This window comes from Actinocorallia longicatena (genome assembly GCF_039534125.1).
Lineage (GTDB): Bacteria > Actinomycetota > Actinomycetes > Streptosporangiales > Streptosporangiaceae > Actinocorallia > Actinocorallia longicatena.
The window spans coordinates 1-55,552 of the sequence record NZ_BAAAUV010000034.1 but is presented as its reverse complement, the minus strand read 5'-3'; the positions used below and the strand labels follow the sequence as shown (position 1 = coordinate 55,552).

The following is a 55,552-nucleotide window of genomic DNA, read 5'->3' as shown; positions in this document are numbered from 1 at the left end:
CGCGGGCCGACCTGGCGGAGCTCGACCCGGGCCTGCATCCCGCGGGCCAGATCCCGGACGAGCGCCCGGAAGTCGACCCGGCCGGGGGCGGAGAAGTACAGCCGGAAGACGTTGTCGGCGTCGAGGTAGTCGATGCCGATGACCTTCATCGGAAGCTTGTGCTGGCGGATGAGCTTCTTGGCGATGGAGCGTCCCTCGGTGCGGCGCACCCGGTTGGACTCGTCGCGGTCGAGATGCTCGGGACCGGCGATCCCGGCGCAGACCGGCAAGCCCTCGATGTCGTCGTTGACCCAGGACGGGGCCCAGACGCACTCGGCGACCTCGGAGCCGTGCTCGGTCGGCACCAGCACCCGATCACCGATCTTCGGGCTGTGCGTTCCCGGGTCGAGGTAGTACAACCGCCCGTACCGGGTGAAGGAGACCGCCATCACCATGCCCATACCGGACACCCTAGCCGCTGCCCGAAAATAACGACGATCTTGCTGTGGGCATCGTCCGAGCCCGGTAGGAGGCGCCGTACAGCACGCAGTGGACGAGCAATGGATGGAGCCGGTGCAGCGGCGCCCGCTCCCGCCACCCCTCGGCCAGCGGCCGCGCCTCGTCGTAGGCCGCCAGGATCCGGTCCAGGTGCGGCGCGCCGAACAGGCCGAGCATCGCCAGGTCGGTCTCGCGGTGCCCGCCGTGCGCCGCCGGGTCGATCAGCCATGCCCGTCCCCCCGACCAGTGGACGTTCCCCGACCACAGGTCGCCGTGGATCCGGCTGACGGGCTCCGCCGGCTGCCGGGCGCGTCCGAGGAAGGCCTCGATCTCGGTGACGTCGGAGGCCGAGAGCGTTCCGGCGTCGCGGGCCGTCCGGGCGTAGGGCAGGCAGCGCCGCTCGGCGTACCAGGTGAGCCAGTCGTCGCCGGCGGGAGCGTTGTCGAGCGGGAGATCGGCGATCATGCCGGGCCAGGGCGCGCCGAAGCGGTCCGCGCCCAGGGCGTGCAGCCCGGCGAGCGCCCGGCCGAACTCCTCCGCGGCCCGGACGCCCGGCCGCTCCGGCTCCAGCCAGGGCAGGACGAGCTCGTCCGCGCCGAGATGGACGACCTCCGGCGCCAGCGGGCTCAGCCGGCGCAGCCCGTGCGCCTCGGCGGAGAAGTCGGCGCCCCGCTTGACGAAGACCTCGCGGCCCTCCCGGACTCCCCGGTGGAGCGTCCAGGAATGGCTCGTGCCGAGGAACTCCACCGGGCCTACAGAGCCTTGCGGATCTCGTCGAGCAGCCCGGGGACGGCCGCCTCGATCAGCTCGCGGCACTCCTCGAAACCGGCCTTCCCCCCGTAGTAGGGGTCGGGCACGTTGAGGTCGGCCGCCGCCGGATCGAAGGAGCGCAGCAGCCGCACCTTCTCGCGCGCCTCGACGGTCGGCGCCATCGAGCGCAGGTCCCGGTAGTGCCCCTCGTCCAGCGCGATGACCAGGTCGTAGCGGTCGAACCAGATCGGCCGGAACTGCCGGGCCTCGTGCGCGCTGGTGTACCCGGCGCGGCGCAGGGCGCTGACCGTCCGCGGGTCGGCTCCGTCGCCCGCGTGCCAGCCGCCCGTCCCGGAGCTGTCGACCTCGACGTCGAGCCCCTCGTCCTCGGCATGACGCCGCAGGACGTGCTCGGCCATCGGGCTGCGGCAGATGTTGCCGGTGCAGACGAAGGTCACGCGGTAGGTCATGCGGTCAAGTCTGCCGCACGGCGATCGGCGCCGCGAAGGGCGTCAGGGGCGGCCCATCGGCATGGGCGTTCCGCTGGGCGGGAGGGTCGTCGGGGGGCCGCCCAGCGCCCGCTCGTCGACCATCCGGTCGATGCCGGGGGCAGAGGCCAGGGCCCTGACGACCTGGCCGGCGTAGCGCGGGCTCTCGAGGGTGATGCGGATCGAGGACGGGACGTCGCCCACCCGGACGTCAGGGGAGCTGCTGAAGAGCCGCCGGAACCGCGCGAAGGCGTCGGCCTCGGACTCGAAGTGGACGTCCTTCACCCCCTTCAGCCCCGCGGCCGAGGTCATCAGGGCCTGGACCCGCTCCGGGGTCACCGCCCTGTGACCGCAGGACGGGTTGGAGCTGTTCGCCGAGCAGAGGTAGACCGAGACGTCCCAGCCGCCGACGGCGATCAGGGGACCGGGGCCGGCGGTGACGGACGGCTCATCGGGCGTGAGGGCCGCGCGGCCGAACAGGACGGCGCCGGCCGTGGCCGCGGCCATCGCGGTGACGGTGACGGCGATCCGCCAGGGGAGGCGGCGTCCCGGCGCGGCGGGAGGGGGCGCGAGGGCTCCGGCGGGAAAGGTCTCGCCCACGGCGTGCAACGCCTCGTGGAGGCTCTCTTCGATCGGGGTCACCGCTCCTCCTTCAGGATGCGTTCGAGCGCGGCCAGCCCGCGCGACGTCGTGGACTTCACGGTGCCGTTGCTGACGCCCATCGTCAGGGCGATCTCGGCTTCGGACAGGTCGAGGAAGTAGCGCAGGACCAGTGCCTCGCGCTGGCGTCCCGGCAGCCGGTGCAGGGCCGCGACGACCGCCCGCTGCTCCTCGTCGTGCAGGACGGCGGCCTCGGCCGACCAGACCGGAGGCAGATGCTCGGTCAGGCGGAAGCGGCCGCGCCGCCGGGTGTCCCGGCAGCGGTTCAGGACCGCCGACCGCACGTAGGTCAGGGCCTTGTCGCGGTCGCGCAGCCGGTGCCAGTTGCGGTGCAGCCCGAAGAACGCCTCCTGGACGGCGTCCTCGGCGGCCTGACGGTCACCGGTCATGATCAGGGCCAGGCGGACGAGCCCCAGCGCGTGCCCACGGTAGAGATCCGTGATCGTCTCGCCGGGCGGGGGATGAGGCGCCACGTCGGTTTCCATGCTCCAGAGACGGAGAAATCGCGGTCAGGTTGCCCGGATCGTCGCACTTTTCCGGGTGGGGATAACTCTTCGCTGGTCGGCCGGGGGGTTCGATATCCTCGACGGGTGACTTCTCAGACGGTGGCGGAGCGCCACGCTCAGGCTCGCAAGGACTACGAGGCCTTCAAGGCGCGTGGGCTGAAGCTGGACCTCACGCGAGGCAAGCCCGCCCCGGCCCAGCTCGAGCTGTCCAACGCGATCCTTTCGCTGCCGGGAGAGGGCGTCTACAAGTCCGCCGACGGCACCGACCTGCGCAACTACGGCGGACTCAACGGCCTGGCCGAGCTGCGCGAGATCTTCGCCGCCGCGCTTCAGGTCCCGGCGGGCCAGCTCGTCGCGCTGGGCAACTCCAGCCTGTCGATCATGCACGACACCGTGGTCCACGCGCTGCTCAGCGTGCTGCCCGGCGGTGAGAAGAAGTGGGCGGCGCAGGAGCGCATCGCCTTCCTCGCCCCGGTGCCCGGCTACGACCGGCACTTCTCGCTGTGCGAGCGGTTCGGGATCGAGCTGATCCAGGTCCCGATGACGGGTGAGGGCCCCGACATGGACGTCGTCGAGCGCCTCGTCGCCGAGGACTCCGGGATCAAGGGCATCTGGTGCGTGCCCAAGTACAGCAACCCGTCGGGCATCTCCTACTCCGACGACGTGGTGCGCCGCCTCGCCGCGATGCCCACCGCCGCGCCCGACTTCCGGATCTTCTGGGACAACGCCTACGCCGTCCACCACCTCACCGACAAGCCGTCCGAGATCGCCGACGTGCTGAAGCTGAGCGAGGAGGCGGGCCACCCCGACCGCCCGTTCGTCTTCGGGTCCACCTCGAAGATCACCTTCGCGGGCGCGGGTGTCGCGTTCGTCGGCTCGTCCCAGGCCAACGTCGCCTGGCTGCTGAAGAACCTCAGCATGGCGACCATCGGCCATGACAAGATCAACCAGCTCCGTCACGTGCAGTTCCTCAAGGACGCCGAGGGCCTCGCCGCCCACATGAGCGCGCACGCCGAGATCGTCCGGCCGAAGTTCGACGCGGTCGACCGCATCCTCACCGAGCAGCTCGACGGCACCGACCTCGCCTCCTGGACCAAGCCCGAGGGCGGCTACTTCATCTCCCTCGACGTCCCCGAGGGCTGTGCCAAGCGGGTCGTCACCCTGGCCAAGGAGGCGGGCGTCGCCCTGACCCCGGCCGGAGCCACCCATCCCTACGGCGACGACAAGGCCGACCGCACCATCCGCGTCGCCCCGACCTTCCCGGTCCTGTCCGAGCTCGAGGTCGCCATCGAGGGCCTCGCCACCTGCGTCCGCCTCGCGGGCTACGAGAAGCTCGACTCCTGATCCACCGCACGTCATCGAGGCTCGCCCCGGACGACGGGGCGGGCCTTCGCGCGTCCCGGCTGGAACCCGCCGCGTCCCGGTGACGTTCTACAGAGCCCAGTCCGAAAAGGGGAAATGATGAAGGTTCTAGTCACAGGTGGGGCCGGGTACATCGGGTCCGTCGTCGCCACGCAGCTGCTGGAGGCCGGGCACGAGGTCACGGTCATGGACAACCTGGTGACGGGGCGGACGGACTCCGTTCCCGAGGGCGCCGAGTTCGTCCAGGGCGACATCAAGGCCTCCGCCGAGGTCCTCGGCCGGGGCGGCTACGACGGGGTCCTGCACTTCGCGGCCCGCTCCCAGGTCGCCGAGTCCGTGGCCAAGCCCGAGGTCTACTGGGACAACAACGTGTCGGGGACCCTGGCGCTGCTGTCGGCGATGCGCGAGAACGGGGTCGGCCGGATCGTCTTCTCCTCGACGGCCGCCACCTACGGCGTCACCGGGGACGGGCCGATCACCGAGGACACCCCGGCCGCGCCGATCAACCCCTACGGCCAGTCGAAGGTCGCCGTCGACTACGCCCTCCAGGGCGAGGCCGCCGCGCACGGGCTGGCCGCCACCAGCCTGCGCTACTTCAACGTGGGCGGGTCCTACGCGGGCCGGGGGGAACTGCACGACCCCGAGACGCACCTGATCCCGAACGTGCTGGCCGTCGCGGCGGGCCGCCGGACGTCCGTCGACGTGTTCGGCACCGACTACCCGACCCACGACGGCACCGCCATCCGCGACTACCTGCACGTCGCCGACCTGGCCCAGGCCCACCTCCTGGCCCTCGACGCCGTCACGCCGGGGGTCCACCGGATCTACAACCTGGGCAGCGGCACCGGCTACTCCGTCATGGAGGTCGTCAAGGCGGCCCGCGCCGTCACCGGCCACCCGATCCCGGTCAACCCGCTGCCCCGCCGGGCCGGCGACCCCGCCGTCCTGGTCGCCTCCTCGGACCGGATCCACACCGAGCTCGGCTGGAAGGCCACCGCCCCGCTCGACCAGATCGTCGCCGACGCCTGGACCTTCATGAAGTCCTTCATCTCCTAGGGTCTGTCCCAGACCCAGACCCAGACCCAGACCCTGGCTCAGACGGGCAGGCCGGGGGCGGCGGCGAAGCCGATCGCGACGAAGACCGGCGCCCAGATCGCGCTGCTCACGGTCGTCCAGACCATGAAGCGGCGGATCGGGATGCCGTTCATGCCGCACAGGGTGGGCACCAGGGTCCGCACGACCGCGGTGAACCGCCCGACGAACACGGCCTTCCCGCTGTTGCGGGCGATCATCTTCAGGGCCTTCTCGGTGTGCCGCGCGCTGCGCATCCGGCGCGGCACCCGGGCCATCAGCCCGCCGCCCCACCGCCGCCCGGCGGCGTAGCCGATCAGGTTGCCCGCCACCGCGCCCACCACGGCAGCGACCAGGATCCCCGTCACCGAGACCCGGCCGTGGTAGGCGAGGATCCCGCCGACCACGACGGCGGTCTGCCCCGGCACGACCACGCCGACCAGCGGCAGCGCCGCCTCCAGCGCGGGGGCGAGCAGCACCAGGATCAGCGCTCCCCACACCCCGGCCATGCCCATGTGAGCCGCCATCCACGCCGTCATCACGCCGCCTCCGTCCGGGGATCCTGGTGATCCCCAGCCTTCCGAAGCGGCGCCTTGAGCACCCTCCCGCGGGCGCCCGTTCCGAGGTGGTGCCAGTGCCACCCCTCAGGCGGGCTGTAGCGACCGGTCCGCCGCCCCGGGGAGCCCGGCCCGGGCGGCGGGCACCGCGACCGGGGTCTCGGCTCCGGTCTCGGGGAGGCCGAGCGAGCGGCGCTCGGCGGGGGTCAGATGGGTGCGGGCGAGCTGCCGGGCCAGGTAGTCGGCCAGCGAGGTGGCGTGGGGGACGGCGGGGTCCCCGGTCGGCCCGGCCGGGACGAACCGGGTATGCAGCAGCTTCTCGACCAGATGGGCGGCCGGGACGCCCCCGTCGAGATTGATCGAGATCGCGATGGCCAGGGCCTCGGCCAGCCCCGCCAGGTCACCGTCGTCGAAGCACGTCACCCGCCGAACCTAGCGGCCCGCCCTGACAGAACAGCCCAGCCCGGTCCCAACGCCGGGTACAGGGATCGGGACGGCCCGCGCACGCCGTCGGGTTACCCACTTCGGGTAGGGAACGGGACGGTGAACCGGAAAATTCGCGCCAAGTGCGAGAAGGATCGAGACGGGGTGCGCCGAAGTCCTTGAACGGCGGAGCGGGGAGGGCGACTCTTGGCCGCGAGGGGGTGGGCGGAGTGCCGCGACTGGAGGTCGCCACGGCCGGGGCTTCGGCGCGGGCGCGGTACCGGGCCCTGACCACCCGGACGGAGCGGGGCGTCGTCGCCGGGGCGATGGGCGGGAGCGCCGCTCTGATGATCGGCGGTATCGGCGGCTGGCCCGCGGGCGCCGCGGGCGGAGCGCTCGTGGCGGGCGTGCACTTCGCGCTCGGCTGGATGCGGCCGGGCCCGGAGACCGACTGGCGCCGGGGCGCCGCCGCCGAACGCCGCACCGGACGTCACCTGTCCGAGCTGGAGGGCAACGGCTACACGGTCCTGCACGACCGGTCGGTGCCGGGCCTCGAGGGCACCAACCTCGACCATCTCGTCATCGGGCTGACCGGCGTCTACGCGGTGATCACGCGCCGGATCGGGCCGCGGACCCGCCTGCGGGCGGGCGAGGGACGCCTGTGGGCGGCGGCCCGCGACGTGTCCGGGCTCGAGGCGACCGCGGCCCTGGCCGGACCCCTGGTGTCGGCGGAGCTGTCGGCCGAGCTCGACAAGGACATGGAGGTCGTCCCGGTCGTGGCCGTCCAGTACGGACGGGTCGAGGCGGAGCTCGAGCACGCGGGTGTCCGGCTGCTCGCGGGACGCTCGGTCGGCGGGTTCGTGCGCGCCCGCCCGGTGGTGTTCACCACCTCCCAGGTGGCGACGATCGTCGCGGCGGCGGAAAGGCTATTCCCCCCTATGGTCGGACAATTCAACTGACACCGGTGATGACCCTGAGATCGAATCCACGGAATCAGTGGAGTGATGTATGGGAAAACCTTTAACTTTCCTTCCATGGAAGACCGCCTGCTCGTCGAAGCCCTGCGTTCGCGTGATCCCGGTGCACTGGCCGCGGTCTACGACGAGTACGCCACCAGGCTCTACGCGTACTGCTGGTCCCATCTGCTCAACCGGGACGCCGCCCAGGTCGCCCTTCGCGACACCTTCATCGTGGCGGAGGCGCATATAGATAGATTGCGCGACATAGACCGTTTCGCCCCTTGGATTTACGCGATCGCGAGAATCGAATGCGCCCGCCGGATGCCCCTTCCCGGCCAGCGACCCGACCTGCCGATCGCCAGCCACGACCAGCCCGACGTCGACCAGCGGCTGCTCTCCTGGCGGGCCGTCCGCAGCCTCGGCCCGCGCGAGCGCGAGGCGCTGGAGCTGCGGGTCCTGCACCAGCTCGCGGTGCCCGACTTCGCCCTCGTCCTCGACCGGCCGCAGAAGGAGGTCCAGGAGCTGCTCGACGAGGCCCGCACCGGGCTGCGCTCCGCGCTGGCGGCCGAGATCCTCGCCCATCTCGGGCCCCACGGATGCGACGGCAGGGCGGCGATCCTCGCCGACCGCGACGGCGGCGAACTCGACCCGGTGCTCCGCGCCAGGCTGCTGGCCCACGCCGGGGCCTGCACGGTCTGCGGCGGGCACCGTCCGGCCGAGTCCCTGTCGCCCGCGAAGGTGTTCGGGCTGCTGCCCTACGCCGACGCCCCGCCCTCCCTGCGGGTCAGGGTGATGAGCTGCTTCACCGATCCCGAGCTGGTCAGCTACCGGCTGTTCGTCGCCACCCGGGTCACCGAGTTCACCGCGGCGGGCTTCCCCCGGCAGGGGCCCCGGGCGATCGCCCCCGTCACGACCAGGGTGCGGCGGTTCGCCCGGATCGGCCTGGTCTCCGCGGTCGTCGTCGCGGGCGCGATCACGGCCGCGTCGTTCGTCGGCTGGCTGGCGAGCGACCAGACCCGCGACGCCGAGACCACCGCCTCCCACTCCACCCCGGACGACCGGACCACCCTCGCGCCCGGCTCGGCGGGGCCGTCCCCGTCCGGCACCGGCACCGGACCCGTCTCGGCGACCTTCCCCCTCGGGGCGCGCGAGTCGTCGGTGCCCGAGGCCGTCGCCGTGCCCGAACCGTCGCCGCCGCGGCCGGGGGAGCAGTCGCCGCCGCCGCACGTCCCGCAGTCCGGGTCGGACGGCACCGGCACCACCGAACCCCCCGGCGGCCCAGGCAGGCTGGAGGTCTCCCCGCACTACCTCGACGTCGGCACCGGCTCCGGCGGCACCGTGACCCTCCACGCGACCGGCGGCGGCCTGGTCTGGCGTGCCCGGGCCACGGGCCCGATCCGGTTGTCGGCACCGTCGGGGAAGCTGAAGGAGGGCGAGAGCGTCACCCTCAGCGTCCACGTCTTCCGCTCCGCGAGCTCCCGCGGCGAGGGCAGCCTGACCTTCGGGACGACGACCGTCACGGTGACCTGGCGGCCCACGCCACCGCCCGCCACCCCACCGCCCATCGCCACCCCGACCCCCGAACCGAGCCCGTCAGGCACCCCGAGCCCGACCCCCACCGGACCGTCCCCCACGAGCCCCCCGCCCACCACCCCTCCGCACACCACCCCACCGCGCACGACGCCACCGCACACGACTCCTCCGCACACCGACCCGCCCGCCACCGATCCGCCCGCCACCACGCCGCCGCCCACCGGGCAGCCGACGAGCGAGCCGCCCGCGAGCACCCCGCCGAAGGACCAGGAGACCACCGCCCCCGGCACCACCTCGGCCGCCCCCGATGCCTGACCCCGGCTACCGGGTGCGCGGCGACGGTCGGGTGCTGCCCGAGGAGCCGGGCCCCGGACGCAAGGCGCTGGTCGCGGACGTCCAGCGGGTCGCATGGCCGCTGTGGACCGAGCCGGGAGCCAGGATCCGCAGGGACGTCACCGAGCTCTGCCGGTTGCAGGCCGCCCGGGGCCTGACGGTCCTCGGCCTGCTCGCGCTCGGCGACGAGTCCTCCGACGTGGCCTGGCTGCTGGGCGTCCAGCGGCTGTCGGGCCCGCGGCAGGAACGGATGTACGGAGCGGCGGCCCAGGTCCCGCCCGACGTGCGCAAGCTCGTGCTCGCGAACTGGGGCTGGGCCCTCGACGGCCCGCTCGGCGGCTCCGTCGTCGCGGCGTTCCTCGCCGGCGGCGCCTACCCGTCGGACGGCTACGCCGCCGCGCACGCGACCGTCACCCTGCTGCGGCTGTGGGAACGCCATCCGGATCTGCGTCCGATGGTGGCGGCGGCCTGGGCGGCGACCCGGACGGCCGCCGACTGGGTGCGCGCCGCCGAGACCGAGGGACCGGTGTTCACATACCCGGCGAAGGCCGTCCAAAAGGCAGGACGTCCCTGGGTCGCGCGGCTCCTGCATGGGGAAAACAAGATCGTTAACGTGGACTAGGCAAAGAGTGCTCAGGGGTAGTGAAGCCTCCGGGTGACGAAAGTTCACACCGAGTGATTTGACTACTACTCTCGGTATAAATGATCGAGAGCCCTGCCCGAAGGGAGAGCACATGGCCAGGCTGCGAAGCCGACCCATCGCCGTGCTCACGGCGGGTGCGCTCCTCGCGGGCGCGGCACCTGCCGTCGCCGCGACGCCACGTCCGCCCAGCGCGGACGACGTCGCGCGCAGCAAAGAGGTCGTGAAGGACAAGGCGCAGGAGGTCGGCCGGATCAAGTTCCGGCTCGCCGAGGCTGCGGGCCGTCTCGAGTCGCTCGGCGACAGCGCCGAGCTGGCTCTGGAACGCTACAACGGCGAGCTGGTCAAGCTCCGCCGAGCCGGGGCCTCCTACGCCGACGCCCGGCGCAGGCTGGGCGTGGCCCAGGGGAACTACGACCGGGCCCGCGGTGAGCTGGTCGGCTACGCCTCCTCGGCCTACCGGACCAACGGCGGCATCGGCGGCATGGCCGCGGTGATCGCCGGCCGGGACGGCCCGCAGGGGTTCATGGACCGCGCGGGCATGCTCCAGGTCCTGTCCCGCAACCACGACACGGCGATGCAGAAGGTCGAGGCCGCCCGGCTCGTGGCCCGGATCCTGCGCAAGCAGGCCAAGCGGGCCTTCGCCGCCCGGCAGGACGCCTTCGCCTCCGCCGACCGGGCCAAGCGGACCGCGGTGAAGGCCGTCGCCGACCAGAAGGCGGCCGTCGGGAGCATCGCGGCGGAGAAGACCCGGCTGACGTCCGAGCTGTCGAAGGCGGAGAACCGCTCGATCCTCCTGGCCCAGCGGCGCTCGGAGGCCCTGCGCCAGCGCCGGCAGGCGGCACTGGCCAAGAAGGCGACCGGCACCTTCCGGGGGAGCGGCCGCAGCAGCAGCCTGATGGGCGGGGCGGGCCGCGGCTCGCTGGTGGTCCGCTCGGCGCTCAAGTGGATCGGCACCCCGTACGCGTGGGGCGGCGGCAACGGCGCGGGCCCGTCCTACGGCATCGACTACGGCCGCAACACGTGGGGTTTCGACTGCTCGGGACTGGCCCTCTACGCCTGGGGCAGGGCGGGGGTCACCCTCGACCACTGGACGGGCTCACAGTGGACCGCGGGCCCCCACGTCCCGACCAGCATGCTCAGGCCGGGGGACCTCGTCTTCTTCGCGACCGACACCGCGAACCCCGACACCATCCACCACGTCGGCATCTTCATCGGCGACGGCCAGATGATCGAGGCTCCCTACACGGGGGCGCGGGTCCGGGTGTCGACGATCTGGCGGAACGGCCTCATCGGAGCGGTCCGGCCGTCGTGACGGGCGGCCGGAAGACCCGGAAGGCCGGAGGAACCGGAAGGCCGGGGCGGTGTCCGCCCCGGCCGGCACGCTTCGGCGGTCTCAGTGGCCGGAGGTCTCCGCGCGCTTGATCGAGCGGACGATCTCCTCTTCGGCCTCGACGCGGCCGACCCAGTTGGCGCCCTCGACGGACTTGCCGGGCTCGAGGTCCTTGTAGACCTCGAAGAAGTGCTGGATCTCCAGGCGGTCGAACTCGCCGACGTGGTGGATGTCCCGGACGTGGTCCCAGCGGGGGTCGGTGGCCGGAACGCAGAGCAGCTTGTCGTCGCCGCCCGCCTCGTCGGTCATCCGGAACATGCCGACGGTGCGGCAGAGGATCAGGCAGCCGGGGAAGGTCGGCTCCTGGAGCAGGACCAGGGCGTCGAGCGGGTCGCCGTCCTCGCCGAGGGTGCCCTCGACGTAGCCGTAGTCCGCCGGATACTGGGTGGAGGTGAAAAGGAGGCGGTCGAGGCGGATGCGGCCGGTCTCGTGGTCCACCTCGTACTTGTTCCGAGAGCCCTTGGGAATCTCGATGAGAACGTCGAACTCCACTGTGTTTCCTCCGCCGATTGATGCGTGCCTTATGGGGCGTTGTGTGTATACAGGATGACGCACCACAGGGAATGGACTTGGAAGAGGGGAGGGGTAGTGCAAGTGACCGTTGACCGGCCAGTGGCCGTGGTCACACTCTTCCTGCTCCAAGTTTTCACCGTGGGTGCGGGTGCCGGAGTGGTAAAAATCACACCGGAGCGGGAGCTGTCACCGCAGCCGGCCGCCGTGGCCCACAGGCAGATCGTAGTTCCCGGAGAGAACACGCAGGGTACCGCTTCAGGGCCTATTCCGGCACAGGCCACTCTCACGGCGAAGCTCAACGGCCTGGGAACGGCGAAGGTGACGGGCGTCGTGCTCGACGCCGCCACCGGACGGACCCTCTACGACAGGGGCTCGGGCACCCCGGCCGTCCCCGCCTCCACCACGAAGATCATCACTTCGACGGCCGCGATGGCCGCGCTGGGCTCCGACGCCAGGCTGACCACGAAGGTCGTCCGCAAGGGCAACCGGATCGTGCTCGTCGGCGGCGGCGATCCGACCCTGACCTCGAAGGCCGTCCCCACCGGCTATCCCAGGCCCGCCTCGCTGGCCGACCTCGCCAAGAAGACCGCCGCCGCGCTGAAGACGGCCGGGCTGAAGAGCGTCCCGGTGGACTACGACACCTCGGTCTTCCAGGGGTCGCGGCTCGGCCCCGGCTGGAAGCCGAACTACGTGCCCGAGGGCAGCGTCGCGCCGGTCGCCGGGCTGATGGCCGACAACGGGCGGGTCACCCCCAACCCGTGCGAGGGGACGGTCGAGGCCTCCCCGGACGGTCCCACGGCCGCGGCCACCGCCTTCGGGAAGTGGCTGAAGCGCTACGGCGTCACCCCGGTCAAGGGGCGCGCCGCGTCGGGCTCGGGCGGCACGCCCCTGGCCGACGTGCAGTCGCCGCCGGTCTCCGCGCTGGTCGAGCACGTGATGCAGTGCAGCGACAACGACGTGGCCGAGGCGCTGGCCCGGCATGTGGCCATCAAGAAGGGGCTGCCGCCGACCTTCGAGGGCGGCGCGCAGGCCGTCCGGCAGGTGCTCCAGTCGCTGGGGGTCGCCGAGGGCGTGGCCACGGTCGACGGCAGCGGCCTGTCGCCCCGCAACCGGATCACCCCGCTCGGCCTCGCGCGGGTCGTCGCCCTGGACGCCGCGGGCAAGCGCCCCGAGCTCAGGACCGTCATCAGCGGAATGCCCGTGGCCGGGTTCAGCGGCACGCTCACCGAGCGGTTCACCGGGACGACCGGGGCGGGCGTGGTCAGGGCCAAGACCGGCACCCTCAGCAAGGTCGCGACGCTCGCCGGGATCATCACCGACCGCGACGGCCGCCTGCTCACCTTCGCCTTCATGGACAACGACGCCGTCGATCTCGGCGCCTCCCGCCTGATCCTCGACGGCCTGGCGTCCTCCGTGGTCTCCTGCGGCTGCTAGGGCCTGTCTGATGAATACCTGGCCTACTGCGCGACGCCCAGGCACGCACCTGGACGCCGCTCGCCACGGCCGCCATCCATCAGACAGGCCCTCGGGGCACCGAACCTTTTCGGTACGCCGTTCGTTCGGAGGGTAAGAGCCACGGTGGAGTAATAACGCGTTTTCCACCGGTCGAGGGGAGCAGGCGTTTTGGGCAGCATGATCGACTGGGGTACCGCGGTACAGACCGGGAGCCGGCTCGTCCGGCCCGGGCCGCAGATCCCGGCGGAAGAGGCCAAGGCCGTCGTCGCCGAGCTCAAGGAGCTGTCCGCGCTGGCGCAGGTCCACGTCCGAGAGTTCACCCGGATGGACGTCCCACCGGAGCCGCAGCCCGCGACCGTCGTCGACAGGCCGGGCTGGATCAAGGCCAACGTCGACGGTTTCCGGGTCGTCCTCGAACCCCTGATGGACCGGTTGTCGAAGAAACGCCCGGGCAGCGGAGCGACGGGCCTGGTCGTCGACATGGTCGGCTCCCGGGTGACCGGCGTGCAGATGGGCGCGATCCTCGCCTACATGGCCAGCCGGGTGCTCGGCCAGTACGAGCTCTTCCTGCCGCCCGACCCGTCCGGGCGCGCGCCGGCCGGCCGCCTCACCCTGGTGGCGCCGAACATCGTGGCCACCGAGCAGGAGCTCGGGGTCGACCCGCGCGACTTCCGGCTCTGGGTCTGCCTGCACGAGGAGACCCACCGCGCCCAGTTCACCGGCGTCCCCTGGCTGCGCGGCTACGTGCAGGACCAGATGACCAGGTTCCTGCTCGCCTCCGACATCAGCCCCTCGGACATGCTCGACCGGCTCAAGGACGCAGCCGAGGCCGTGGCCGACGCCGTCCGCGGCGGCGACTCCACGCTCATCGACGCCATCCAGACCCCCGAGCAGCGCGAGATCCTCGACCGGCTCACCGCGGTGATGACCCTGGTCGAGGGCCACGGCGACTTCGTCATGGACGCCGTCGGCCCCGAGGTCGTGCCCTCGGTCGCCGACATCCGCTCGAAGTTCAACCACCGCCGCGGCGGCGGCTCCCGCCTCGACAAGACCATCCGGCGGCTCCTCGGCATCGACCTCAAGATGAAGCAGTACGCCGAGGGCTCCCGCTTCGTCCGCAGGGTCCACGCCGAGGTCGGCATGGACGGCTTCAACAAGGTCTGGCGGTCCCCCGCGACCCTCCCGACCATGGACGAGATCGCCGACCCGTCGAAGTGGATCGCCCGCGTGGCGGCCCCTCCGGCCGTCGAGGGCGAGGTCCTGTCCCTGGAGAAGCCCAGCGGCACCGAATCCTGACGCGCGCCCCGGGGAGTCCACCCCGCTCCCGGTGAGAAGCTGGGAGCGGGGTGGATTCTCCATTCTCCGAGGCGAGCGGGAGGACGACGGTGGGGCCGGATCCGGCGGTCGCGGCGGTGCGCCTGGCGGTGCGGCGGGCGCTGGCCGATCTCGCACCGGGCGGGCGGGTGCTCGTCGCGTGCAGCGGCGGGGCTGATTCGCTCGCTCTGGCCGGTGCGCTCGCCTTCGAGGCCCGCCGATCGGGACGGGACGCCGGGGGCGTCACAGTGGATCATGGGCTTCAGGAGGGGGCGGGGGACCGCGCCGAGCACGTCGCCGCGACCCTGCGGGGCCTCGGGCTCGCTCCCGTCGAGGCGGTGAGCGTGCGGGTCGGCACCGAGGGCGGTCCCGAGGCCGCGGCCCGCGCCGCCCGGTACACGGCGCTCGACGAGGTCGCGGCGCGGACCGGCGCCCGGGCGGTCCTGCTCGGGCACACCCGCGACGACCAGGCCGAGACCGTGCTGCTGAGGCTCGCCCGCGGCTCCGGCGCCCGCTCCCTCGCCGGGATGGCGCCCGTCAACGGGACCTACCGGCGCCCGCTGCTCGGGCTGGGCCGCGCCGAGGTGCGGCGGGCCTGCCTGCTCATGGGCCTCACCCCCTGGGACGACCCGCACAACCTCGATCCGTCCTACGCGCGGGTGCGGGTCAGGCTGAACGCGCTGCCCGTCCTGGAGGAGCAGCTCGGTCCGGGAGTCGCGGAGTCGCTGGCGCGCACGGCCGAACTGCTGCGCGAGGACGCCGACGCGCTCGACGCGTGGGCGGCCCGCCTCCACGCCGAGGCCGCCGCGCAGGAACCGGGTGATCCTCACCACGTCCAGGACGACGTCCTGGACGCCGCGGTGCTCGCGGCCGCTCCCAAGGCGGTCAGGGGACGCGTTCTGCGCGAGGCCGCGATCAGGGCGGGCGCGTCGGCGGGTGCGCTCTCCCGGGTCCACATCGAGGCGATGGATCTGCTGGTGACGGGGTGGAGGGGACAGAAGAGGGCGGACCTGCCCGGCGGGGTCTGTGCGTTCCGGCGGTATGGCAAGCTGCACTGGGGCTCGGCCGAAGAGGCCGGGGGGGATAAAAGCGCCGAAGAAGGGCAATTAGGGGTGGACGAGAAGGACCTGGGCACCGACATCGCGAAGGTGCTGATCCCGGAGGACCAGCTTCAGGCCAAGATCCGGGAGCTCGCCGCCCAGATCGACGCCGACTACGAAGGCAAGGATCTGCTGCTCGTCGCGGTGCTCAAGGGCGCCGTCATGGTCATGGCCGACCTGTCGCGGGCCATGCACCGTCACGTCTCGCTCGACTTCATGGCCGTCTCCTCCTACGGCTCGGGCACCAAGTCGTCCGGCGTGGTCCGGATCCTGAAGGACCTCGACACCGACATCTCCGGCAAGAACGTCCTGATCGTGGAGGACATCGTCGACTCCGGTCTCACGCTCTCCTGGCTGATCGAGAACCTGCGGACCCGCCAGCCCGCGAGCCTCGAGGTCTGCGCCATCCTGCGCAAGCCGGAAGCGGTCAAGACGGACATCGACGTGAAGTACATCGGCTTCGACATCCCGAACGAGTTCGTCGTCGGTTACGGTCTTGACTATGCCGAGAAGTACCGGAACCTCCCGTTCGTCGGTACTCTCGCGCCCCATGTGTACAGCAGCTGATCGTGGGGAACTACCCGGTCTGCCCGGTCGTTGCCAAGGAGCTGGGGCAAGATCCGTGCGATAGGTGTCGGCTGCATGGGCCGCATCGTCCGGTGTACCTTCAGTAGCTAGCTTTCCACAGACGTTGGTCAGGAGGGACGGTCCCCGCACGGGGTTGCCGCACATATGGACGTGAAGCGCTACTTCCGCGGACCACTGCTGTGGGTCCTGCTTTTCGGGATTCTCGTCGCCCTCGTGATGTGGGGGGTCAATCCCGGTACGACCTATGACAAGGTCGACACCTCGCAGGTCGTGTCCGCCATTCAGAACGGCAAGGTGACGTCGGCGAAGATCGTCGACAAGGACCAGGTCATCCAGGTCAAGACCACCGAAGGCAAGAACCTTCAGGCCAGCTGGGTCGACGGCCAGGGTCTCCAGCTCCAGAACCAGCTCCAGGAGCAGGTCAAGGCCGGCAAGACCACCTCGTACAAGGTCGACGTTCCCAAGCAGAGCCTGATCCTGAACCTCGTGTTCAGCCTGCTCCCGCTCATCGTCATCGTCCTCATCTTCTTGTTCATCATGAACCAGATGCAGGGCGGCGGCTCGCGGGTCATGAACTTCGGCAAGTCCAAGGCCAAGCTGATCACGAAGGACACGCCCAAGACGACCTTCGCGGACGTCGCCGGCGCGGAGGAGGCGATCGAGGAGCTCAAGGAGATCCGCGACTTCCTCCAGAACCCGGCCAAGTTCCAGGCGATCGGCGCGAAGATCCCGAAGGGCGTCCTGCTCTTCGGCCCTCCCGGCACCGGTAAGACCCTGCTGGCGCGGGCCGTCGCGGGCGAGGCCGGCGTGCCGTTCTACTCGATCTCCGGTTCGGACTTCGTGGAGATGTTCGTGGGTGTCGGCGCGAGCCGCGTCCGCGACCTCTTCGAGCAGGCCAAGGCCAACGCTCCCTCGATCATCTTCATCGACGAGATCGACGCGGTCGGACGTCACCGCGGCGCCGGTCTCGGCGGTGGCCACGACGAGCGCGAGCAGACCCTGAACCAGCTGCTCGTCGAGATGGACGGCTTCGACGCCAAGGGCGGCGTGATCCTGATCGCGGCGACCAACCGTCCCGACATCCTCGACCCGGCGCTGCTGCGTCCTGGCCGCTTCGACCGCCAGGTCACGGTGGACCGTCCCGACCTCGAGGGCCGCAAGGGCATCCTCCGGGTCCACGGGCGGGGCAAGCCGTTCGCGCCCGACGTCGACCTCGACACCATCGCCCGCCGCACCCCCGGCTTCACCGGTGCGGACCTGGCGAACGTCATCAACGAGGCCGCGCTGCTCACGGCGCGCTTCGACCGCAAGCTCATCGACATGGAGACCCTCGAGGAATCCATCGACCGCGTCATGGCGGGCCCGGAGCGCAAGACCCGGGTCATGTCCGAGGCCGAGCGGAAGATCATCGCCTACCACGAGGGCGGCCACGCCCTGGTGGCGCACGCCCTTCCCAACGCCGACCCGGTCCACAAGGTCACGATCCTGCCGCGCGGCCGCGCGCTGGGCTACACGATGACCCTCCCGATGGAGGACAAGTTCCTCACCACCCGTTCGGAGATGACCGACCAGCTCGCCATGCTGCTGGGCGGCCGCACCGCCGAGGAGCTCGTCTTCCACGAGCCCACCACCGGCGCCTCGAACGACATCGAGAAGGCCACCTCGATCGCCCGCAACATGGTGACCGAGTACGGGATGAGCGAGCGTCTCGGCGCCCGCAAGTTCGGCAGCGGCAACGGCGAGGTCTTCCTGGGCCGTGACATGGGTCACGAACGCGACTACTCCGAGGACATCGCCTCGGCGATCGACGACGAGGTCCGGCGGCTCATCGAGTCGGCCCACGACGTCGCCTGGGAGATCCTCACCGAGTACCGCGACGTTCTGGACCACCTGGTCCTGGAGCTGATGGAGAAGGAGACCCTCTCCAAGGACATGGTCCTCGAGGTCTTCGCCCCCATCACCAAGCGCCAGAAGGTGAACTCCTACACCGGTTACGGCAAGCGCCTCCCCAGCGAGCGCCCGCCGGTCCTGACCCCCAAGGAGCTCGCCTACACCGGGCCCGCGGAGATCGTCGAAGCACCTGCCGATGAATCGGACGCCTGACCTCTGGGCGTAAAGTGTCCGATATGAGTATCGTCCCGGAGTTCGACCACGCGCGGATCGAGAAGGCCGTTCGCGAGATCCTCTACGCGATCGGCGAGGACCCCGACCGCGACGGACTCCGGGACACCCCCTCCCGGGTCGCGCGCGCCTACGCCGAGCAGTTCGTGGGTCTGCGCCAGACCCCGGCGGACGCCCTCACGACGGTCTTCGAGGCCGATCACGAGGAGATGGTCCTGGTGAAGGACATCGAGCTCGCGTCCGTCTGCGAACACCACCTGGTGCCGTTCCACGGTGTCGCGCACGTCGGGTACACGCCCAACGAGAAGGGCCAGATCACCGGCCTGTCCAAGCTGGCCCGCCTCGTGGACGTGTACGCCCGCCGCCCCCAGGTCCAGGAGCGCCTGACCAGCCAGGTCGCCGACGCCCTGATGGAGACCCTCGAGCCCCGCGGCGTCATCGTCGTGGTCGAGGCCGAGCACCTGTGCATGACGATGCGCGGCGTCCGCAAACCCGGCGCGAAGACCATCACCTCGGCCGTCCGCGGTGATTTCCGCAACAGCCCGGAGACCAGGGCCGAGGCCATGAGTCTCATCCTCGGGCGCTGACACCGGGCACCGTGATATCACGGTGACGGCGCTCCGGCCGGCGGAGCGCGTCCGTGCTCAAGGCGTCAAGGTGGCCTCGCGTTTGCCCGCGGGGCCCTAGGGTGTGTGGCCGTGATGGTGGAGACGGATCGGCGGGACGGGGCTGCTGAGCAGCGGGAGCGGCGGCGGCTCCATCGGAGGGTTCCCCAGGTCGCGGGCGTCCTCGCCCTGCTCACCGGGATTCACGACGTCATCGGCGGGATCTCGCCCGGCTGGCACAACCGGTGGATCGAGATCTCCGAGCTGGTGCCGGGGGCCGTCACCGACGTCGCGCGGACCGGGACCGTCCTCGCCGGGATCCTCCTGCTGATGCTCTCGCACGCGCTGCGCCGCCGGAAGCGGCGGGCGTGGCAGGCGGCCGTGGTGCTGCTGGCCGTCAGCATCGTCCTGCACCTGTTCCGCGACCTCCTGATCATCGAGTCGGTGATCTCGGCGGCGATGCTCGCCGCGCTCCTGTACACCCGGGCCGAGTTCTACGCCGTCGGCGACCCGCGGACGCGCTGGCGGGCCCTGTACACCGGGGTCCTGCTCACCGCCGGCAGCCTGGGGATCGGGCTGCTGTTCCTCCAGCTCAACCACAGGGAGCTGACCCGCGGCTACGGGTTCACCGACCGGTGGCAGAGCGTCTTCCTCGGCCTGTTCGGGATCAACGGGCCCGTCGAGTTCATGACCGACCGGCGCGGTGACCTGTTCGCGCTCGTGATGGGCGGTCTCGGGCTGTTCACGGCCCTGACGGTCGTCTACCTGTTCCTGCGGCCCGCCGAGCCCGTCGTGGCCCTCTCCGACGAGGACGAGCGGCGGCTGCGCTGCCTCCTGGACCGGCAGGGGCACCGGGACTCCCTCGGGTACTTCTCGCTGCGGCGCGACAAGAGCGTCATCTGGTCGTCGTCCGGCAAGGCCTGCGTGACCTACCGGGTGGTGTCCGGGGTGATGCTCGCGGGCGGCGATCCGCTCGGCGATCCCGAGGCGTGGCCGGGGGCGATCCAGGAGTTCATGGCCGAGGCCGACCGGCACGCCTGGGTGCCGGCCGTGATGGGCTGCAGTGAGCTCGGGGCCGAGGTCTGGGTGCGCGAGGGCGGCCTGGACGCCATCGAGCTCGGCGACGAGGCCTTCATCGACGTCGCGGAGTTCAGCCTCGACGGCCGGGCCATGCGGAACGTCCGGCAGATGGTCAACCGGGTCTCGCGGCAGGGGTACCAGGTCGAGCTCAAGCGCGAGAAGGACTTCACCCAGGCCGAGCTGGACGCCCTGTGGAGCCAGGCGGCGGCCTGGCGCGGCACCGACACCGAACGGGGCTTCTCGATGGCCCTCGGCCGCGTCGGCGAGCCCGGCGACGAGGAGTGCGCGATCGCCACCGCCCGGCGGAACGGCGACCTGCACGCCTTCCTGCACTTCGTCCCCTGGGGCCCCGACGGCCTGTCCCTCGACCTGATGCGCCGCGACCGGGCCGCCCAGCCGGGACTCAACGACTACATGATCGCCGAGGCGATCCGGCTCTCCGGAGACCTGGGCGTCCAGCGGATCTCGCTGAACTTCGCGGTCTTCCGTGCCGTCTTCGAGCGCGGCGAGCGGGTCGGGGCGGGACCCGTGCTGCGGGCCTGGCGCGGGCTGCTGCTGTTCCTGTCCCGCTGGTTCCAGCTCGAGTCGCTGTACAAGTTCAACGCGAAGTTCCAGCCGACCTGGCGGCCCCGCTTCTTCGTCTACCCGTCCCTGAACGACGCGCCCCGGATCGCCCTGGCCGCGCTGGAGGCCGAGGCCTTCCTCGTCTGGCCCCGGCTGCGCCTGCCCGGCCTGCTGCCGCCGCCGGCCCGCCGCCGGGCCACGGACGTCCCGGGGCCCCGCCCGTCCGCTCACTGACCATCAAATAGGCTGGTGAGCATGAGCAGTTCGACCGTTCCAGGGCTTCCGGCGCCGGGCCGGTGCCTGGTGATGGGCGTCGTGAACGTGACCCCCGACTCCTTCTCCGACGGTGGCGAGTGGTTCGACCCCGAACGGGCGGTCAAGCACGGCCTGGAGCTGTTCCACGAGGGCGCCGACATCGTCGACGTCGGCGGGGAGTCCACCCGGCCGGGGGCGCAGCGGGTGTCGCTGCCCGAGGAGCTCCGCCGGGTCGTGCCCGTGATCGAGGCCCTGCACCGCGAGGGTGTCCCGGTGAGCGTCGACACCATGCGGGCCGAGGTCGCCGAGGCCGCCGTCGCGGCGGGCGCCCGGCTGGTCAACGACGTCAGCGGCGGGCTCGCCGATCCCGGGATGCCGCAGGTCGTCGCCGCCGCGAAGGTCCCCTACGTGGTGATGCACTGGCGCGGCCACAGCCACGACATGCAGACCAGAGCCGTCTACCAGGACGTCGTCCGTGAGGTACGCGACGAGCTGAACACCAGGGTCGACGCCGTGATCGCCCAGGGCGTCGACCCGTCGATGATCGTCTTGGACCCCGGCCTCGGCTTCGCCAAGCAGCCGGAGCACAACTGGCGGCTGCTCGCCCACCTGTCCGGATACGCCTTCCCGGTGCTGGTCGGCGCCTCGCGCAAGCGGTTCCTCGGCCGGCTCCTCGCCACCCCCGACGGCACGCCGCGCGCCTTCGACGAGTGCGACGACGCGACCCTGGCCGTCACCGCCCTGGCCGCCGCCGAAGGCGCCTGGTGCGTTCGTGTGCACAAGGTTCGCCCGAACGCCGACGCGGTGCGGGTCGCCGCAGCGATAAGGTCCGCGCGTGGCTGATCCTGAAATCGCGGCGGTAGAAGCCGCCAACTCCCGGTTCTACAACGCCTTCGAGACCGGTGATCTCGACCTCATGCACGAGGTCTGGGCCGGGGGCGCGTTCGCCGAGGGCGTCTCCTGCGTCCATCCGGGGTCGCCGATGCTGCGGGGCCGCGACGAGGTGCTCCGCTCCTGGGCCCTCGTCATGGCCAACACGCCCTACATCCAGTTCGTCCTCACCGAGGTCCACACCGAGGTCCGGGGCGACCACGCGGTCCTGACCTGCGAGGAGAACATCCTCATGGCGGACGACTCCGAGAACGGCTTCCTGGCCGGGGGAAGCGTCGTCTCGACCAATTTGTTCGTGAAGGAAGAAGGCGAATGGCGGCTGTGGGTCCACCATGGCTCGCCGGTCCTCGGTGGGGTGGAGGAAGATGACGACGGACAGGATTGAGCTGCGCGGCCTGCGGGCAAGGGGGTTCCACGGAGTTCTGTCCGCCGAGCGCGAGCTGGGCCAGGAATTCGTCGTCGACGTGATTCTGGGCCTGGATTTGCGGCCCGCGGCGGAGAAGGATGATGTCTCCCTGACCGTCCACTACGGGGAGCTGGCGACAGCTCTCGTCGATGTCGTGACCGGCGAGCCGGTCGACCTGATCGAGACCCTCGCCGAACGGCTGGCGGCGGTCTGCCTGGCCGACGAGCGGGTCGTCGAGACCGAGGTGACCGTGCACAAGCCCGCCGCCCCCATCCCGCACCCCTTCACCGACGTCGCTGTCACGATCTTCAGGAGCCGTGGATGACCGCAGCCGACCGGACCCTCACCGGCGGGCACATGCTCGTCCAGAACAAGGTGGTGCTGTCGCTGGGCAGCAACCTCGGCGACCGCATGGAGAACCTCCAGGAGGCGATCGACGCCCTGTTCGACGCCCCCGGCCTCACCCTCGTCTCCCTCTCCCCCGTCTACGAGACCGCGCCGTGGGGCGGGGTCGAGCAGGACGACTTCCTCAACGTGGTGATCGTCGCGGTCACCCGGCTCACCCCCGAGACGCTCCTCGACCGCGTGCTGTCGATCGAGGAGTCCATGCGGCGCGAGCGGATCGTCCGCTGGGGCCCGCGCACCCTCGACATCGACATCGTCCAGTTCGGCGAGATCACCTCCGACGACCCCGACCTGACGCTGCCGCATCCGCGCGCTCACGAGCGGGCGTTCGTGATGGTCCCGTGGGCGGCGATCGACCCCGACGGCGTCCTGCCCGGCCACGGCCGTGTCACGGACCTGGCGGCGACGCTCGGCACCGAGGGTGTGAACCTCCGGGGCGATCTGACCCTCCAGCGACCCGCGTGAAGGCATCCCGCGCGCCGATCCTGGCCGCGCTCGTCATCGTCCCCGCCCTCCTGGTGTGGGCGCTGCTGCGCGTCTCCTACTCCGACCTGCCGCCGCTGCCGTGGACGGCCGTCCCGACCCTGCTCCTGCTGGCGCTGGGCGAGATCGTCACGGCCGCGGGGCTCCGCAACCGCATCCACCACAAGACGGCCGCGGAGAAGGCCCGCCCGGTCGATCCGCTGGCCGTCGCGCGGATGGCCGTGCTCGGCAAGGCCAGCGCGCACGCGGCCGCGGTCCTGGCGGGGATCTTCGGCGGCTTCATGCTGTTCCTGACCGGCGAGCTCGACAAGTCCACCCCGCGCCACGACTTCACGGTCAGCACCGCCTCGGCGGTGGCCGCCCTGATCCTCGTCGGCGCGGGCCTCTACCTGGAGTGGTGCTGCCGCATCCCCGAGGACCCCGGAGATCGCCGCTGAGGCGTCCCGGCGCGAACCGTGAACGTCCCGGGCGCGTCTGAGTCTCTGTGATCACCCCCGACCTGCGGTTGCACCGGCTGCGCGGAACCTGGCTCTACGGCACGCTGCTGCTGTCGCTGGGCGCCTTCGCCGTCGCGATCGCCCTGGCGCCGCCCGCCGGGACCGAGCCCGGACGGGCGCTGACCGGCCTGCTGTTCCTGGGCAGCTCCATGCACGTGGCGGCGACCGGGTGGTTCTACACGCTGCCGGAGATCCGCTCCCATGCCCGCGCCCACCTCGGCCGGTACGCGACCGTCCCGCTGGCCCTGGTCGCCGGGACGGCCGCGGTCGCCGCGGCGCTCCCCTCGACGACCTTCCGCTGGGCGCTGTACGCCTTCTTCGCCTGGCAGTTCTTCCACTTCCAGAAGCAGAACCTGGGGATGGCCGCGCTGGCGGCGAGCGCGCTGCGGGCCGGGTCGCTGTCGCGCGACGAGCGCAACGCGGTGGCCGTCACCGGGATCGCCGGGACGGTCGCGCTGCTCACCAGGCCGGATCTGCTCGCCCTCGCCGACGCCCATCTCGCGCGGATCTTCCCCGTGGCGTGCGCGGCCTTCCTCGGCGGGATCGGTCTCGGCCTCTACGGGCTGTACCGCCGCAACAACCGGCCGCCGGCGTTCGTCGCGATGTACCTGGGCTCGCTGCTGTTCTTCGCGCCGGTGTTCCTGCTGGAGGCGCCCTACGCGGCGGTCGCGAGCCTCATCGTGGCGCACGGCCTGCAGTACCTGCTGATCGTGGGGATGGTGGCCGTGACGCCGCGGCCCGGCGGCGGCCCGCTGGGCGTCGCGACCATGTTCGTGATCGCCCTCGCCGGGGGCCTCCTGCTGAACTTCGCCTCACATCTGCACGGCTCGCCGCACGCCTGGGAACGCGCCCTCTACGGCGCGTTCCTCGGTGCGACGATGGCCCACTTCGTGGTCGACGCGGGGCTGTGGCGGCTGCGCGAGGAGTTCCCCCGCCGCTTCCTCACCGCGCACCTGCCCTATCTGCTGAAGCCCTGATCAGCCGCCGCCGCAGGTCGGCACGTCACCGGCCACGGCCAGGCCCGCGAACGCGACGACGACCCCCGCGATCGCCAGCAGGACGAACACCGCCGCCACGACTCCGCGGCTCACCCTCCGGCGGGGCCGCTTCGGCTGCTCGGTCTCGTACCAGTTCGCCTCGAGAACATCGCTCATGCCCGTCAGACGCGCGGAGCGGGCGAACGGTTCGCTACTTGTCGACGTCGCCGACGACGAAGAACATGCTGCCGAGGATGGCGACCATGTCGGCGACGAGCTGGCCTTCGAGCATCTCGGGGAGGGCCTGGATGTTGTTGAAGGACGCGCTGCGGAGCTTGAGGCGCCAGGGGGTCTTCTCGCCGCGGCTGACGAGGTAGTAGCCGTTGAGACCGAGGGGGTTCTCGGTCCAGGCGTAGGTGTGGCCGACCGGGATCTTGAGGATCTTGGGCAGGCGCTGGTTGATCGGACCGGGCGGGAGCTCCTCGAGGACGTCGAGGCAGGCGTCGGCGAGATCGAGGGAGGTGAGGACCTGGTCGTGCAGGACCTCGAACCGGGCCAGGCAGTCGCCTTCGGAGCGCGTCACGACGGGCACGGTCAGATCGCCGTAGGCGAGGTAGGGCTCGTCGCGCCGCAGGTCGAAGTCGACGCCGCTGGCGCGGGCGATCGGCCCGCTGACGCCGTACTGCAGCACCTGCTCGCGGGTGAGGACGCCCACGCCGCGGGTGCGGGCGCGGAAGATCTCGTTGCCCATGATCAGCTCGGAGATGTCGGGCATCCGGGAGTGGACCAGGGCGATCGCCGCGCGGGTGCGGGCCATCCAGCCGAGCGGCAGGTCCTCCTTGAGGCCGCCGACCCGGTTGAACATGTAGTGCATCCGGCCGCCGCTGACCTCCTCCAGCACGCGCTGGAGCTCCTCGCGCTCGCGGAACGCGTAGAAGATCGGGGTGATCGCGCCGATCTCGAGCGGGTAGCTGCCGAGGAACATCAGATGGTTGAGCACCCGGTTCAGCTCGGCGAGCAGGGTGCGCGCCCAGACGGCCCGCACCGGGACCTCCATGCCGAGCATCCGTTCCGCGGCCAGGACCACGCCCAGCTCGTTCGCGAACGCCGACAGCCAGTCGTGCCGGTTGGCCAGGACGATGATCTGCCGCAGGTCACGGACCTCGAACAGCTTCTCCGCGCCCCGGTGCATGTAGCCGATGATGGGCTCGGCGTGCTCGATCCGCTCGCCGTCGAGCCGCAGCCTGAGACGGAGCACACCGTGGGTCGACGGGTGCTGCGGGCCGATGTTGAGGATCATGTCCTCGGTGGCGAGTTCCCTCGCGCCGGCCCCGATCCCGAACGTCTGCACCTTGCTCATGTCCGTCATCGTCGCAGACTCGCCGCCGAAGAGGTGAGGGTGAGGTGCCCGAACCGGGCCTGTTTCCGGTTGACTTGGTCACGATGAACGAGGTCCCGATGAACGAACAGCCCCAGATGCTGCCGCCGCAGCCCTACCGCCAGCGCACCCGTGAGGAGGCGTTCACCCCGCCGGAGGGGGCGCAGTGGTGGCGGGTGTCGTCGCGCCTCAAATGGCACCGCCGGGTGATCGCGCTGCTCGTGGCCCTGCTGATCGGCCCGCTGGGCGCCTTCGTGGTGGCCAGGACGGGCGGCGGGCTCGGCGCGATCGCCTGGACGGCGGCCGTCCTGCTGGGCTTCGGGCTGGCGTGGATCGTGGCCGAGCAGGGATACCAGGCGTGGGGCTTCCTCGAACGCGAACACGACCTGATCATCACCTCGGGGGTGTTCACCCGGCGGCTCGTGTTCGTCCCCTACGGGCGGATGCAGTTCGTGGACGTCACCTCGGGCCCGCTGGAGCAGGCGTTCGGCCTGGCGACGGTGCGGCTGCACACCGCGTCCGCGACGACCGACGCCCGCATCCCCGGGCTGCCGGTGGCGGTCGCCGACCAGCTCAGGGACCGGCTGGCCGACCGCGGCGACGAGGGGACCGGCCTGTGAACCCCTCCTCCCCGGCCTTCCATCCGCCGCAGCACAACCCGTGGCTGACGCACGGAGTCCACCGCTTGCACTGGGCGACCGCGCCGCTGCGCTCGTTCATGATCGTGGTCATCTACTTCGTGCTGTTCGGGTTCTCGCTGCTGCTCACCAGGAACGACGAGGACAGGCTGGTCATGACGCCCGGCACCGTCCTGCTGTTCCTGATCGTGTCGGCGCCGGTCGTGGCCGTCGCGGTCGGGGTCGGGCTGTGGACCTGGTGGGCGGTCCGGTTCTGGATCGACGGCGACGACCTGGTCGTCGACTCGGGGATCGTGCGCAGCCGGATCCGCCGGATCCCGCTCTCGCGGATGCAGGGCGTCGACGTGGTCCGGCCGCTGATCAGCCGGGCGCTGTCGCTCGCCGAGGTCAGGCTGGAGCTGGCCGGCGGCACCTCGGCCGAGATCACCCTGCGCTATCTCAGCGACCGCAGGGCCCAGCAGCTCAGGGCGGAGCTGCTCGCGCTGGCCGCCGGGCTGCCGGGCCGGACGCCGGAGGCGCCGGAGCGGCCGTTCTACCGGGTGCCGTTCCTGACGCTCTTCGCGTCCCTGGTCTTCAAGATCCCGGTGATCATCGCCTGCTGCGCGTTCGTGGCGCTGATCGGTTTCGGGATCTGGGCGGGGGAGCTGGCCGTGGTCGCGGCGGTCGTCCCGGTCCTGCTGGGGCTGCTGCGCGGCGTGGTCGCCCCGATGGTCATGTACACCGACTTCCGCTGCTCGATCTCCCCCGACGGCCTCCGGCTGCGGTACGGGCTGTTCGAGACCCGGCTCCAGACGCTCCCGCCCGGCCGGATCCAGGCCGTCCGGGTGGTCGAGCCCCGGCTGTGGCGCACCTACGGCTGGGCCAGGGTCGAGGTGACGGTCGCGGGCTACGGCGGCGAGCGCCAGGCGCTGTCCTCGACGCTCCTGCCCGTCGCGCCCCGCGCCGTGGCCTTCGCGATGATCAGTGAGGTCTTCCCCGGGGTCGCCCTCGCCGAGATCCCGTTCAAGGAGGGCAGGTCGCGGCTGGAGCCCGAGGCCGCCGCCGGTTCGAGCCGGGACGTCTTCGTGACCCGCCGGGGCGCCTTCTGCCGCACCTGGGACGTGGTGGCCTTCGCCCGGGCGCAGTCCGTCCGGCTGACCTCGACCCCGCTCCAGCGGCTGCAGGGCCTGGCGACCGTCCATGTGGACGTCCCGCCGGGCCCCGTGCACGTCTCGGCCGTCGACCGCGACCTCGCCGAGGCCCGCGAGCTCGGCGAGGACACCCTCCGCAGGTCGCTCAACGCCCAGGCCCGCTCCGGCTCCCCGGAACGCTGGGCGCGTTAGCTCAGCTCCAGATGCGGTCGGCGTAGGCGAGGAAGTTGAGGCCGAGGATCTTCTCGATGCGGGTCGAGGTGCAGCCGCGCTCCTCGAGCAGGCGGATGAGCTTGCGGAACTGGCCGGGGCCGCACAGGTCGAGGACGAAGGGCAGGGTGTCGGAGCGTTCGCCGGTGGCGGCGACCCCGGCGGCGAACCGGGCGGCGGTGTGCTCGGCGAGGGTGGCGCGGTAGGCGTCCATGTCGTCGATGCCGGTGATGGAGCCGTCGGTGCCGATGCCGACCGCGTCCTCGCCGCACACGTCGACGGCGTGCAGGATGTGCTCGACCACGTCCTCGGCCGTGGCGTGGCCCGACAGGTTCAGGTAGGGCATGAAGTAGATCCCGACGAAGCCGCCGCGGTCGGCGACGAGCCGGAGCTCCTCGTCGGTCTTGTTGCGCGGCAGGTCGGTGACGGCCCGGCAGCCGGTGTGGTTGATCGAGACGGGCCGGGTGGAGATCCTCGCCGCCTCCAGGCAGGTGGCCTCGCCGCTGTGCGACAGGTCGACCATCAGCCGCTGCTCGTTGATCGCCTCGACGACCTCCCGGCCGAACGCGGTGAGGCCGCGGTTCTCCGGCGCCATCGAGCCGTCGCCCAGGTGGTTGGCCTGGTTGTAGGTGAGCTGGACGATCCGCACGCCCCGCCCGGCGAACTCCGCGATCCGCGAGGGATCGGTGCCGACCTGGACGGCGTTCTGGAAGCCGTAGATCACTCCGACGCGCTTCTCGGCGTGGGCACGGCGGATGTCGTCGGCGGTCAGGACCTTGAGCAGGTCGTCCGGGTGGGCCTCGATGATCGAGTCCCAGACGTCGAGCTCGTGCAGGGTGTGCTCGTAGGGCGGCTCGTCGCCCATGACGTAGCCGAGGGTGACGTTGACGGCGCTCAGCCCGGAGGCGTGGGCGTCGGCGATGGCGCGGGCGTCGACGATCATCTCGTCGCTGTTCTGGAGCAGCGCGCTCGCGGAGTCGAGGCCGGCGTTGGGGTTGTCGAGCCCGCCGAGGGCGTTGACGATCAGCATGGGCGTCAGTCCTTGTTCGTGGTGGGGGCCGGGAAGCGCAGCCCGCGTTTGACGGTGCAGAGGACGCCGCGCAGGGCGGCGACGTCGGCTTCGGGATCGGCCGCGAGGATGACGAGGTTGGCGAGCTTGCCCGCCTCGACCGTGCCCATCTCGGCCTCGGCGCCGATGCCGCGGGCGCCGACGAGGGTCGCGGACCTGAGGGCCTGCGCGACGGACAGGCCGCACTCGGCGACCAGGAACTCGATCTCCTCGATCAGCGCGGGATGGTCCTCGCCGGCGGAGGTCTCGTAGTCCGTCCCGGCCGAGATCTCGACGCCCGCCCGGTGGGCCTGGCGGGTGAGGGTCGCGGCGAGCGCGGCCATGTCCAGGGCGTGGGCCCTGTCCTCGGCCCGCTCCTCGGGGACGCGGTCCGCGAGCCAGGTCCACAGGACCGCGGTGGCGTCGAGCACGACCCCCCGCTCGCGCATGTCGGCGAGGAGGGCCTCGATCACCGGGTGGTCCCCGGCGGCGAAGGCGGGGAAGTCGATCGGCGGCTTGTGCTTGTACGTCGCGGGGCCGAGCGCGGCCGAGGCCTGGTGGGCGAGGAGGGTCACGTGCGAGACGACGTCGGCCCCGGCCGCGACGACGTCGGCGGGGCTGGCGGGGAAGACCGCGGCGTGCGCCCAGACGCGCAGCCCCTGCCGGTGCGCCTCGGCGGTGATCGCGGCGACGGTCTCCGCGGGGAGGTCGGCGTAGATCTTGACGGCCGTCGCGCCGGTGCCCCTGGCCATGGCGACGGCCAGCGGCAGGTCGGTGTCCTCGGTGATCGCCTGCATCCACGGGACGGCCCCGGGGACGGCCCCCTTCGAGACCTCCCAGGTGCGGGGGTCGTCGAAGAACCCGGGACCGGCCATCAGCGCCGCGTAGTGGATGTCGGGGCCGGGGATCTCGCCGACGCGGGTGGCGCGGGCGAGGTCGCCGATCTGGCGGAGGTCGTCGGCCATGTCGCGGATCGCGGTGACGCCGCCGAAGACCTGGCGGCGCAGCACGGCCTCGGCCACGGGGCGGTCCGGCGGGGTGGCGAGATGCTGGTGGGTGTCGATCAGGCCGGGGATGACGAACCGGCCGGTCAGGTCGACCCGCTCGACGACGTCGAGATCCGGCAGATCGGAGGGCAGGTCGGCGTCGGGGCAGACCAGGCGGATGCGCTCTCCGTCGACGACGATCGAGGTCCCGGGCACCGCGGGGCCGCCGTGGCCGTCGAGGAGGGTGGCGCCGCTGTAGACGGTGACCGTGCCCGCGGCCGGTGCCGCGAAGGGGGTCGGTGCGCCGAGGAACTCCATGCGGCCGCCTCTCTCGTTCGGTTGTTACATAGTACGTAACAGTGGTATCACTGGACAAAACACACGCTAGCGGTAGGGGAGGGATGCATCGGTGCCGAGGTCGGTCAATTCGGCGGTGGACAAGGCCCTGGACCTCATCGAGATCGTCGCGGGGGCCGAGTCGGCGCCGCGCCTGAGCGAGCTCGCCGACGCCGCGGGGCTGCACCGCGCCACCGCCCACCGGGTGCTGGCCGATCTGCTCCGGCGCGGCTGGGTCCAGCGCGACGGCGACCGCTACCTGCCGGGCGTCGCCGTGCTGCGGCTTTCGCGGACCGCCGCCACCGACGCCCTGGTGGCGCTGGCCGGGCCGGTCCTGCGGGGGCTCTGCGAGCGCACCGGGATGATGGTGAACCTCCAGGTGCTGGAGACCGACCGGGCGCGCGTCGTCGACGCGGTCAGGCCGGGACGGCTGGCGATGATCACCGATCTGGTCGGTGAGGCCCTGCCCGTCCACCGGTTCGCCGGTCCGCTGGCCCTGGTCGCGGCCCTGCCCGAGGCCGCGAGGGCGCCCTATCTGCGGGTCGCGGAGGCCGATCTGCATCCCGCCGAGGCGCTCCGTGCCGATCTCGCCGCCGTCGAGCGCGACGGGTACGCCCTGGAGCACGGGCGGGCCGACAGCCTCGTCGCCTCCCTCTCGCGGGCCGTCCCCGCCCATCCGCGCTGCGCGCTGACTCTCGTCGGCCCCGACCGCGAGTTCGGGCCCGCGTCGCTGCCCGCGTTGCTCGCGGCGCTCACCGAGGCCTGCGACGCCCTCGCGGGCCTGCTGGAGGGCGCATGAGCACGCTGGTCCTCGACGCCGCCGCGACGGCCGCCGGGCTCGATCCCGCGGCCGTCGCCGAGGCGGTCGGGAAGGCCCTGGTCGAGATCGCCAGGGACACGGTGTCGGTGCCGCCGCGGGTGGCGGCCTTCGCCCCCGCCGGGCTGGTCGGGGCGATGCCGGGCCATGTGCCCGGGGTCGGGCTGGCCGCGAAGCTGGTGTCGGTGTTCGGCGATCCGGAGCGTCCGGGACGGAGCACGCACCGGGGGATCGTCGCGCTGTTCGACGAGGACGACGGACGGGTCCTGGCCCTCATGGACGGCGGGGCGATCACCGCGGTCCGTACGGCGGCCGTCGCGACCGTCGCGCTGAGGGCCCTGGCCGGGACGCCGGAGCGGATCGCGATCGTCGGGACGGGCGTGCAGGCCGCGGCGCAGGCCGATCTGCTGGCGGCGCTGCTTCCGGGCGTCCCGGTCGTGGTCGGCGGGCGGGCCCGCGGCCGGGCCGAGGCCGTCGCGGCGCGCTGCCCCGGCGCGGTCGCCGCGGGCGTCGAGGAGGCGGTGCGCGGCGCCGGAGCCGTCCTGTGCTGCACCGGGGCGACGGAACCGGTCGTCCGGCCGGAGTGGCTGGCCGGGGGCGTGCACCTCGGCTCGGTCGGCGGTTCGCACGGGCCCGAGATCGATCCGGCCGTCGTCGGTGCCGGGACCCTGTTCGTGGAGTGGCGGGGGGCCGTCACCGAGCCGCCCCCGGCAGGGGCGCACGAGCTCCAGGGCCTCGACCCGGCCCGTGCGACGCTCCTCGGCTCCGTCCTCGACGGCCGTCGCCCCGGCCGGACCTCGGCGGCGGAGACGACCGTCTTCAAGTCCACCGGCCACGCCGCCCTCGACGTCGCGGCCGCCGCCGTGGTCCACGCCCATGCCAGGGCCCGCGGGCTGGGCGTCGAGGTGGCGTTCTGACTCAGCGGGCGTCGAGGCGCTTGAGGACGTCCAGGACGCTCTCGGGGGTCGGATCCCGGTGCTCGGCGACGAACCGGCCGTCGCGCAGGAAGATGACGCGGTCGGCGTAGGAGGCGGCCACCGGGTCATGGGTGACCATGACGATCGTCTGGCCGAGCTCGCGGACCGAGGTGCGCAGGAACGCCAGGACCTCGGCGCCGGAGCGGGAGTCGAGATTGCCGGTCGGCTCGTCGGCGAAGATGACGTCGGGCCTGCTGACCAGCGCCCGGGCGCACGCGACGCGCTGCTGCTGGCCGCCCGACAGCTGCGACGGCAGATGCCCGAGCCGGTCGGCCAGGCCGACGATGCCGACGACGTGGTCGAACCAGGAGCGGTCGGGGTCCCGGCCCGCGAGCCGGAGCGGCAGCAGGATGTTCTGCTCGGCGGTGAGGGTCGGCAGCAGGTTGAACGACTGGAAGACGAACCCGACCCGCTCGCGCCGGAGCAGCGTCAGGGCGCGGTCGCCGAGCGAGGTGATCTCGGAGTCGCCGAGCGTCACCGAGCCGGACGTGACGGTGTCGAGGCCCGCGAGGCAGTGCATCAGGGTCGATTTCCCCGAACCCGAGGGGCCCATGATCGCGGTGAAGGCGCCGCGGGCGAAGGCGACGTCCACCTCGCGCAGCGCGGGGACTTCCGCGTCCCCCGAGCCGTAGATCTTGGAGACGTTCCGCGCGACGACGGCGGACGGGGCGATCGTGGTGGCTGTCATGCCGACCACGGTAGGAAGCGGAGGCGGTGCCGCGCATCGGCCCCGAGAGCGCTCCCGGATCAGCCGCGCGGCGCACCCCGGGTCAGCCTTGAGGCGTAGGCCGGGACCCGGCGGGCCCCGGCCGGAGGAACGCTCCGCTACTTGCTGACGACCGAGGCGCCGCCCTGGCAGCCCGCGCCCGCGGTGCCGGCGACGGCCACGGCGTTGCCGCAGATGTCGATCGGGATCGAGACGGGGGCGATGATCTGGTTGCCGGACAGGACGGCGTTCTGGCCGCTCGTGACCGGGTTCGGGTGGGCGAGGGCGGGGCTCGAGGCGAGGACGGCACCGAGGACGGAGAAGGCCAGGGTGCCCGCGGCGGCGAACTTGGTGAACTGCATGGGGGGGATCCTCCTGAGACGTGGACAGGCCCGGGTCGGACACCCGGATACTCACGATCGGTAGTTATCCATCTACCGCCGGGTAAGGACGGCCGGGCCCGGAGTTCGCCTCCCAATGGTCACCACTTGGCAATCGGATCGTTACTCTCGGTGTTCGCCTTGTCCCGATCTGACGAGCCCGTTCTCATATGCGAACACGACGGCCTGGACCCGGTCGCGCAGGTTCAGCTTCATCAGGATCCGCCCGACGTGCGTCTTCACCGTCGCCTCCGAGACGACCAGCTCCGTCGCGATCTCCAGGTTCGACATCCCGCGCGCCACCAGCAGCAGCACCTCCATCTCACGCGGAGTGAGCTCGTCGGTGGCGGCGTTGGCCTCCGGCTCCGACGACGGCAGCGTGAAGGCGAACTGGTCGATCAGCCGCCGGGTCGTGGACGGCGCGACCACCGCGTCCCCCGAGTGGACCACCCGGATCGCCTCGATGAGCTGGGCCGGGCCCGCGTCCTTCAGCATGAAGCCGCTGGCCCCGGCCTTGAGCGCGGCGAACGCGTACTCGTCCAGGTCGAACGTGGTCAGGATGATGACCTTCGGCCCGCTGATCAGCCGGGTGGCCTCGATGCCGTCCATCCGGGGCATCCGGACGTCCATGAGCACCACGTCGGCGACGGTCTGCCGCAGGATCGCGACGGCGGCCTGCCCGTCGCCCGCCTCGCCGACGACCTCGATGTCGGGCTGGGCGTCCAGGACCATCCGGAATCCGGCCCTGACCAGCTCCTGGTCGTCGACCAGCAGCACTCGGATCATTTCGCCCCCCTGACCGGCAGCTCCGCGGCCACCTCGAAACCGTCTCCGGGCACGGGCCCGGCCGTCACGGTGCCGCCGTACATGGCGACCCGCTCCCTCATCCCGGCCAGGCCGTGGCCCATGCCGTCGTCGGCCGCCGCCGCGCCGCGCCCGTCGTCGGCGACCCGCACCCGGATCCGGTCGTCACCGTAGCCCAGGAAGATCGTCGCGGTGGCCGCGGGACCGGCGTGTTTCAGCGCGTTGGTGAGCGCCTCCTGGACGATCCGGTAGACCGTGAGCTGGAGGCCGGTCGCGAGCCCCTGCGGTGATCCCTCGACCGTCACCACGACGGGCAGCCCCGCCGCCCTGGTCTGCTCGATCAGATCGTTGATCTGGTCGACGCCCGGCTGCGGCGCGTAGGGGCCCTTGGCGTCGCCGTCGCGGAGCACGCCGAGCAGCAGCCGCATCTCCTTGAGCGCGGTCCTGCCGGTCTCGGAGATCGCCTCCAGGGCCTGGCGGGCGCGCGGCGGATCGGAGTCGACCATGAACGCGCCCCCGTCGGCCTGGACGACCATCACCGACACGTTGTGCGCCACGACGTCGTGCAGCTCCCGGGCGATCCTGGCCCGCTCGGCGGCCATCGCGATCTGCACCTGGTTGTCGCGTTCGCGCTCCAGCCTCCGTGCCCGCTCCTCCAGGCTCTGCAGATAGGCCCGCCGGGTCCCGCTGTAGATCCCCAGGGACCACACGACGCCCACCAGCAGGGCCAGCGCGATCATGTTGCTCCGCTCGGCCGCCCACCCGTTCCACTGACGGTCGAAGCCGTAGAACGCCAGCGCCGCCCCGAACGCGCACACCGCCGCCGCGGCCAGCCCCCACCTGAGGTTCGTCTCGGCCGCGACGGTGTACATCGCGATCAGCACCGACAGGTTCGCGAGCATGATGACGTTGTGGCCGAGCAGCAGCCCCGCCGACCACTGCGCGAAGCAGGCCAGCGCGATGACGGTGAACACGAGCAGCGGCCAGCGCCGCCGCCAGACGAGCGGCACGACCAGCACCACGCCCAGGCCGAGGAAGCCCAGGTCGACCGGTGTCGCGTAGCCGCCGGCCCGGGACAGGACGTCGGCGAGGCACAGGAAGCCGAAGGGCGTGAGCAGCAGCAGGTCGGCTATCTCCCGATGCTCCCTGAGCCAGGTCGCCAACGCCTTGATCATGCGTTCCAGGCTACGGACGAGGAGGTCAGAAACTCGTCGGCCTGAGGTCGGACCTTGGTGTGCGACTCTTGTCTGATGCTGAGCTGGCGGAAGGCGGCCGAACACGCCCTGTACGGGCCGGAGGGCTTCTACCGGCGCGAACGGCCGCGCGACCACTTCCGCACCTCGGTGCACGTCTCCCCGCTGTTCGCCGGGGCCTTCGCCCGGCTGCTCCTCGACGTGGACGCCCAGCTCGGGTCGCCGCCCGTCCTCGACCTGATCGACATGGGCGCCGGCTGCGGCTCGCTGCTGCGCGGGGTCCTGGCGGCCCTGCCCGGCGACGTGCGCGGGCGGGTGAACGCGGTGGCCGTCGAGGTCGCGGAGCGCCCCGCGGAGGACGGCCTCACCTGGGCGACCGGGCTCCCCGAGCGGATCACCGGACTGGTCATGGCCAACGAGTGGCTCGACAACGTGCCGGTCGACGTCGTCGAGGACGGCAGGCTCGTGCTCGTCGCCCCCGACGGGACCGAGGCTCCGGGGCCCGTCCCCGAGGCGGCGGATCTGGCCTGGCTGGCCCGCTGGTGGCCGTCGGGGGAGCGGGCGGAGATCGGCCGCCCCCGCGACCTGGCCTGGGCCGATCTGCTCGGCCGGCTCGACGCGGGCGTCGCCGTCGCCGCCGACTACGCCCACACCGTCGCCACCCGCCGCCCGACCCTGATGGGCTACCGCGACGGCGGCACGGTCCCGCCGGTCCCCGACGGCCGCTGCGACATCACCGCCCACGTGGCGCTCGACGCCTGCGCGGTGCCGGGGGAGGAGACCGTCCTGACCACCCAGCGGGACGCGCTGCGCCTGCTCGGCGTCGCCGCCGGACGTCCGCCCCGGGAACTCGCCACGACCGACCCGCGTTCCTACCTACGGGCGCTGTCCCGGACGGGCGAAGCCGCCGAGCTGACCGATCCGCGGGGCCTCGGGGCATTCGGATGGCTGATGCAGAGCAAGGGCGGCGTCAGCCTCAAGTCGTACGGCGATGCCGTCTCCGGGGCGATGGAATGAGCGCCCGCCCTCTCTAACTTGAGCTGCATGCTCTCGACCACTCTCGCCGGGCTGAAGGCGCACAGGCTGCGGCTCCTGCTCACCTCGCTGGCCATCATGCTGGGCGTCGGATTCATCGTCGGCACCTTCGTGCTCACCGACACGATGCAGTCGGGCTACGACCGGAAGTTCGCCGCCTCCGCCGGGCGGCTCGACCTCGTCGTCCGGGGGGACCTCGATGCCGGGGACCTGGCGCGGATCCGTGCCGTTCCGGGCGTCGAGGAGGCGGCGGGGACCGTCCGGGGGTCGCTGACCCTCCTCGACCGCGACGGCGGCACCTACGGCGACGGGCCGCGGCCGGTGGCCGTCTCGATGGAGCCGGGCGCGCTGGCCAGGTTCGAGCTGGACTCCGGCCGCCTGCCGGGGGCGAAGGAGGCCGCCCTCGACCGGCATGTCGCCGGGAACACCGGTTACCGGCTCGGCGACACCCTCACGGTCGTGTCCGAGGACGGCGCCCGGGTGCCGTTGAAGATCGTCGGAATCGTCGACTTCGGCCTCGACACCGAGATCGGGTTCAGCGGCGGCATCGGCCTCGACGCCGCGACGGCCACCGCGCTGACCGGCGTGAAGAGCTTCACCGAGATCGACCTCGTCGGCACCGCGGGCAAGGGCGCGGTGGCCGCCGCCGCGGGCGCCGGCTCGGACGTGCTGACCGGCGAGGAGCTCTCCCAGGAGCTGTCGGACCGGAACGGCGCCGACATCCGGATCATCAGGACCGGACTGCTGATGTTCGGCCTGGTCGCCCTGCTCGTCGCCGGAATGGTCATCTACAACACGTTCGCGATCATCATCACCCAGCGGATGCGGGAGTTCGCGCTGCTGCGCTGCGTCGGCGCGACCCGTGAGCAGATCTTCCAGAGCGTCCTGATCGAGTCGGTCGCGGTCGGCGTGATCGGATCGGTCACGGGGATCGGGATCGGCGTCGGGCTCGGGGTGGGCGCGCTGCGGGCGATCAACGCCTTCGGCGCCGACCTGCCGGTCGGGTCGGTGAGCCTCGCCCCGCTGACCGTCCTGGTCGCGCTGTTCGTCGGGATCGTGGTGACGGTGCTGTCGGCGCTCGTCCCGGCCCGCACGGCGACCCGCATCCCGCCGATCCGGGCGCTCGGCGACCAGCACGAGCCCGGCACCGCGCGGTTCCGCCTCGGCGCCCTGCGCTGGACGGCCGTCGCGGTCCTGCTGCTCACCGGCGCCGTCGTCACCGCGTTCGGCCGGCTGTCGAAGCCGGGCGAGGCCGCGTTGATGATCGTCGCCGCGGGCGGCGCCCTGGTGTTCCTCGCCGTGATCGCGATGATGCCCGCGCTGGTCCGCCCGCTGGCCGGCCTGTCCGGAGCGCTGCCCGCCCGCTTCGGCGGGGTCCCCGGACGCCTCGCCGTCGACAACGCTCGCCGCACCCCGCGCCGCACCGCCACCAGCGCCGTCGCGCTGTCGGTCGGCATCGGGCTGATGAGCATGTTCGTGGTCGTCGCCGCCAGCGGGAAGGCCACCAGCACCTCGGCCGTCGACAAGGCGATCCCGGTCGACTTCGTGCTCTATCCCCGCGGCGAGGGCTCCATCCCGCACGCCGCCGCCGAGGAGCTCCGCGCCCAGCCCGAGATCGCCGAGGTCTCGGAGCTGCGGACCGCCCCGGTGAAGCTCGGCGGCGACGAGTGGGCGATCGGCACGGTCACCCCGCAGGACGGCCTGGGAGCCCCCGACGTCATCGCCGATCTCGCCCCCGGCACCGTCTTCGTCGACGCCGAGACCGCCGGGGAACTGCGCCTGACGGCCGGGGGAAAGCTGAAGACCGGCTCGGGGACCTTCACCGTCGCGAAGATCAGCGACATCGACACGGGCGACCTGCCGCCGATCCTCATGGGCGGGGCGGGCTTCGACCGGGCGTTCCCGAAGGCGGGCGCGAGCACGGTCTACGTCAACGGCAGGGACGGCGCCGACGCCAAGGCGGCCGTCAGGCGCGTGCTCCGCAACCACGACGGCGTCACGATGAACTCCACCGCCGACCTGCGCACCCAGATGGAGGAGTCCTACGACACGATGCTGCTGACCTTCGCGAGCCTGCTCGGCCTGGCCGTCCTGATCGCTCTGTTCGGCATCGTCAACACGCTGACCCTGTCGGTGATCGAGCGGACCAGGGAGTCGGCGCTGCTGCGGGCCCTGGGCCTCACCAGGAACCAGCTCCGCCGGATGCTGCTGACCGAGGCGCTGGTCATGGCCGTGATCGGGGCGCTGGTGGGCGTCACGCTCGGGGTGTTCTACGGCTGGGTCGCGCTGTCGGCGCTGTCGGAGGCGATGGTGTTCGCGCTCCCGGTGGCCCAGCTCCTCGGGCTGCTGGCGCTGGCGGCCGCCGCCGGAGCGCTCGCCGGGGTGCTGCCCGCGCGAAGGGCGGCGCGGGCCTCGATCGTCGGGGCCATCGCCTGACGGGCGCCGGGGGGAGGGCGGGTCCGGGAGAACTTCACTCCCGGACCCCGGGGACCCCTGGGTAGCGATGAGGTGGTGCTCGTTAGGCGCCTCCCTTCCGGTGGCCGGACGGATGGGCGATCAGTCCTCGTTGACGTTTCCGCCGCCCGAGTTGGTCTGGTTGCCCTCGCACGTGGTGCTGGACTGGCCGGCGACCGCCACGGTGTTGCAGCTCACGGTGATGCCGTAACCGCCGATGACCTCGAAGGTGATGGTGTTGTGGCTCGCGTACCCGTAGTTGTGGCCGTTGTCGGCGAAGGCCGGGGCGGCGAGGAGCGCGGAACACGCGATGGCGAGGGCGACGGTGGTACCCCTGAGGGCGGTCCTGATCATTCGGTGGTGCTCCATCCTGCTAGAGGTGGTCTTCACTTTCCGTGACTGTTCCGTCACGGATAACCATCGCCCGTGAGAAGCTCGCCTGGCAACGGTCCCGGCGCAACTGTGGCTCGGCCGCCCGCAAGGCTCAGACCAGGCGTTCCATCGCTCTCACTCCATGGTTACCAACGGTCAACCGAGGTGTCAGGAAGGCCCCTTTTTGAGCATGGGTACTCTTGCTGCTTGCACCGTCCGGTACCCCTTCTCGAGGACTGGAACGAAATGAACTCGCCAACTGAACGCCCCGGCCGCCTGCGCGTCGGCATCGTGGGCGCCGGGCGCGTCGGAGCCGTGCTCGGCGCCGCCCTCGCCAGGGCCGGCCACCGCGTGGTCGCCGCCTCGGCCGTCTCCTCGCGGGACCGGGCCGCCGAACTCCTGCCCGGGGTGCCGTTCCTGGCGCCGCAGGAGGTCGTCGAGGCGGCGGAGCTCGTGCTGCTGACCGTCCCCGACGACGCGCTCGCCGATCTCGCGGCCGGGCTCGTCGCGGCCGACGTGAACGTCAGGGGACGGCTGTTCGCCCATGCCTGCGGCCGGTACGGGATCGCGGTCCTGGAGCCGCTGACCAGGGCCGGCGGCCTTCCGCTCGCCCTCCATCCGGTGATGACCTTCGCGGGCCGTCCCGACGATCTCGACCGGCTGGCGGGGATCTCCTTCGGGGTCACCGCGCCGGGCCCGCTCCGGCCCGTCGGCGAGGCCCTGGTCGTCGAGATGGGCGCCGATCCCGTGTGGATCGAGGAGGAGCACAGGACGCTCTACCACGCGGCCCTCGCCATCGGCGCCAACCACCTGGTCACCCTGGTCGTGGAGGCCTCCGGGCTGCTCACGAGGGCCGGGGTCGAGGAGCCGTCGCGGCTGCTCGGCCCGCTGCTCGGCGCCGCCCTCGACAACGCGCTCCGGCTCGGCGCGCACGGCCTGACCGGGCCCGTCGCCCGAGGCGACGCCGGGACGGTCGCCGACCATGTGGCGGCCGTCGGGGCGGCGTCCCCGGAGGCCCTCGCCGCCTACCTGGCGATGGCCCGCAGGACCGCCGACCTGGCGCTCGACGCCGGCCTGCTCAAGCCGGAGTCGGCCGAACGGCTGCTCGGCGCCCTCCACCAGCCCAGGGAATAGCCCGCCGGGCCTCCCGGCGTTCCTTCGTCGTGCCCCGCAACCTAACGAGGTCGTCATGATCGTTCACACTCCCGCCGAGCTGGCCGCCGCCCGCGGCGCGCTGTCCGGCACGGTCGCTCTCGTCCCGACGATGGGCGCGCTCCACGAGGGGCACCGGTCGCTGATCCGGGCCGCCCGCGAGATCGCCGACCACGTCGTGGTCTCGGTCTTCGTCAACCCGCTCCAGTTCGGCGAGAAGGCCGACCTCGACCGCTATCCGCGCACCCTCGAGGCCGACGCCGCGATCTGCGCCGAGGAGGGCGTCGCGCTGGTCTTCGCCCCCTCCGCCGCCGACATGTACCCCCGCGAGCCCGTCGTGACGGTCAGCGCCGGCGAGATGGGCACCGTCGTCGAGGGCGCCTCCAGGCCCGGCCACTTCGACGGGGTCCTGACGGTCGTCACCAAGCTCTTCGGCCTGGTCCGTCCCGACAGCGCCCTGTTCGGCCAGAAGGACGCCCAGCAGCTCGCCGTCATCAGGCGGCTGTCGGAGGACCTGAACCTGGGCGTCCGGATCGTCGCGTGCCCGACCGTCCGGGAGGCCGACGGGCTGGCCCTGTCCAGCCGGAACCGGTTCCTGTCCCCGGACGAGAGGGTCACCGCGGTGGCCCTGTCACGCGCGCTGTTCGCCGGCCGCGACGCCGTGGAGCTGGGCCCCGCCGGGGTCCTGGCCGCCGCCGGGGCCGTCCTGGACGCCGCGGCCAAGGCCGAGCCGCCGCTGGACCGGGACTACCTGGTCCTCGCCGACTCGGTCACCTTCTCGCCCGTCACCGCGGGCCACAGCGGCCCCGCCGTCCTCGCCGTCGCCGCCCGCGTCGGTGAGACCCGCCTGATCGACAACCTCCCGCTGGAGTTCTGACATGTTCCGCACCATGTTCAAGTCCAAGATCCACCGCGCCACGGTCACCCAGGCCGACCTGCACTATGTGGGATCGGTCACCATCGACGCCGACCTCCTGGACGCCGCCGACCTCCTGCCGGGCGAGCAGGTCCAGATCGTCGACATCACCAACGGCGCCCGCCTCGAGACCTATGTGATCGAGGGCCCGCGCGGCACCGGCGTGATCGGCATCAACGGCGCCGCCGCCCATCTGGTCCACCCCGGTGACCTGGTCATCATCATCAGCTACGCGGCCATGTCCGACGCCGACGCCCGCGCCTTCGAGCCCTCGGTCGTCCACGTCGACGCCGGGAACAGGATCGTCCTGCTCGGCAGCGATCCCGCCGAGCCCGTCCCCGGCACCGGCACCCGCCGCCCCGATCTCGTCCACTGAGACGGCACCCCCCGCCCGTACGGGGAATTTGACGGAGGGGTTTAATGTCATATTGACGAGAACCCCCCGAGGAGGGCGACATGATCGACACGCTTGTCGCGAACGCGCCTGGCTGGACGGTCGAGACCGACGTCGTGGTGATCGGATCCGGCATCGCCGGTCTGGTCACCGCGTTGAAGGCCGCGGAGCACGGACGAGTCCTGCTGGTCACCAAGGCCCTGCTCGACGCCGGATCCACCCGGTGGGCGCAGGGCGGGATCGCCGCGGCCCTCGCCCCCGAGGACACCCCTGAGGAACATCTCGAGGACACCCTCGTCGCCGGGGTCGGGCTCTGCGACGTCGAGGCCGTGCGGACGCTCGTCACCGAGGGGCCGGCGGCCGTCCGGCGGCTGATCGAGCTCGGCACCCACTTCGACCTCGCCGAGGACGGGACCGTCTCGCTGACCCGCGAGGGCGGCCACCACCGGCGCCGGATCGCGCACGCCGGCGGCGACGCCACCGGCGCGGAGATCAGCCGGGCGCTGCTGGCCGCGCTCAAGCACTCCGAGGGCATCGAGGTCATCGAGCACGCCCTCGTCCTCGACCTGATCATGGACAGGGGCCGGGCGGCGGGCGTCACGCTGCACGTCATGGGGGAGGGACAGCGCGACGGTGTCGGCGCCGTCCGGGCCAAGGCCGTGGTCCTGGCGACCGGCGGGCTCGGCCAGGTCTTCTCCGCCACCACCAACCCGACCGTGTCGACCGGCGACGGCGTCGCCCTGGCGATGCGGGCCGGCGCCGAGGTCACCGACCTCGAGTTCGTCCAGTTCCACCCGACCGTGATGTTCCTCGGCCCGGACGCCACCGGCCAGCAGCCCCTGATCTCCGAGGCCGTCCGCGGCGAGGGCGCCCACCTCGTCGACGCCTCGGGCACACGCTTCATGGTCGGCCGCCACGAGCTCGCCGAGCTGGCCCCCCGCGACGTCGTCGCCAAGGGGATCATGAACCGGATGCTGGAGACCGGCGAGTCCCACATGCTCCTGGACGCCCGCCACCTGGGCCGCCGCTTCTGGGAGGACCGCTTTCCCACCATCCTGGCGAGTTGCCGCAGCCACGGCATCGACCCGCTCACCGAGCCGATCCCGGTCGTCCCGGCCGCCCACTACGCCAGCGGCGGCATCCGCACCGACCGGCACGGCCACACGACCCTCCCCGGCCTGTACGCCTGCGGCGAGGTCGCCTGCACCGGGGTGCACGGTGCCAACCGCCTCGCCTCGAACTCCCTGCTGGAGGGCCTGGTCTTCGCCGAGCGGATCGCCCTGGCCCTGCGCGACGAGCTGGAGGCGGCGGCCGTCGCCCAGCAGGACGCCCCGGCCCGCGCCCTGCTCTCCGCCGGAGCGGTGACGATCAGGCGCGGCGGCGCGGCGCTCAGCGGCGACCTCCTGGTCGCGGCCGGACGCCGTGAGGGCACCGCGGGCCTGCTGGACCCGTCGGTCCACGGCGAGATCCAGCGGATCATGAGCGCTCACTGCGGGGTCCTGCGCAGCGCCGAGGGCCTGGCCACGGCCCGCCGCGAGCTCGCCGCCCTCGCCGGGCGCACCGCGGCCGGGCCCTGCGTCGAGGCGTGGGAGGCCACCAACCTGCACCTGGTCGCCAGCGCGATCGTCGCGGCGGCCGGACGGCGCGAGGAGACCCGCGGCAGCCACTGGCGCGAGGACTTCCCCGAGGCCGACGACCGCTGGCTCGGGCACCTCGTGACCCGGGTCCAGGGCGCGGTCCTCGCCACCCGGTTCGAGCCTTCGCGTTCCTACCGGACGACGGCCGCCTGAGCCCTATCGTGAAGATCAGCTCACTTGGTGAAGATCAGCTCACTGTGACGAGGAGGAACGGATGACACCGGGGCTTGAGGCGCGGCTGCGCGCGGAGGGGCTCGACCCGGTCGAGGTCGAGCGGATCGTCCGGGTCGCGCTGGCCGAGGACGGCGAGACCGACGTGACCAGCGAGCCGATCTTCGACGCGGCCCAGGTCTCGACGGCCGACTTCGCCGCGCGGGCCGACGGCGTCGTCTCCGGCCTGCTCGTGGCCGAGGCCGTCTTCGAGATCCTCGGCATCGACGCCGTCCTGGAGCCGCGGCTGAAGGACGGCGACCGGATCACCGCGGGCGACGTCCTCCTGACCGTCACCGCGCCGACCGTCGGCCTGCTGCGGGCGGAGCGGATCGCCCTGAACTTCCTGACCCACCTGTCGGGCGTCGCCTCCCGGACGGCCGCGTGGGAGGCGGAGCTGGCCGGAACCGGGGCCCGGGTCCGCGACTCGCGCAAGACCCTGCCGGGCCTGCGGCAGCTCCAGAAGTGGGCCGTGCGCTGCGGCGGCGGCGTCAACCACCGGATGTCGCTCCAGGACGCCGCGCTGATCAAGGACAACCACGTCGCCGCGGCCGGGGGAGTGACCGCCGCCTACGCCGCGGTCAGGGCCCGCTATCCCGACCTTCACATTCAGGTCGAGGTCGACACACTGGAACAGCTCGAAGAGGCCCTGGCGGCCGGTGCGACCGATGTTCTGCTCGACAACATGGCGCCCGAGACGATGGCGGAGGCCGTCAAGCTGAACGAAGGGCGCGCCACCCTGGAAGCGAGCGGAAGCCTCGCTTTGGGGAGGGCTCGAGATGTGGCCGTGACCGGTGTGGACTACCTTGCGGTAGGAGGGCTGACGCATTCCGCACCCGCTCTCGACATCGGCCTTGACTTCCGTCCAGCAGCGGGGACCTGATGCTTCTCACCATTGACGTGGGTAACACCCACACCGTCTTCGGCCTGTTCGAAGGCGATGAGGTCATCGAGCATTGGCGGATCAACACCGATCCGCGGCGGACCGCCGACGAGATCGCGGTGGTCCTCCAGGGACTCGTCCAGCAGAGCCCTTTGCTGGTCGAAACCGACATCAGTGGTATTGCACTGTGTTCAACGGTTCCGTCGGTTCTGCATGAAATGCGGGAGATGTTCCGCCGCTATTACGGCGACGTCCCGGCCATCATCGTGGAACCGGGCGTGAAGACCGGGGTTCCGGTCCGCATGGACAACCCCAAGGAGGTGGGCTCGGACCGGATCGTGAACTCGCTGGCCGCCATTCACCTCTTCGGCGGGCCCGCCATCGTGGTCGACTTCGGAACGGCCACGACCTTCGACTGCATTTCGGCCAAGGGCGAGTACATCGGCGGCGCCATCGCGCCCGGCATCGAGATCTCCATCGACGCCCTGAGCATCCGCGGCGCCCAGCTCCACAAGATCGAACTGGTCCGCCCGCGCAACGTCATCGCGAAGAACACCGTCGAGGCGCTCCAGTCCGGGATCATCTTCGGCTTCGCCGGCCAGGTCGACGGGCTCGTCAGCCGGATGGCCGAGGAACTCGCCGACAACCCCGACGACGTCAAGGTCGTCGCGACCGGCGGCCTCGCCCCCCTGGTCCTGGAGGAGGCGCAGACCATCGACGCCTTCGAGCCCTGGCTGACCCTCACCGGCCTCCGGCTGATCTACGAACGCAACGTCGGCGGTTCCTAGGGCGCGGGCCGTCAGGGCCCCCGGGGCGTCTCCGGCATTTCGGTTCGCGCGGGATTTGCGGTGTCGATAGCCTTGACACCGTGAGTGACGAGCCCAGTGGCCCTGACAGCTACGAAGACGCCCCGGAGCAGATGCGCGTCCGCCTCGAGAAGGTGGCGCGGCTGCGGGAGAGCGGCGTCGACCCGTATCCGGTGACCTACCCGCGCACGCACGCCATCGCCGAGGTCAGGGCCAAATACCCCGACCTGGAGGCGGACACCGCGACGGGGGACAAGGTCGGGATCACGGGCCGCGTCATGCTCTCGCGGGTCGGCGGCAAGCTCTGCTTCGCCACCCTCAAGGACGGCACCGCCGAGATGCAGGTCATGGTCTCCCTCGCCGGTGTCGGCGAGGACGCCCTGGCGGCCTGGAAGCGCGACGTCGACCTCGGCGACCACGTGGGCGTCACCGGCGAGGTGATCTCCTCCAAGCGCGGCGAGCTGTCGATCATGGCCGAGAGCTGGGCGATCACGTCCAAGTGCCTGCGTCCGCTGCCGGAGAAGCACGCGGGGCTCACCGACCCCGAGGCGCGCGTCCGGTACCGCTACCTCGACCTCATCGTCAACGACGAGTCGCGGAAGATGGCCCACCTGCGCAGCGACACCGTCCGCGCGATCAGGGACTTCTGGCACTCCGAGGGCTACCTCGAGGTCGAGACGCCCATGCTCCAGCCGATCCACGGCGGCGCGGCGGCCCGGCCGTTCAAGACCCACATCAACGCCTACGACATGGAGATGTACCTCCGGATCGCGATCGAGCTGTACCTGAAGCGGCTCGTCGTCGGCGGGATCGAGAAGGTCTTCGAGATCAACCGGAACTTCCGCAACGAGGGCGCGGACTCCACCCACAACCCCGAGTTCACGATGCTCGAGGCCTACGGCACCTACCTCGACTACAACGACATGGCCGACCTCACCCAGCGGTCGATCCAGCAGGCCGTCGTCGCCGCGACCGGATCGACCGTCCTGGTCCACGAGGGCACCGAGTACGACCTCGGCATGGCCGAGTGGCCGCGCAGGACCGTCTACGGGCTGGTCAGCGACGCCCTCGGCGAGGAGATCACTCCGCACACGCCGATCGAGCACGTCCGCAAGCTCGCCGACGCCCGCGAGATCCACTGGGACGCCAAGTGGGGTCAGGGCAAGCTGGTCCAGGAGCTCTTCGAGGAGCTCGTGGAGCACACGCTGATGCAGCCCACGTTCGTCATGGACTACCCGGTGGAGACCTCCCCGCTGACCCGCCAGCACCGCGCCGAGCCGCTCCTGGCCGAGAAGTGGGACCTCATCGGCTTCGGCGCGGAGCTCGGCACCGCCTACTCCGAGCTGGTCGACCCGATCGAGCAGCGCCGCCGCCTCACCGAGCAGTCCCTGCTGGCCGCGGGCGGAGACCCCGAGGCCATGCAGCTCGACGAGGACTTCCTGCGCGCCCTGGAGTACGGCATGCCGCCCACCGGCGGCATGGGCATGGGCATCGACCGGCTGATCATGGCCTTCACGGGCAAGGGGATCCGCGAGACGATCCTGTTCCCGCTGGTGAAGCCGGGCCAGTGACGCACCGAAGCCCGGCCGCCCGCCTGTGCGGGGGGCCGGGCTTCGCGCCTGTACGGGCGGGCTTGGACGGACGGGCCTGGACGGGACGGACGGGGACGGGGCTACTCCGAGCTGTCCCTCACGACGAGCTCGGGGGCGAGCACGATGTGCTGGTTGTCGGCGTCGGCGAGGACGAGCTCGGTGGCTTTTCGGCCCAGTTCCCGGCGCGGCTGGTGGATTGTGGTCAGGGGGACGACCGCGGTCGCGGCCAGGTCGATGTCGTCGTATCCGATCACGGCACAATCCTGAGGAATCTTCACACCGTTCCGGGTCAGCTCGTTGACCAGCCCGATCGCCATCAAATCGTTCGCGCAGAAAATGCCGTTGGGGAGCGTTCCAAACTCCAGTAGCCGCCTGGCTGCGCTCTGTCCCGCCGCGGCCGAGGATTCGGTCATCGAAATCGTCAATGCGGGCGGGTAGCCGGCCCGCGCCAGGGCGCGCAGCGCGCCGCCCCTGCGCTGCCGCAGCGGCGGCGGCTCGGGCTCGGCCGTGACGAAGGCGATGTCGGTGCGGCCGATCGCGACGAGATGCCGGACGGCCAGCGAGCCGCCCATGACGTGGTCCACGCTGACGGAGCTGGAACCGGCCCCGGGAACCCGCCGGTCGATCAGCACCACCTGCATGCCGCGCGTGCGCAGCCGGGCGATCCTGGACGCGTCCAGGGCCACCGGGGTGATGATGATGCCCGAGACGCCCTGCTCCTCGAGGAAGTCGAGGCAGCGGCGCTCCTTCTCGGGTGATCCGTCGCTGGTGCACCAGAGCGCGTCGTAACCGGCTGTGTTCAAAGCGGCCTCGGCGCCGCGTGCCATGTCGGTGAAGTAGGGGTTGGAAATGTCCTCGACGACGACCCCGAGGGTGTGGGCCACACCCTTCCGGAGCGCCCGTGCGGCCTCGTTGCGGACGAAACCGAGTTCGTCGATCGCGGCCTGCACCCGGACTCTGGTCGCATCGGCCACAAGATCTGGCCGGTTTAGGACATTCGAAACGGTCCCAACTGAGACGCCTGCACGGCGTGCGACTTCACGAATACTCGCTCGCATCAGCCCACTCCCCCCCGGGTCGGGTTGTGTATACGCAGGTCAGCGGCGTGCCATTTGTCAGGGTCCCGGAAAGTGATCGCTTGCGGTGCCGATGTGATCACTTCTCGTGGCCTCTGAGACCTTGACGGTCCGGATCCGGCCGCCTAGCGTTCCGGACCGTAGGGATGTTTGAAACGATTCACGAAACGGGGAAGGGAAGGCTGCCACCGTGTCCCGACTCCGTCTAGTGCATCGTCACTCAGCGTTCCCCACGAAGGGCCCCCAAACGACCCATCGGCCGAGACTGGCCACCGACTGACAAAAGAACGCCACGCGGCCAACCCCTGGCCGCGGCCCCTGCGGTCACCATCTAGGACGAGGGAGGATGGAGTGGAACAGGCCACACTCGCACGCCGGGCCTTCGACGAGCCCCGGCTGAGTGAGGACGAACTCAGACTGCTGGCGCAGATCGCCAGTGGTGTGACCGCCGACGTGGCGGCCAGGAAGCTCGAACTCAGCGCCCGCACCCTGCGCCGCCGGCTTCGCGCGATCTGCGACCGCCTCGACGTCAACACCCCCATCGAGGCCGTCGTCTGGGCGGCCCGCAGACAGCTCATCTAGAGAAGACCGCAGCGGACCCTGACCGCTGGCGTCCGGCCGGATCATCGGCCGGGCACCAGCGGTCAGGCTTTGTTCGGAACGCCGTCCTGTCCGGAACGCCGTCAGGCGATGCGGACGCCGCCGGCGAAGGGACGGTTGCCCATCGGCGCGATCTTCACGACGTCGCCGGTCTGCGGTGCGTGCAGCATCATGCCGTTGCCGACGTACATGCCGACGTGGTGCAGGTCGCTGTAGAAGAAGACCAGGTCACCGGGCTGGAGCTGGTCGCGGTTGACGTGCGTCCCCGCGTTCCACTGGCTGCCCGTGAAGTGCGGCAGGTTGATGCCGACCTGGGCGTAGGCCCACATCGTGAGGCCCGAGCAGTCGAAGGAGTTGGGGCCGTCGGCCCCCCACACGTAGGGCTTGCCGAGCTGCTTCATCGCGAAGCGCAGGGCCTCGGCGGCCTTGCCCGATCCCTCGACGAGAGGGATGTTCTTGATCTTCTCGGGATCCTTCTTGACGATCTTGTCGCGGATCTTCGAGTACTCGTCGTCGAGCGTCTTCTTCTTGGCCTTGAGGTCACCGGTGAGCTTGACGACCTCGCGGGCGCGCTCGTCGGCCGCCTTCTTGGTCCGCTGGGCGGACTGCATGGCGTTGACGAGGGCGAGGACCTTGGTCCCGTCCTGCGCGGCGAAGTAGCTGAGCGTCGCGGTCTGGTCCAGGAACGTCTGCGGGTCCCGCGCGGTGGCGAAGGCGACGGTCTGGTCGGCCCCGCCCATCATGTAGGTGCTGGCGGCGAGACCGCTGACGCGCTCGGAGACGGCGTCGAGGTTCTTCTGCTGCCTGTCGGCGTTCTCCTGGGCGACCTTCGCGGCGCGCTTGGCCTGCTTGAGCTTGACGGTCAGGCCGTTCAGCTGCTCGTTGATCTGCTCGAGGTCGTCGGCGATCTTCTCGATCTGCTTCATCGGATCGGGATCGGCATGAGCCGCCCCCGGGAACGCGACGGCGACTGCGAGTGCGGCGCACAGCAGGCGACTGCGGACGTGCTTCACGGAATTCCTCTCCTCGGCCGCCTACCGGGTTAGCTGTCGGGTTCGGGCCGGAGAAGCCCTACCGGTGCCCGGTCGAGAGGACTGAGGGTCCTCCGGGTCCACGCGGACTCACCCCATCATCTGGTGGGTCCCCGGTTCCCGCGGCGCTGGCTGCGCCCGCAGGGATTCGGCGGATCGGCGGGTGCCGGGTCTCAGGCGAGGCCAGGATTCAACTGCCGACTAGCGCGAGAGACTAACGAAGTCCGTCGACGATGCCAACCAGAACGCGCGAATCCGCAGGTCAAGCACGCTGGGTGATCGTTCGGTATCGTAAACGCGACCTTCTCGTGATCGGTGGTGACCCCGGGGCTATTGGGACTCATCGCAAAGGGCCTCTGGACGCACTAGTCTCAACCCACTATGGAGTTGACGATCCGGCGGGCCAGGACGGCCGATGTCCGCGCGATACGGCGCCTCGTCGACACCTACGGGGGTCCGGGGCGGCGCCTGTTGCAGAAGTCGACGGTGCAGCTCTATGAGGACATGCAGGAGTTCTGGGTGGCCGACGCGCCCGAGTTCGGCGGCGTCGTCGGTTGCGGTGCGCTTCATGTCATGTGGGAGGACCTCGCCGAGGTGCGCACGGTGGCCCTCGCCCCGGAATGCCGCGGCATGGGTATCGGTCACCAGATCGTGGACCAACTTCTGAAGGCCGCCAGGGAACTGGGTGTTCGGCGCGTTTTCTGCCTTACCTTCGAGGTGGAGTTCTTCGCACGGCACGGCTTCCGCGAGATCCAGGGCGCACCAGTGGCCCCGGTCGTCTACGAGGAGTTGCTGCGTTCCTATGACGACGGCGTCGCGGAGTTCCTGGATCTGGACCGGGTGAAGCCGAACACGCTCGGCAACACGCGCATGTTGCTGCGCTTGGAGGAATGACTTAGATGAGCCAACCCCCCAACCCGTACGGCCCCGGACAGGGCGGCGGTTACGGGCCCCCTTCAGGAAATCCGCATCAGGGCGGCCGTCCCGGTTATGGCCCCGGTGGCCAGGGGCCCGCACAGGGCGGCCGTCCGGGTTACGGGCCCCCGCAGCCGGCCCAGGGCGGACGTCCGCCCCAGCGGCAGGGACAGGGCGGCCCCGGCCCCGCGCAGGGGCAGGGCGGGTACGGTCCCGCCCAGGGCGGCTACGGCGCGGGACAGGGCGCTCAGGGCGGCTACGGCCCCGGCCAGGCCCCGCCGCCGCGGCCTCCGGCCCGGCCCGCCGGACCCCACCCCGCCGAGGATCTGGCGCTGGCCGCGCCCTGGCAGCGGGCCAAGGCCAGGATGATCGACGCGGGCCTGACCTGGGTCGCGGGCTTCGCGGTGCTGTTCCCGATCGTGCTCGGCGCGATCGGCGCCCCCTCCAAGGAGGACTCCGGAAGCGGCTGGTCGACTCCGGTCCTCTGGACGACCTTCTTCGTGATGGCCGTCATTCCGTTTCTCTACGAGGCGATCCAGCTCGCGGTGTGGGGCAGGACGCTCGGAAAGCGATGGATCGGACTTCGCGTCGTCCTGGCCGATCCGGCGGGCGAGCCCCTTCCGATCACGACGGCCGTGTGGCGTTCGGCGATCAACAATCTGGGTTACCAGCTCGGCATTTTCTTCTTCCTCCTGCTCGGTGTGAAGGTGTGGACTCCGTTCCTCGTGCTGGACTTCGTCGTAGTGGCGGGGATCCTCGCGGCGTACCTGTGGGCCATCTGGGACCGGCCGTTGTTCCAGGCCATCCATGACCGATACGCGGGCACCGTTGTGGTCGACGACCTCGCCGAATAGAGATCTGCATCACAGCAGCGGCCCCTCGAGTTCTCGGGGGGCCGTTCGTGTGTCCGGACTGTCCATGATCGCGCAATTCCCAAGCATATGGACCCTTTGGATTCGAGGTCCAATACAAGATCCACTTCTCTCGATCCCGGAATCGAGACTTTCACAGGGCCGATTACCGAGCGTTACGGGTGCCCGTGAGAAAACTTCTGCGCGTCTCGAATTGTCAACCACTGACAGTGGGTATATGTTTGTCAACCGAATGACGTTTGCTCGGGGCCCGCTCTTGCGGCAGGCTACCGGCTCCTGACGATTGCGAAAGGCCTGGCCCCATGGCACGGGAAACTATTGTGCGTCTGGTCGACGATCTCGACGGCGGTGCGGCGGACGAGACCGTGTCGTTCGCCCTTGATGGCGCGGCCTATGAGATCGACCTGTCCGACGCGAACGCCAAGAAGCTGCGCGATTCTCTCGCGCAGTTCGTCGAGCACTCGCGTAAGGCCGGTTCGGTGAAGCGAGCGGGCCGCGGTGTCGGCCGTCCGGCGCGTGGCACCTCCTCCCGCGAGCGCAGCGCGGACATCCGCGCCTGGGCCAAGGGACAGGGCATCAAGGTCAACGAGCGTGGACGCATTCCCGCCTCGGTGGTCGAGCAGTACGAGGCCGCGCACTAACGAGTGACGACACGTCCGAACGGCCCGCTCTCCGGTGAACTCCGGGGGGCGGGCCGTTCGCTTGTGGCGTATCCCGATCTGCCATCTGCGGCGGGTTTCCGGTCGTCCTATGGGTAAGTGGCACAGCGGAGAGGTTCACAGCGCTCCTCGAGGGTCGTTCGCCTGTGGCGTATCGGGAACATGACGCTCGTAAGCGGTAGTTGGATGAGGATGAACAGCCCTAGCCCTGGGAAGGTCTACAGAGGGAGGCCTCTGCGGGGCGGGCTAGCATGCGGAAGGAAGGCGTCCGGACATTCCGGGCCCTAACCGACCGCTCTGTGAGGAGCGACGAGATGTTCGAAAGGTTCACCGACCGTGCGCGGCGGGTTGTCGTCCTGGCTCAGGAAGAAGCCAGGATGCTCAACCACAACTACATCGGCACCGAGCACATCCTTCTGGGTCTGATTCACGAGGGTGAGGGTGTCGCCGCCAAGGCCCTTGAGAGCCTGGGGATCAGTCTCGAAGCGGTGCGCCAGCAGGTCGAAGAGATCATTGGCCAGGGCCAGCAGGCGCCGTCGGGACACATTCCCTTCACGCCGCGCGCCAAGAAGGTCCTCGAGCTGTCCCTGCGCGAGGCGCTGCAGCTCGGACACAACTACATCGGCACGGAGCACATCCTGCTGGGGCTCATCCGCGAGGGCGAGGGCGTCGCCGCGCAGGTCCTGGTGAAGCTGGGCGCTGATCTCAACCGCGTCCGCCAGCAGGTCATCCAGTTGCTCCACGGCTACCAGGGCGGGAAGGAGTCGGCCGCGACCGGCACCTCCACCGAGTCCGCTCCCTCGACCTCCCTCGTCCTCGACCAGTTCGGCCGGAACCTCACCCAGGCCGCACGCGAGGGCAAGCTCGACCCGGTCATCGGCCGGGACAAGGAGATCGAGCGGGTCATGCAGGTGCTGTCCCGCCGCACCAAGAACAACCCGGTGCTCGTCGGCGAGCCCGGCGTCGGCAAGACCGCCGTCGTCGAGGGGCTGTCCCAGAAGATCGTCAAGGGCGAGGTCCCGGAGACGCTCAAGGACAAGCAGCTCTACACGCTCGACCTGGGCGCCCTCGTCGCGGGCTCCCGCTACCGCGGTGACTTCGAAGAGCGCCTCAAGAAGGTCCTCAAGGAGATCCGCACCCGCGGCGACATCATCCTGTTCATCGACGAGCTGCACACCCTCGTCGGAGCGGGCGCCGCCGAAGGCGCCATCGACGCGGCCTCGATCCTCAAGCCCATGCTGGCGCGGGGCGAGCTGCAGACCATCGGCGCCACCACGCTCGACGAGTACCGCAAGCACCTGGAGAAGGACGCGGCCCTCGAGCGCCGCTTCCAGCCCATCCAGGTCGCGGAGCCGTCGCTCTCGCACACGATCGAGATCCTCAAGGGCCTGCGCGACCGGTACGAGGCCCACCACCGCGTGTCCATCACGGACGGCGCCCTGGTGGCCGCGGCCCAGCTCGCCGACCGCTACATCTCCGACCGCTTCCTCCCCGACAAGGCCATCGACCTCATCGACGAGGCCGGTTCCCGGATGCGCATCCGCCGGATGACCGCTCCGCCGGACCTGCGCGAGTACGACGAGAAGATCGCCGATGTCCGCCGCGAGAAGGAAAGCGCCATCGACGCGCAGGACTTCGAGAAGGCGGCCGCCCTCCGCGACAAGGAGAAGCAGCTCCTCGCGGCCAAGGCGCAGCGGGAGAAGGAGTGGAAGGCCGGCGACATGGACGTCGTCGCCGAGGTGACCGAGGAGCTGATCGCCGAGGTTCTGGCGACCGCCACCGGCATCCCGGTCTTCAAGCTCACCGAGGAGGAGTCGCAGCGGCTGCTCCGCATGGAGGACGAACTGCACCGCCGGGTCATCGGCCAGGAGGACGCCATCCGCGCGCTCTCCCAGTCGATCCGCCGCACGCGCGCCGGCCTGAAGGACCCCAAGCGTCCCGGTGGCTCGTTCATCTTCGCCGGCCCCTCGGGCGTCGGTAAGACCGAGCTCTCCAAGACCGTCGCGGAGTTCCTGTTCGGCGACGAGGACGCGCTGATCGCCCTCGACATGTCCGAGTACATGGAGAAGCACACCGTCAGCCGGCTGTTCGGCTCGCCTCCCGGCTACGTCGGGTACGAGGAGGGCGGCCAGCTCACGGAGAAGGTGCGGCGCAAGCCGTTCTCGGTGGTCCTGTTCGACGAGATCGAGAAGGCCCACCCGGACATCTTCAACTCGCTGCTCCAGATCCTGGAGGACGGTCGCCTGACCGACGCCCAGGGCCGGGTCGTCGACTTCAAGAACACCGTCATCATCATGACGACCAACCTCGGCACCCGGGACATCTCCAAGGGCCTGTCCATCGGCTTCGGCCGCGCGGACGACGCCAAGGGCGACTACGAGCGCATGAAGGCCAAGGTCGGCGAGGAGCTCAAGCAGCACTTCCGCCCCGAGTTCCTGAACCGCGTCGACGACATCGTGGTCTTCCACCAGCTCACCCCGAAGGAGATCATCCAGATCGTCGACCTGATGATCGCCCGCCTGGACGAGCGCCTGCGCGACCGCGACATGCGCATCGAGCTCTCCCAGACGGCCAAGGACCTCCTCGCCGAGCGCGGTTACGACCCCGTCCTGGGTGCGCGGCCGCTGCGCCGCACCATCCAGCGCGAGATCGAGGACATGCTGTCGGAGAAGATCCTCTACGGCCACATCAAGGCCGGTGAGACCATCCTCGTCGACGTCGAGGGCACCGGCGAGACCGCCAAGTTCACCTTCAAGGGCGTGCAGCGCACGACCCTGCCGGTGGAGCACGAGGTCGTCGCCGTCGGCGCCACCGAGTCCCCGCTGAACCTCAACAAGGACTGATCCAGGTCCCTGTCGCCCGGGCCCGCGTCTCTTCGGAGGCGCGGGCCCGCGTGTTTCCCGGCACAGACGCGCGAGGACCGGTGATCGTTTACACGATGCGCTGGCTAAGATCCGAAGCGTCGGATTCGTCGTGGTTTCTGGATGAGGGGTCGTCGTGGCCGAGAACGGGCCCAAGGGCGTGGACGTCAGCAAGCCGAGCGTGGCGCGGATCTACGACTACGCCCTCGGCGGCAAGGACAACTACGCCGTCGACCGGATGGTGAGCGACCGGGTCGAGAAGTCGATGCCGGAGTCGAGCGGCGTGGCCGTCCTGAACCGGGCGATGCTGCGGCGGGCCGTGCGGTACCTGGCGGGCGAGGCGGGGATCCGGCAGTTCCTCGACCTCGGGTCGGGGCTGCCCGCCCGGGACAACACCCACCAGGTCGCCGAGCGGTCGGGTGGGGAGCCGCACGTCGTGTACGTCGACAACGACCCGATCGTGCTGACGCACGGGAGGGCCCTGCTCGCCGAGAACGACCGCACCGCGGTCGTCACCGCCGATCTCCGTGACGTCGGCGGGGTGCTGGGCCATCCGGAGGTGAACCGGCTGATCGACTTCGGGCGGCCGGTGGCGATCCTGATGAGCGGGATCCTGCACCACTTCTCCGATCAGGAGGATCCGGCGGGGATCGTCAAGGCCTACCTCGACGCCGTCCCGCCGGGCAGCTACCTGCTCGTCACGCACTTCCACCGCGGCACCCCCGAGGCGGCCGAGCTGGAGCGCAAGTTCGTCGAGGCCATCGGCAGCGGCTGGTTCCGCACCGCCGAGCAGATCCTCCCGTTCTTCTGCGGTCTCGACCTGGTCGCGCCGGGACTCGTCCCGGTCACCCGCTGGCGGCCCGACCCGGCCTTCGACCGCGAGCTGTTCGCCGACCTGCCCACCCGCATCTCCGACGCGGGCCAGCCCGAGGAGGCCCTCACCCCGATCGAGCGCCTGATCTCCGGCGGCGTCGCCCGGAAGGACTAGGGGCTGTTTCAAAGTCAACTGCCCTACTGCGCGGCGCCCAGGCACGCACCTCGCGAGGTTGTCGTCGGTCGCCGACCCAACCAGGTCGAC

56 protein-coding genes, 1 pseudogene and 1 riboswitch (1 of these 58 cut by a window edge) are annotated in these 55,552 nt (G+C 71.2%); of the genes and pseudogenes, 38 read left to right on the top strand and 19 right to left on the bottom strand.

Annotation, left to right across the window (positions count from 1 at the left end):
- The 5 genes in view from ABD785_RS36660 to ABD785_RS36640 are tightly spaced (at most 42 nt apart) and all read right to left on the bottom strand, a layout consistent with a single transcriptional unit that may run on beyond the window.
- Positions 1 to 440: the 5' portion of a PSP1 domain-containing protein gene (locus ABD785_RS36660; RefSeq protein WP_344838060.1), read on the bottom strand. It extends 388 nt beyond the left edge of the window; only the first 440 of its 828 coding nucleotides appear in the window; the start codon lies at positions 438 to 440; its stop codon lies beyond the left edge, outside the window.
- A 10-nt stretch (positions 441 to 450) separates the two neighbouring features.
- The gene (locus tag ABD785_RS36655) at positions 451 to 1,224 is read right to left on the bottom strand and encodes a fructosamine kinase family protein (RefSeq protein WP_344838058.1); all 774 of its coding nucleotides are present in this window, start codon (positions 1,222 to 1,224) and stop codon (positions 451 to 453) included.
- A gap of 5 nt (positions 1,225 to 1,229) precedes the next feature.
- Positions 1,230 to 1,697 carry a low molecular weight protein-tyrosine-phosphatase gene (locus ABD785_RS36650; RefSeq protein WP_344838056.1) on the bottom strand — a complete coding sequence of 156 codons (468 nt, stop codon included), beginning with the start codon at positions 1,695 to 1,697 and terminating at the stop codon, positions 1,230 to 1,232.
- Between the two features lie 42 nt (positions 1,698 to 1,739).
- Positions 1,740 to 2,357 carry a permease-like cell division protein FtsX gene (locus ABD785_RS36645; protein ID WP_344838054.1) on the bottom strand — a complete coding sequence of 206 codons (618 nt, stop codon included), beginning with the start codon at positions 2,355 to 2,357 and terminating at the stop codon, positions 1,740 to 1,742.
- Positions 2,354 to 2,848, bottom strand: coding sequence for a SigE family RNA polymerase sigma factor (locus ABD785_RS36640; protein WP_344838050.1), 495 nt, complete (start codon positions 2,846 to 2,848; stop codon positions 2,354 to 2,356). Before ABD785_RS36640 ends, ABD785_RS36645 begins: the two co-directional genes overlap by 4 nt.
- 117 nt (positions 2,849 to 2,965) lie before the next feature.
- Between ABD785_RS36640 and ABD785_RS36635 the strand changes: the two genes are divergently transcribed.
- Entirely contained in the window at positions 2,966 to 4,225 is a 1,260-nt protein-coding gene (locus tag ABD785_RS36635; protein WP_344838047.1) for an aspartate aminotransferase type Ic, read from the top strand.
- Positions 4,226 to 4,342: 117 nt separating this feature from the next.
- Entirely contained in the window at positions 4,343 to 5,299 is a 957-nt protein-coding gene (gene galE / locus ABD785_RS36630; RefSeq protein ID WP_344838108.1) for a UDP-glucose 4-epimerase GalE, read from the top strand.
- A gap of 38 nt (positions 5,300 to 5,337) precedes the next feature.
- Here the strand turns inward: galE and ABD785_RS36625 are convergent, their stop codons facing one another.
- Both ABD785_RS36625 and ABD785_RS36620 read right to left on the bottom strand, forming a co-directional pair.
- Positions 5,338 to 5,853, bottom strand: coding sequence for a DedA family protein (locus ABD785_RS36625; RefSeq protein WP_344838044.1), 516 nt, complete (start codon positions 5,851 to 5,853; stop codon positions 5,338 to 5,340).
- A gap of 105 nt (positions 5,854 to 5,958) precedes the next feature.
- Complete coding sequence (locus tag ABD785_RS36620) at positions 5,959 to 6,294, bottom strand: TSCPD domain-containing protein (RefSeq protein ID WP_344838042.1); 336 nt, start codon at positions 6,292 to 6,294, stop codon at positions 5,959 to 5,961.
- A 230-nt stretch (positions 6,295 to 6,524) separates the two neighbouring features.
- On the opposite strand from ABD785_RS36620, the gene ABD785_RS36615 reads away from it, so the two are divergent.
- The 4 genes from ABD785_RS36615 to ABD785_RS36600 all read left to right on the top strand — a co-directional run bounded on the left by ABD785_RS36615 (position 6,525) and on the right by ABD785_RS36600 (position 11,074).
- A complete protein-coding gene (locus ABD785_RS36615) occupies positions 6,525 to 7,253 on the top strand; it encodes a nuclease-related domain-containing protein (protein ID WP_344838039.1) in 729 nt (242 codons plus the stop codon).
- A 75-nt stretch (positions 7,254 to 7,328) separates the two neighbouring features.
- On the top strand, positions 7,329 to 9,101 hold the full coding sequence (locus tag ABD785_RS36610) for a hypothetical protein (protein WP_344838036.1): 1,773 nt from the start codon (positions 7,329 to 7,331) through the stop codon (positions 9,099 to 9,101).
- Entirely contained in the window at positions 9,094 to 9,741 is a 648-nt protein-coding gene (locus tag ABD785_RS36605) for a hypothetical protein (protein ID WP_344838033.1), read from the top strand. The genes ABD785_RS36610 and ABD785_RS36605 overlap by 8 nt, the downstream gene beginning before the upstream one ends.
- 112 nt (positions 9,742 to 9,853) lie before the next feature.
- A complete protein-coding gene (locus tag ABD785_RS36600; RefSeq protein ID WP_344838030.1) occupies positions 9,854 to 11,074 on the top strand; it encodes an NlpC/P60 family protein in 1,221 nt (406 codons plus the stop codon).
- An 81-nt stretch (positions 11,075 to 11,155) separates the two neighbouring features.
- Here the strand turns inward: ABD785_RS36600 and ABD785_RS36595 are convergent, their stop codons facing one another.
- Positions 11,156 to 11,644, bottom strand: a complete 489-nt coding sequence (locus ABD785_RS36595; RefSeq protein WP_344838028.1) for an inorganic diphosphatase — start codon at positions 11,642 to 11,644, stop codon at positions 11,156 to 11,158.
- Positions 11,645 to 11,698: 54 nt separating this feature from the next.
- Between ABD785_RS36595 and dacB the strand changes: the two genes are divergently transcribed.
- The 13 genes and pseudogenes from dacB to ABD785_RS36530 all read left to right on the top strand — a co-directional run bounded on the left by dacB (position 11,699) and on the right by ABD785_RS36530 (position 24,406).
- Entirely contained in the window at positions 11,699 to 13,099 is a 1,401-nt protein-coding gene (gene dacB, locus ABD785_RS36590; protein WP_344838025.1) for a D-alanyl-D-alanine carboxypeptidase/D-alanyl-D-alanine endopeptidase, read from the top strand.
- A 198-nt stretch (positions 13,100 to 13,297) separates the two neighbouring features.
- On the top strand, positions 13,298 to 14,416 hold the full coding sequence (locus tag ABD785_RS36585) for a zinc-dependent metalloprotease (RefSeq protein WP_344838022.1): 1,119 nt from the start codon (positions 13,298 to 13,300) through the stop codon (positions 14,414 to 14,416).
- Between the two features lie 89 nt (positions 14,417 to 14,505).
- Positions 14,506 to 15,495, top strand: a pseudogene (tilS, locus tag ABD785_RS36580) (tRNA lysidine(34) synthetase TilS); the annotation flags it as partial.
- A gap of 51 nt (positions 15,496 to 15,546) precedes the next feature.
- Positions 15,547 to 16,101: a hypoxanthine phosphoribosyltransferase gene (gene hpt, locus ABD785_RS36575; protein WP_344838104.1), complete on the top strand. Its 555-nt coding sequence runs from the start codon at positions 15,547 to 15,549 to the stop codon at positions 16,099 to 16,101.
- A gap of 165 nt (positions 16,102 to 16,266) precedes the next feature.
- Positions 16,267 to 18,225 carry an ATP-dependent zinc metalloprotease FtsH gene (gene ftsH, locus ABD785_RS36570; RefSeq protein WP_344838019.1) on the top strand — a complete coding sequence of 653 codons (1,959 nt, stop codon included), beginning with the start codon at positions 16,267 to 16,269 and terminating at the stop codon, positions 18,223 to 18,225.
- Between the two features lie 23 nt (positions 18,226 to 18,248).
- On the top strand, positions 18,249 to 18,830 hold the full coding sequence (folE, locus tag ABD785_RS36565; RefSeq protein WP_344838014.1) for a GTP cyclohydrolase I FolE: 582 nt from the start codon (positions 18,249 to 18,251) through the stop codon (positions 18,828 to 18,830).
- Positions 18,831 to 18,944: 114 nt separating this feature from the next.
- Complete coding sequence (locus ABD785_RS36560) at positions 18,945 to 20,726, top strand: phosphatidylglycerol lysyltransferase domain-containing protein (RefSeq protein ID WP_344838102.1); 1,782 nt, start codon at positions 18,945 to 18,947, stop codon at positions 20,724 to 20,726.
- Between the two features lie 21 nt (positions 20,727 to 20,747).
- A complete protein-coding gene (gene folP, locus ABD785_RS36555; protein WP_344838012.1) occupies positions 20,748 to 21,590 on the top strand; it encodes a dihydropteroate synthase in 843 nt (280 codons plus the stop codon).
- Positions 21,583 to 22,023, top strand: coding sequence for a nuclear transport factor 2 family protein (locus ABD785_RS36550; protein ID WP_344838009.1), 441 nt, complete (start codon positions 21,583 to 21,585; stop codon positions 22,021 to 22,023). Before folP ends, ABD785_RS36550 begins: the two co-directional genes overlap by 8 nt.
- Positions 22,004 to 22,369 (top strand): dihydroneopterin aldolase, encoded by a 366-nt coding sequence (folB, locus tag ABD785_RS36545; RefSeq protein WP_344838008.1) that lies wholly within the window; start codon positions 22,004 to 22,006, stop codon positions 22,367 to 22,369. Before ABD785_RS36550 ends, folB begins: the two co-directional genes overlap by 20 nt.
- The gene (folK, locus tag ABD785_RS36540; RefSeq protein ID WP_344838005.1) at positions 22,366 to 22,914 is read left to right on the top strand and encodes a 2-amino-4-hydroxy-6-hydroxymethyldihydropteridine diphosphokinase; all 549 of its coding nucleotides are present in this window, start codon (positions 22,366 to 22,368) and stop codon (positions 22,912 to 22,914) included. Before folB ends, folK begins: the two co-directional genes overlap by 4 nt.
- Positions 22,911 to 23,369, top strand: coding sequence for a DUF3180 domain-containing protein (locus tag ABD785_RS36535; protein WP_344838003.1), 459 nt, complete (start codon positions 22,911 to 22,913; stop codon positions 23,367 to 23,369). Before folK ends, ABD785_RS36535 begins: the two co-directional genes overlap by 4 nt.
- A gap of 47 nt (positions 23,370 to 23,416) precedes the next feature.
- Entirely contained in the window at positions 23,417 to 24,406 is a 990-nt protein-coding gene (locus tag ABD785_RS36530; RefSeq protein ID WP_344838001.1) for a hypothetical protein, read from the top strand.
- Here ABD785_RS36530 and ABD785_RS36525 read toward each other — a convergent pair whose 3' ends face one another.
- Together ABD785_RS36525 and ABD785_RS36520 are read right to left on the bottom strand one after the other, a co-directional pair.
- Positions 24,407 to 24,583 carry a hypothetical protein gene (locus tag ABD785_RS36525; protein WP_344837998.1) on the bottom strand — a complete coding sequence of 59 codons (177 nt, stop codon included), beginning with the start codon at positions 24,581 to 24,583 and terminating at the stop codon, positions 24,407 to 24,409.
- Positions 24,584 to 24,617: 34 nt separating this feature from the next.
- Positions 24,618 to 25,766, bottom strand: coding sequence for an NADH-quinone oxidoreductase subunit D (locus ABD785_RS36520; protein ID WP_344837997.1), 1,149 nt, complete (start codon positions 25,764 to 25,766; stop codon positions 24,618 to 24,620).
- A 98-nt stretch (positions 25,767 to 25,864) separates the two neighbouring features.
- On the opposite strand from ABD785_RS36520, the gene ABD785_RS36515 reads away from it, so the two are divergent.
- Positions 25,865 to 26,404 carry a PH domain-containing protein gene (locus ABD785_RS36515; protein ID WP_344837995.1) on the top strand — a complete coding sequence of 180 codons (540 nt, stop codon included), beginning with the start codon at positions 25,865 to 25,867 and terminating at the stop codon, positions 26,402 to 26,404.
- Positions 26,401 to 27,744 carry a PH domain-containing protein gene (locus tag ABD785_RS36510; protein WP_344837993.1) on the top strand — a complete coding sequence of 448 codons (1,344 nt, stop codon included), beginning with the start codon at positions 26,401 to 26,403 and terminating at the stop codon, positions 27,742 to 27,744. Before ABD785_RS36515 ends, ABD785_RS36510 begins: the two co-directional genes overlap by 4 nt.
- 1 nt (position 27,745) lies before the next feature.
- Here the strand turns inward: ABD785_RS36510 and ABD785_RS36505 are convergent, their stop codons facing one another.
- Positions 27,746 to 28,792, bottom strand: coding sequence for a dipeptidase (locus tag ABD785_RS36505; RefSeq protein WP_344837991.1), 1,047 nt, complete (start codon positions 28,790 to 28,792; stop codon positions 27,746 to 27,748).
- 5 nt (positions 28,793 to 28,797) lie between these two features.
- Positions 28,798 to 30,114: an amidohydrolase family protein gene (locus ABD785_RS36500; RefSeq protein WP_344837989.1), complete on the bottom strand. Its 1,317-nt coding sequence runs from the start codon at positions 30,112 to 30,114 to the stop codon at positions 28,798 to 28,800.
- Positions 30,115 to 30,229: 115 nt separating this feature from the next.
- Between ABD785_RS36500 and ABD785_RS36495 the strand changes: the two genes are divergently transcribed.
- Complete coding sequence (locus ABD785_RS36495) at positions 30,230 to 30,931, top strand: IclR family transcriptional regulator (protein ID WP_344837986.1); 702 nt, start codon at positions 30,230 to 30,232, stop codon at positions 30,929 to 30,931.
- The gene (locus ABD785_RS36490; protein ID WP_344837983.1) at positions 30,928 to 31,866 is read left to right on the top strand and encodes an ornithine cyclodeaminase family protein; all 939 of its coding nucleotides are present in this window, start codon (positions 30,928 to 30,930) and stop codon (positions 31,864 to 31,866) included. The genes ABD785_RS36495 and ABD785_RS36490 overlap by 4 nt, the downstream gene beginning before the upstream one ends.
- A gap of 1 nt (position 31,867) precedes the next feature.
- Here ABD785_RS36490 and ABD785_RS36485 read toward each other — a convergent pair whose 3' ends face one another.
- The 4 genes from ABD785_RS36485 to ABD785_RS36470 all read right to left on the bottom strand — a co-directional run bounded on the left by ABD785_RS36485 (position 31,868) and on the right by ABD785_RS36470 (position 34,991).
- On the bottom strand, positions 31,868 to 32,614 hold the full coding sequence (locus ABD785_RS36485) for an ABC transporter ATP-binding protein (RefSeq protein ID WP_344837980.1): 747 nt from the start codon (positions 32,612 to 32,614) through the stop codon (positions 31,868 to 31,870).
- Between the two features lie 137 nt (positions 32,615 to 32,751).
- Positions 32,752 to 32,994 (bottom strand): chaplin family protein, encoded by a 243-nt coding sequence (locus ABD785_RS36480; RefSeq protein ID WP_344837978.1) that lies wholly within the window; start codon positions 32,992 to 32,994, stop codon positions 32,752 to 32,754.
- A gap of 141 nt (positions 32,995 to 33,135) precedes the next feature.
- On the bottom strand, positions 33,136 to 33,798 hold the full coding sequence (locus ABD785_RS36475) for a response regulator (RefSeq protein WP_344837976.1): 663 nt from the start codon (positions 33,796 to 33,798) through the stop codon (positions 33,136 to 33,138).
- Positions 33,795 to 34,991, bottom strand: a complete 1,197-nt coding sequence (locus tag ABD785_RS36470; RefSeq protein WP_344837975.1) for a sensor histidine kinase — start codon at positions 34,989 to 34,991, stop codon at positions 33,795 to 33,797. The genes ABD785_RS36475 and ABD785_RS36470 overlap by 4 nt, the downstream gene beginning before the upstream one ends.
- Before the next feature lie 75 nt (positions 34,992 to 35,066).
- Here ABD785_RS36470 and ABD785_RS36465 point away from each other — a divergent pair, with 75 nt between their 5' ends.
- Together ABD785_RS36465 and ABD785_RS36460 are read left to right on the top strand one after the other, a co-directional pair.
- On the top strand, positions 35,067 to 36,026 hold the full coding sequence (locus ABD785_RS36465) for an SAM-dependent methyltransferase (RefSeq protein ID WP_344837972.1): 960 nt from the start codon (positions 35,067 to 35,069) through the stop codon (positions 36,024 to 36,026).
- A 27-nt stretch (positions 36,027 to 36,053) separates the two neighbouring features.
- Positions 36,054 to 38,480 (top strand): ABC transporter permease, encoded by a 2,427-nt coding sequence (locus tag ABD785_RS36460; protein ID WP_344837969.1) that lies wholly within the window; start codon positions 36,054 to 36,056, stop codon positions 38,478 to 38,480.
- A 120-nt stretch (positions 38,481 to 38,600) separates the two neighbouring features.
- Here ABD785_RS36460 and ABD785_RS36455 read toward each other — a convergent pair whose 3' ends face one another.
- The gene (locus ABD785_RS36455; protein WP_344837968.1) at positions 38,601 to 38,852 is read right to left on the bottom strand and encodes a hypothetical protein; all 252 of its coding nucleotides are present in this window, start codon (positions 38,850 to 38,852) and stop codon (positions 38,601 to 38,603) included.
- A 264-nt stretch (positions 38,853 to 39,116) separates the two neighbouring features.
- Here ABD785_RS36455 and ABD785_RS36450 point away from each other — a divergent pair, with 264 nt between their 5' ends.
- The 7 genes from ABD785_RS36450 to lysX all read left to right on the top strand — a co-directional run bounded on the left by ABD785_RS36450 (position 39,117) and on the right by lysX (position 46,439).
- Positions 39,117 to 40,004 carry a Rossmann-like and DUF2520 domain-containing protein gene (locus tag ABD785_RS36450; RefSeq protein ID WP_344837965.1) on the top strand — a complete coding sequence of 296 codons (888 nt, stop codon included), beginning with the start codon at positions 39,117 to 39,119 and terminating at the stop codon, positions 40,002 to 40,004.
- A gap of 55 nt (positions 40,005 to 40,059) precedes the next feature.
- A complete protein-coding gene (panC, locus tag ABD785_RS36445; RefSeq protein ID WP_344837964.1) occupies positions 40,060 to 40,899 on the top strand; it encodes a pantoate--beta-alanine ligase in 840 nt (279 codons plus the stop codon).
- A 1-nt stretch (position 40,900) separates the two neighbouring features.
- Positions 40,901 to 41,314: an aspartate 1-decarboxylase gene (gene panD, locus ABD785_RS36440; protein ID WP_344837961.1), complete on the top strand. Its 414-nt coding sequence runs from the start codon at positions 40,901 to 40,903 to the stop codon at positions 41,312 to 41,314.
- A gap of 80 nt (positions 41,315 to 41,394) precedes the next feature.
- Positions 41,395 to 43,122: an L-aspartate oxidase gene (locus tag ABD785_RS36435; protein WP_344837958.1), complete on the top strand. Its 1,728-nt coding sequence runs from the start codon at positions 41,395 to 41,397 to the stop codon at positions 43,120 to 43,122.
- A 61-nt stretch (positions 43,123 to 43,183) separates the two neighbouring features.
- A complete protein-coding gene (nadC, locus tag ABD785_RS36430; RefSeq protein WP_344837956.1) occupies positions 43,184 to 44,062 on the top strand; it encodes a carboxylating nicotinate-nucleotide diphosphorylase in 879 nt (292 codons plus the stop codon).
- Entirely contained in the window at positions 44,062 to 44,850 is a 789-nt protein-coding gene (locus tag ABD785_RS36425; RefSeq protein ID WP_344837953.1) for a type III pantothenate kinase, read from the top strand. Before nadC ends, ABD785_RS36425 begins: the two co-directional genes overlap by 1 nt.
- An 80-nt stretch (positions 44,851 to 44,930) precedes the next feature.
- Entirely contained in the window at positions 44,931 to 46,439 is a 1,509-nt protein-coding gene (lysX, locus tag ABD785_RS36420; protein WP_344837950.1) for a bifunctional lysylphosphatidylglycerol synthetase/lysine--tRNA ligase LysX, read from the top strand.
- A 101-nt stretch (positions 46,440 to 46,540) separates the two neighbouring features.
- On the opposite strand, the gene ABD785_RS36415 is transcribed toward lysX, so the two are convergent.
- A complete protein-coding gene (locus ABD785_RS36415) occupies positions 46,541 to 47,518 on the bottom strand; it encodes a LacI family DNA-binding transcriptional regulator (RefSeq protein ID WP_344837947.1) in 978 nt (325 codons plus the stop codon).
- Positions 47,519 to 47,887: 369 nt separating this feature from the next.
- Here ABD785_RS36415 and ABD785_RS36410 point away from each other — a divergent pair, with 369 nt between their 5' ends.
- Positions 47,888 to 48,118, top strand: a complete 231-nt coding sequence (locus tag ABD785_RS36410; protein ID WP_344837945.1) for a LuxR C-terminal-related transcriptional regulator — start codon at positions 47,888 to 47,890, stop codon at positions 48,116 to 48,118.
- Positions 48,119 to 48,219: 101 nt separating this feature from the next.
- Here ABD785_RS36410 and ABD785_RS36405 read toward each other — a convergent pair whose 3' ends face one another.
- A complete protein-coding gene (locus tag ABD785_RS36405) occupies positions 48,220 to 49,149 on the bottom strand; it encodes a C40 family peptidase (RefSeq protein WP_344837942.1) in 930 nt (309 codons plus the stop codon).
- A gap of 2 nt (positions 49,150 to 49,151) precedes the next feature.
- A riboswitch (cyclic di-AMP (ydaO/yuaA leader) is annotated at positions 49,152 to 49,331 on the bottom strand.
- Between the two features lie 217 nt (positions 49,332 to 49,548).
- Between ABD785_RS36405 and ABD785_RS36400 the strand changes: the two genes are divergently transcribed.
- The 5 genes from ABD785_RS36400 to ABD785_RS36380 all read left to right on the top strand — a co-directional run bounded on the left by ABD785_RS36400 (position 49,549) and on the right by ABD785_RS36380 (position 55,462).
- Entirely contained in the window at positions 49,549 to 50,061 is a 513-nt protein-coding gene (locus ABD785_RS36400; RefSeq protein ID WP_344837939.1) for an amino-acid N-acetyltransferase, read from the top strand.
- Between the two features lie 5 nt (positions 50,062 to 50,066).
- Positions 50,067 to 50,936, top strand: coding sequence for an RDD family protein (locus ABD785_RS36395; RefSeq protein WP_344837937.1), 870 nt, complete (start codon positions 50,067 to 50,069; stop codon positions 50,934 to 50,936).
- A 320-nt stretch (positions 50,937 to 51,256) separates the two neighbouring features.
- A complete protein-coding gene (locus ABD785_RS36390) occupies positions 51,257 to 51,595 on the top strand; it encodes a histone-like nucleoid-structuring protein Lsr2 (RefSeq protein WP_344837934.1) in 339 nt (112 codons plus the stop codon).
- Between the two features lie 332 nt (positions 51,596 to 51,927).
- Positions 51,928 to 54,456: an ATP-dependent Clp protease ATP-binding subunit gene (locus tag ABD785_RS36385; protein WP_344837932.1), complete on the top strand. Its 2,529-nt coding sequence runs from the start codon at positions 51,928 to 51,930 to the stop codon at positions 54,454 to 54,456.
- 154 nt (positions 54,457 to 54,610) lie between these two features.
- Complete coding sequence (locus ABD785_RS36380) at positions 54,611 to 55,462, top strand: SAM-dependent methyltransferase (RefSeq protein WP_344837929.1); 852 nt, start codon at positions 54,611 to 54,613, stop codon at positions 55,460 to 55,462.
- Positions 55,463 to 55,552: the final 90 nt, after the last annotated feature.

Bases quoted from the DNA above. Each gene is read 5' to 3' on its own strand.
- ABD785_RS36650 (WP_344838056.1), bottom strand. From the start codon at position 1,697: ATGACCTACCGCGTGACCTTCGTCTGCACCGGCAACATCTGCCGCAGC.
- galE (WP_344838108.1), top strand. From the start codon at position 4,343: ATGAAGGTTCTAGTCACAGGTGGGGCCGGGTACATCGGGTCCGTCGTC.
- ABD785_RS36625 (WP_344838044.1), bottom strand. From the start codon at position 5,853: ATGACGGCGTGGATGGCGGCTCACATGGGCATGGCCGGGGTGTGGGGA.
- ABD785_RS36610 (WP_344838036.1), top strand. From the start codon at position 7,329: ATGGAAGACCGCCTGCTCGTCGAAGCCCTGCGTTCGCGTGATCCCGGT.
- ABD785_RS36605 (WP_344838033.1), top strand. From the start codon at position 9,094: ATGCCTGACCCCGGCTACCGGGTGCGCGGCGACGGTCGGGTGCTGCCC.
- ABD785_RS36600 (WP_344838030.1), top strand. From the start codon at position 9,854: ATGGCCAGGCTGCGAAGCCGACCCATCGCCGTGCTCACGGCGGGTGCG.
- dacB (WP_344838025.1), top strand. From the start codon at position 11,699: ATGACGCACCACAGGGAATGGACTTGGAAGAGGGGAGGGGTAGTGCAA.
- ABD785_RS36585 (WP_344838022.1), top strand. From the start codon at position 13,298: ATGATCGACTGGGGTACCGCGGTACAGACCGGGAGCCGGCTCGTCCGG.
- ftsH (WP_344838019.1), top strand. From the start codon at position 16,267: ATGGACGTGAAGCGCTACTTCCGCGGACCACTGCTGTGGGTCCTGCTT.
- folE (WP_344838014.1), top strand. From the start codon at position 18,249: ATGAGTATCGTCCCGGAGTTCGACCACGCGCGGATCGAGAAGGCCGTT.
- ABD785_RS36560 (WP_344838102.1), top strand. From the start codon at position 18,945: ATGGTGGAGACGGATCGGCGGGACGGGGCTGCTGAGCAGCGGGAGCGG.
- folP (WP_344838012.1), top strand. From the start codon at position 20,748: ATGAGCAGTTCGACCGTTCCAGGGCTTCCGGCGCCGGGCCGGTGCCTG.
- folB (WP_344838008.1), top strand. From the start codon at position 22,004: ATGACGACGGACAGGATTGAGCTGCGCGGCCTGCGGGCAAGGGGGTTC.
- folK (WP_344838005.1), top strand. From the start codon at position 22,366: ATGACCGCAGCCGACCGGACCCTCACCGGCGGGCACATGCTCGTCCAG.
- ABD785_RS36525 (WP_344837998.1), bottom strand. From the start codon at position 24,583: ATGAGCGATGTTCTCGAGGCGAACTGGTACGAGACCGAGCAGCCGAAG.
- ABD785_RS36520 (WP_344837997.1), bottom strand. From the start codon at position 25,766: ATGAGCAAGGTGCAGACGTTCGGGATCGGGGCCGGCGCGAGGGAACTC.
- ABD785_RS36515 (WP_344837995.1), top strand. From the start codon at position 25,865: ATGAACGAACAGCCCCAGATGCTGCCGCCGCAGCCCTACCGCCAGCGC.
- ABD785_RS36505 (WP_344837991.1), bottom strand. From the start codon at position 28,792: ATGCTGATCGTCAACGCCCTCGGCGGGCTCGACAACCCCAACGCCGGC.
- ABD785_RS36500 (WP_344837989.1), bottom strand. From the start codon at position 30,114: ATGGAGTTCCTCGGCGCACCGACCCCCTTCGCGGCACCGGCCGCGGGC.
- ABD785_RS36490 (WP_344837983.1), top strand. From the start codon at position 30,928: ATGAGCACGCTGGTCCTCGACGCCGCCGCGACGGCCGCCGGGCTCGAT.
- ABD785_RS36485 (WP_344837980.1), bottom strand. From the start codon at position 32,614: ATGACAGCCACCACGATCGCCCCGTCCGCCGTCGTCGCGCGGAACGTC.
- ABD785_RS36480 (WP_344837978.1), bottom strand. From the start codon at position 32,994: ATGCAGTTCACCAAGTTCGCCGCCGCGGGCACCCTGGCCTTCTCCGTC.
- ABD785_RS36475 (WP_344837976.1), bottom strand. From the start codon at position 33,798: ATGATCCGAGTGCTGCTGGTCGACGACCAGGAGCTGGTCAGGGCCGGA.
- ABD785_RS36470 (WP_344837975.1), bottom strand. From the start codon at position 34,991: ATGATCAAGGCGTTGGCGACCTGGCTCAGGGAGCATCGGGAGATAGCC.
- ABD785_RS36465 (WP_344837972.1), top strand. From the start codon at position 35,067: ATGCTGAGCTGGCGGAAGGCGGCCGAACACGCCCTGTACGGGCCGGAG.
- ABD785_RS36460 (WP_344837969.1), top strand. From the start codon at position 36,054: ATGCTCTCGACCACTCTCGCCGGGCTGAAGGCGCACAGGCTGCGGCTC.
- ABD785_RS36455 (WP_344837968.1), bottom strand. From the start codon at position 38,852: ATGATCAGGACCGCCCTCAGGGGTACCACCGTCGCCCTCGCCATCGCG.
- ABD785_RS36450 (WP_344837965.1), top strand. From the start codon at position 39,117: ATGAACTCGCCAACTGAACGCCCCGGCCGCCTGCGCGTCGGCATCGTG.
- panC (WP_344837964.1), top strand. From the start codon at position 40,060: ATGATCGTTCACACTCCCGCCGAGCTGGCCGCCGCCCGCGGCGCGCTG.
- panD (WP_344837961.1), top strand. From the start codon at position 40,901: ATGTTCCGCACCATGTTCAAGTCCAAGATCCACCGCGCCACGGTCACC.
- ABD785_RS36435 (WP_344837958.1), top strand. From the start codon at position 41,395: ATGATCGACACGCTTGTCGCGAACGCGCCTGGCTGGACGGTCGAGACC.
- nadC (WP_344837956.1), top strand. From the start codon at position 43,184: ATGACACCGGGGCTTGAGGCGCGGCTGCGCGCGGAGGGGCTCGACCCG.
- ABD785_RS36425 (WP_344837953.1), top strand. From the start codon at position 44,062: ATGCTTCTCACCATTGACGTGGGTAACACCCACACCGTCTTCGGCCTG.
- ABD785_RS36415 (WP_344837947.1), bottom strand. From the start codon at position 47,518: ATGCGAGCGAGTATTCGTGAAGTCGCACGCCGTGCAGGCGTCTCAGTT.
- ABD785_RS36400 (WP_344837939.1), top strand. From the start codon at position 49,549: ATGGAGTTGACGATCCGGCGGGCCAGGACGGCCGATGTCCGCGCGATA.
- ABD785_RS36395 (WP_344837937.1), top strand. From the start codon at position 50,067: ATGAGCCAACCCCCCAACCCGTACGGCCCCGGACAGGGCGGCGGTTAC.
- ABD785_RS36390 (WP_344837934.1), top strand. From the start codon at position 51,257: ATGGCACGGGAAACTATTGTGCGTCTGGTCGACGATCTCGACGGCGGT.
- ABD785_RS36385 (WP_344837932.1), top strand. From the start codon at position 51,928: ATGTTCGAAAGGTTCACCGACCGTGCGCGGCGGGTTGTCGTCCTGGCT.